The organism is Parasedimentitalea denitrificans, from assembly GCF_011813015.1.
Taxonomy (GTDB): domain Bacteria; phylum Pseudomonadota; class Alphaproteobacteria; order Rhodobacterales; family Rhodobacteraceae; genus Parasedimentitalea; species Parasedimentitalea denitrificans.
The window spans coordinates 1-57245 of the sequence record NZ_QHLQ01000021.1; the positions used below are offsets into that span (position 1 = coordinate 1).

A 57245-nucleotide genomic window follows, 5' to 3' on the forward strand; every position below is an offset into this window, starting at 1 on the left:
TCCCGTCGCCAAAGCCGTTCGATGCGTTTGTCATTCACTTGCCAGCCTGCGTCTCTTAACAGGGCAGCAACTCGACGGTAGCCATATCGACCAAACTAGCGCGTCAGCTCGATCATATCCTCGACCAAGCGTTCTTCGTCAGCGCGTCCACGTGGTAATCGGCGTTGTGTGGATCGGTGCTGGCCCAGAACGCGACAAACCCGTCGTTCAGAAACCTTGAACTAACTACGAACATGGTTGATGCAGGCCCGCCTACGCGAGGGGCTCAGAAGTTTCCCGATGCGGCTTCCTTCAAGATCAACTTATCTAATGTCAGGTCAGAAACCGCACGACGCAGACGCTCGTTCCCTTTTTGTAGTCGCTTCAGTTCCTTGAGTTGTTCTGTGCCCATTCCGTCATACTTCTTCTTCCAACGGTAATAGGTTTGTTCAGTCACGCTGATCTGTCGGATCGCATCAATCCGGGGCAAGCCTCGACCCACCAGAGCTTCAACCTGCCGTAACCTCACGACAATCTCGTCTGGCTTGGATCTCTTGATCGCCATACTTGGTCCTCCGCTTTCCTAACTATAGGGGCGGACCACTTCAAAGGGAGAGGCTCAGCATCAATTAGAAAATGTAGAAAATGTAGAAAATGTAGAAAATGTAGAAAATGTAGAAAATGCAGTGACAGATTCCACAAATTACAAGGTGGGATTCGCCCGATCTTCAAGCGTTGACCAGAATCTAGATCTACAGATTTCGGCTCTGAAATAATGTGGCATTGCCGACGGTCTGATTTTTACTGACAAGATGAGCGGTGCTAGTCAGAAGCGGTAAGGACTGGAAGCGGCTGTGTGAGCTGCTAGGCGGTGCGGCGGTGAGTTTGTAGTCTGGAAACTAGACCGGCTAGGCGGAATCATGCGTGGCATCATCCAAACAATGCAAGAATTCGAGAAAGACGATGTGCGCCTGTTTAGTCTGACTGAGAGGTTTGACGTCGGCGGCCCGATGGTCAAGGGCATGATTCACATCATGGCGGCCTTGGCTCAAATGGAACGTGATTTACTTAGAGAGCGGACTATTGCTGGATTGAAAGCCGCGCGTGACCGTGGGCCATTGCACGGCAGACCGCAAGCAATGACTCCTGAAAGAGTGGCCAGGGCATCGGAGATGGTGTTGGATGGCGCAAGGCCGGGGCAGGTATTGCTTGTAATGCAGGCGATGCCAGGTCCAAAGATTAACCGATCCCGCGTTTATCAGTGGGTGAAAGATTTTAAAGAGCTGTCGTCAGAAGGGGTGGCGGTGTGATCCAGTTCATGAACCGATAGGTAGCCTGATATGGCTGTAGAGCTGGATGGCGGCAATATTTAAAATCCGCTCAATATAGAGGTGAACTTGGTAATTGCCGAAGGATTCTTAGGGCAGTGGATAAAGTCGCTTACACAGTCAGAAGTTTGGCACAGTCGAGAGCAAGGCGCTGTTGCATCGATGAAGTATGGAGTGGTATGGCTGGATTGTTACGCTCAAGGCCTCGAATTATCTCTAAAAGCAGTTCTGAGAGCAAAATGAATCCCAGAGCCCAAAGGGCAGCATAACGTCTATGGGATGTTCGAATTGCTAGTTGATGACACGATTTTGCCGGATAATCTAGTAAAACTGTTTAGTGCCGAAGGAGCACACGATTGAATTGAGGCCGAATCTATTTTTTTCGAAGAGGTGATTGGCGCACCTGAGAGGATTCGAACCTCTGGCCTCTGCCTTCGGAGGGCAGCGCTCTATCCAGCTGAGCTACAGGTGCCTGTTGAACGGCGGTATAGCCGTCGGATCAAGCTACTGCAATGGCAAACTTGATAAATTAAATTGTTTTGCACCCATCTTGAAAATGGCTATTGGTTGATTTGGGGCTGCTTTAAATTACTCTTCGATACCATTGGTATGTCACGGAAATTTCTATTTTAAACATAAAAAACCGCACATTGGTAGGTGTGCGGATTATATGAAATATGACAAGTTTGGTGGAGTTATCAGCCGCTCCAGCTGCGAACTTGGCCGCAGTCCATATGGACAAAATTGGAGCCCCTGTATTTCCCCACGCCGCCAGCACGACACGCTTGGGCGGCCTTAGCCATCTGCCCAACCGATCGCGAAGCCAGCCGCAGATCAGCTGCCTGACCACGCATATGAAGAGAGTTCTTGGCAACGCCCCGCGAACGCCTGCGCAACATTGCGTTAGTCTGTGGGCTGCGATAGCCGGACAACATCATATAGGGTTCATTCACCTCCAATAGGTTATGCGATGCTGCCATTATATCGATCGTGCGTGTATCAATCTCTTTGACCTGATCGTTCCGCCAATCGCGCATGAAGTAGTTGATTTCTTTGACCGCGTCTTTGATGTATTTGCCATCAATCCAATAGATCATATCGATCCGTTCACCGGTCCGGCCTGAGTACATCCGAATGCGCCGAATGTCGCCTGATCCTCGTAAAAAACCTGCTGCGTTAGAGAGTGTCGGAGCTGCAACAAGTGTGGTTGCTGCGAAAGCACCCAATAAGCCCCGCCGGGTCATGCCCGAAGTGTTGGTTTCTACCATAGTATCCTGCGCCGTCCCGTACGCTATTCCTGCCTGCGCTCGATGTTACGAGCGCCATTTTCATCCATCCCCGGATGTAACTTGTATGTCACAGGTCGATTCGTGTGCCAAGAAAGGATTGTAGCAACTTGTAACTATCTCCAATTTTCGGCGATTTTTTGCGCAAATTGCTACATTAACCCTAGTTTCTGTAATGTAATCAACTCTAGTTCAAAATGACTGCGTCTACATAGCATCAAGCAGTACACCGGTTCCAAGTTGATGAAAATGTGAATGGACTTCTCCCCCTAGTATTTACCAGAGTTTCATGTAGGCAGTGGCAAGTATTGATACGCAAACCGTTCAAGGAAGTTATGATATGATGTGTTTTCCCCATCTTAGTTTGTCTCCCAAATTAAGAGGAGGCGCTTTTGCACTTGCTCTTGGTGGTTTGGGTGCGGGGATGACTCCTTTGCCGGCGCAGGCGCAAGTTACAGCTTTTAAGCAAGCTATTGCGGAGGCTGCCTCGGTGGACGATGGTGTGGCTGCGTTTTATCGCGAAAATGACTATCTGCCAATCTGGACTGGGGCAGGCGAAAAGGATCGTGCGCGAAGGTCAGCGCTGTTGGCTGCACTTTCCAATTTGTCCGTCCATGGGTTGCCGGATCGATCCGTTGAAGTTGCTCGATTGACTGAGCAGATGCAAAATGCACGAACCACGCGCGACATTGGAATGGTTGAGGTAGCGCTGAGCCGAGCGCTGGTCGAATATGCGAACGATATTCAGACCGGATTTTTGGTTCCTTCCCAGATTGATGATGGCATGGTGCGGGTTAAACCAGAAGCCAGCAGCAATGCGTTTTTGACCGGTATTCGTGACGGACAGCCGACAACCTTTATTCGCTCTCTTGCGCCCAAATCGTCCCAATACCGGGCCCTGATGAAAGAGAAACTACGACTGGAAGGGTTGATTCAAGACGGGGGCTGGGGACCAACTGTAGCCAATCGAAAGCTAGAACCGGGCCAGAGCGGACCAGATGTTGTTGCGCTTCGCAACCGACTGACATCAATGGGGTATTTGGAACGAAGTGCCACAATGACTTATGATGGCTCAGTTGAAGCTGCCGTTCAACGGTTCCAGGCCGAACATGGGCTTGAGGCAGACGGTGTGGCTGGAAAGGGCACGATTGCCGAAGTGAACAAACCCGTTCAGGCGAGGTTGAAGTCGGTTATTGTCGCTATGGAGCGCGAGCGGTGGCTTCCGACCGAGCGGGGTGAGAGACATGTGCTTGTCAATCAAACAGATTTTACTGCGAAGATAGTGGATCATGGGAATATTACATTCGAGACACGCTCAGTGATCGGTAAGAACCAGAGCGACCGCCGTTCCCCTGAGTTTTCGGATGTAATGGAACATATGGTTATTAATCCAAGTTGGTATGTTCCACGGTCGATCGTAACCAAGGAATACCTGCCTCAACTAAAGGAAAATCCAAACGCAGCTAGGCACATAGAAATTACAGACAACCGTGGTCGTCAAGTCGACCGCAGTGCAGTTGATTTCACTCAATTTACAGCTAGATCGTTCCCATTTGCCATGCGCCAGCCTCCGAGTCGACGTAATGCATTGGGGCTGGTTAAGTTTATGTTCCCAAATAAACACAACATCTATCTTCATGACACGCCGGCCAAAAATCTGTTCTCTCGTGAGGTGAGAGCATATTCGCACGGTTGCATCCGTTTGGCCCAGCCGTTTGAATTCGCTTATGCGCTGTTGGCACGTCAGTCTGAAGACCCCAAAGCCTTTTTCCACCGTGTTTTGAATTCCGGCAAGGAAACCAAGGTTGAACTAGAGCAGAATGTCCCAGTGCACATCATCTATCGTACTGCGATTGTTTCCTCTAAGGGACGCCCGGAATTTCGCCGCGATGTTTATGGTCGTGACGCCAAAGTCTGGGCGGCACTTGAGCGGGCAGGGGTGGTATTGACCAGCGTTCAGGGGTAATCCTCAGGCCCTAAGCCAAACCACCGGGAAGGGCCTTTAATGTTTACCATTCGCCAGATAGCCGATGCTCTGGGCGCAAACGCCCAGGGCGACTTGGACCTGAAGATTTCCAGTGCATCAGAACCCGTTGATGCTGGACCGCAAGAACTAGCGATGGCTATGTCACCTAAATATGCCGATGCTCTGGATCAGGGGAGCGCCGTAGCTGCCTTGTTGTGGCCTGATGCAGATTGGCAAAAAATGGGTCTGAAAGCCGCAATTTTTTCGCCGCGACCTCGAATGGCTATGGCCGGCGTTACGGCCATATTAGACTTGGGGCAGGGGTTTAACACGGGTATTCACACTTCTGCAGTAGTGGATCCAACTGCAGAACTTGCTGACGGCGTAAGTGTCGGACCGCTTTCAGTAATCAGCGCGGGATCGCGAATTGGCGCTGGATCCATTATTGGCCCTCATTGTTTTGTTGGTAAGGATGCTGTGATTGGTGAAGATGCCTTTATGCGTGAAATGGTTTCCATTGGGGCGCGTGCGACAATTGGCGACCGGTTTATTGCACAACCTGGTGCACGAGTAGGGAGTGATGGGTTTTCATTTGTGACCCCAGAAGTTTCGGGTGTAGAAAACGTTCGTCAATCCTTGGCAGATCAAGGTGATGCGTCGGCTCAAAACTGGATGAGAATTCACTCTCTGGGGGCGGTGACCATTGGGTCCGATGTAGAGATCGGTTCGAATTGCACCATCGATAACGGAACAATTCGTAATACTGTTATCGGCGATGGTTGCAAGCTCGATAATCAGGTGCACATCGGCCATAACACCCGGATTGGAAGGGATTGTTTGCTTTGCGGCCAAACTGGCATTTCCGGCTCTGTTGATGTTGGCAACAACGTCGTGTTGGCTGGCCAATGCGGCGTGAATGACAATATTTTTATAGGCGACGGCGTAGTTGCTGGTGGCGGGACCAAGATTATCTCTAACGTCCCGGCAGGCCGGGTGGTCATGGGGTATCCCGCAGTGAAAATGGATACTCATACAGAAATTTACAAAGCACAGCGCCGCTTGCCACGGTTAATGCGAGATATTGAGGCATTAAAAAAGGCTGTTTTCAAATAGCCCCGAAGCCGATAGGTCAACATCGATGCGTTTGATCAGAGGTCTACAATGAGCATTCAAAGCAAGGTGTTTTCTATTCTTGCCGAACAGGCGTTTCTGGAGCCATTCGACGTTACTCTTGAGAGTACGCTGGATGAACTCGGGATTGATAGCATGGGGGTAGTTGAGTGCATTTTTGCGATTGAGGAAGAGTTCGACATAACCATTCCGTTTAATGCGAATGAACCTCAGAGAAGTGACTTTGACATATCGAATGTTGCCTCGATGATTTCCGGCATAGAGGCGCTAGTTTCGAAGAACTAACGGGAAACTGCGAGCGAAAGTGAGAGCATGAAACGCGTAGTCGTTACAGGGGCTGGAACCATCAATTCGTTGGGCCATTCTGTTCCGGCGACACTTGTTGCAATGCGCGAAGGAAAATGTGGCATTGGCGATCTAGAGTTCCGAGACGTTGATCGGTTGTCGATAAAAATTGGTGGCCAAGTACGCGGCTTCGAAGCCGAGGGTCGTTTTAATCGACAACAAATTAGCTTGTATGACCGGTTTACTCAGTTCACACTGACGGCCGCTAAAGAGGCAATTGATCAGTCTGGATTAGAATTTGGCGGCGAGCTAGCGGCGAAATCCGGGGTCGTGCTCGGCACCGCTGGTGGCGGTGTATCGACTTGGGATGACAACTACCGCTCGGTCTACGAGGACGGCAAAAACCGGGTCCATCCGTTTGTTGTACCCAAATTGATGAACAACGCTGCAGCAAGTCATGTATCTATGCAGCACAATTTGAAAGGCCCCAGTTTCACGGTCTCCACAGCCTGTGCGTCCTCCAATCACGCCATGGCGCAGGCCTTTCAAATGGTTCGAACTGGTTTGGCACCAGCCATGGTGACCGGAGGGTCTGAATCGATGTTGTGTTTTGGCGGTGTTAAGGCATGGGAAGGGTTACGGGTGATGTCCAAAGATGCATGTCGGCCGTTTAGTGCAAATAGAAATGGAATGGTACAAGGAGAAGGTGCAGGGATATTTGTGTTTGAAGAGTATGAACACGCACACGGTCGTGGTGCAGACATCCTGTGTGAAGTTATCGGTTTTGCAATGTCATCGGATGCCGCAGATATCGTGATGCCGAGCAAACATGGCGCTGCACGTGCAATTTTCGGAGCCATGAAAGACGCGGGCATTAATCCAGAGGAAGTTGGGTATATCAACGCGCATGGTACTGGGACAGCGGCCAACGACAAAACTGAATGTGCTGCCGTCGCGGACGTGTTCGGTCAGCATGCCGACAAGCTCATGATGTCTTCGACCAAATCCATGCATGGGCATTTGATCGGCGGTACCGGGGCAGTGGAATTACTGTCTTGTATCATGGCATTACGCGACGGAGTTATTGCTCCGACTATAGGATATCAGGAACCAGATCCGGAGTGCGCAATTGACGTGGTTCCAAATGAAGCCCGCGACGCCAAAGTAGAAGTCGCACTTAGCAACGCATTTGCCTTTGGCGGTTTGAACGCAGTTTTGGCTCTACGAAGTGTTTAAATTCACCTGACACGTAAAACCGTCGCTTCGAGTAAAGCGACGGTTTGGTTGTCTCAAATTGTCCGGTAGTTTACTATTCGGGGCCGACAATATCCACAATGTTGTACCCAGCAGTAAAGCCTTTCAACGACATTTTCATTTCAATGAGCTGATCAGGCGCGGGAGTAGGACGTAGAGACAAGGTGGCAGCTGTTCCTTTTTTAAAGGCATCGACGTCTGACTGTGTCAGACCGATTTCAGCAATGCAGCCCAACTGGTTGCAATACTTGTAGTTATAGCGTTTGCCCGCCCCCCCATCTACCGAAATAGTCAGTGCTGCGGGCAACAATGTCTCTAATGGAACGATTACCGTGGCAGCAGCAACCGCCTGTCCACCAGGCTGGTTAAGCCGGAACAATCGGATCTCGGCCATGGGATTCCCATTCGAATCCGCCAAGACTTGGATTATCGAACAAGGGTCTGTTCCAGCTTCCATCTTAAGGCAGACAAGATCCCAGTCTCCGTGCTTTTCTTTTGAATACTGGTCGCCAACTTGAGGGCCTTCGTTTACTGGCTGGCCGAGATCAAGCCCAGAATCAGCAGACGTCTCTGAGCTGGCTTCGGGTTGTCCTGTCGTCGGAGCGCTTTCTTGGGCTGCTAAGGGAACAGAAAACGCAAAAATTGCGGTAAGCGAAAGCTGTGTCAGGGATTTAAACATGAAAGTCTCTTTTCTTCTGAACGTCCACACAGGGCTTAGCATGGTGCGAAAGCAGTGTCAGGTGATTTTGCCGAGCCATCAGCGGGAATTGACTATTTCTTATGAACAAATGGGAACGCCTTGGAATTAAAGGTCAAAAAAGGGAACCATGACGGCTCCCTTTTTCGTTTGTTCTCCCCGTCGGACTGGCCGACCTATTATTGAGAGCGACGTTACGAAAGGGGCGGCGTTCGGTCAACAGCTAGAAACAAAAAAGATGCACAGATTTCTGAAAACCAAAGATTTACTGAAAGAGTCGGTCCCTGAAACATCCAATATTGGAAAAAATGGCCGTGCCACTTGGCACGGCCCAGTCTGACAGGGAGGAATGCCCGCTTGATTGCCAGGAGGGCTACAGCGGACAATTGTCACTATCGCACACAAAGGTTAAATTTATATTCGAAGAGAAGATCATTGAATTGAAACAGGATTCGAGCATGGATAACAAAGTTTTAGTTGGCGGGGGTGGAGAAGAGTATGGGGTCAAGCAAGGGTTGACCCTAAAATATGCCAACCGTCATGGTCTAATTGCCGGTGCGACTGGGACGGGCAAGACTGTTACCTTACAAGTTTTGGCAGAAGGTTTTTCCAATGCTGGCGTGCCGGTGATCCTATCTGATGTTAAGGGGGATCTTTCTGGTCTGGCAAAACCTGGTCGTAGGGACCACAAGCTACATGATGCATTTTCATCTCGTGCCGCCAAAATTGGATTTGATCAATATTCCTACCATGCTTGCCCTGTAACGTTTTGGGATTTGTACGGCGTGCAGGGACATCCTGTGCGGACTACGGTTGCTGAAATGGGACCGCTGTTACTGGCACGGCTTCTGGAGCTTAGCGAAGCACAAGAGGGTGTTTTGAACATTGCGTTTCGACTGGCGGATACCGAGGGACTTCCCCTTCTGGATCTAAAAGATCTCCAGTCAATGCTGGTATGGATCGGTGAAAACCGTAGCCAACTGACGATGCGTTATGGAAATGTCTCGACCGCGTCGATCGGTGCGATCCAGCGCCGGTTGCTGGTTCTAGAAAATCAGGGCGGTGACAAGTTGTTTGGTGAACCTGCATTGGAACTGAACGATTTGATGCGTTGTAACGCCGAAGGTAAGGGGATGGTCAATATTCTGGCCGCAGATAAATTGATGGCCGCACCGGGCCTCTATGCGACTTTTCTACTTTGGTTGCTGAGTGAGTTGTTTGAAGAATTGCCCGAGGTTGGCGACCCCGACAAACCAAAACTGGTCTTCTTCTTTGACGAGGCACACCTGTTGTTTGATGACGCGCCAAAGGCGTTGGTGGACAAAGTTGAACAGGTCGCGCGTTTAATCCGTTCCAAAGGTGTTGGAATCTATTTTGTCACCCAGAACCCTGCAGACGTGCCAGAGGATATCTTGGGGCAATTGGGGAACCGAATCCAACATGCGCTGCGGGCCTTTACCGCCCGAGATCGTAGGAACCTGAAGTTGGCCGCTGAGACTTACCGTGAAAACCCAATCTTCGTCACTGAAGACGCTATTCGTGAAGTCGGCGTGGGCGAGGCTGTGACCTCAATGCTGATGAAGAAGGGTATCCCCGGAATTGTCGAGCGTACTTTGATACGACCGCCAAGTTCGCAACTTGGTCCAATAACAAAAGCCGAAAGGGCCGAGGTTATGGCCTTGTCTGACATGGGGAACAAGTACGATACGGTACTGGACCGTAGGTCGGCCTATGAGATCTTATCCCAACGGGCGCAGGCTGCCGCTGTTGAGGCTGAACGTGTCGAGGAACGCACGGAAGAGTTGCCAACTTTAGAGCGTGAGTATCAATCGGCGCGCCGCTTTACAGGAAGCCGGGTAACCCGGTCATCTTCTCGCAGGACCCGGTCACGGGATACATTTGGCTCAGCAATGTCCGAAGCCGTGATCAAAGAATTAAGGGGCACCACTGGTCGTCGTATAGTGCGCGGCATCCTTGGTGGGTTGTTCAAAGGGCGCTAAACAAAACGGGCTTGGTTTTGAACCAAGCCCGTGCCTCCGGCAGAGGTACTTCTATCAAGAAGAATAGTATTATTTTGCATCTGCCGCCCTGGCGAACTAGGGCGGCAGTTTTTTATTTCTCTGGTATCAAACCGCGTGGGCTGAACCTGAGAACCAGTAACAAGATGAGCCCCATGGTAAACAGGCGCATATGCGCGGTGCTTTCTAGAAGGTGTAATTTTAGCGCGCTGTCATCGGCCATTCCGGAAGTGATTATGTTGATCAATCCGGCGCCCATCGGCTCAACTTTGATCCAGAAGAACCAGATAAAGATACCGCCCAGAACCGCGCCAAAATTGTTACCAGATCCGCCAACAACGACCATAACCCAAATCAAGAAAGTGAACCGAAGCGGGTTGTAGGTTCCCGGTGTCAGCTGACCGTCCAATGTTGTCATCATAGCGCCAGCGATGCCGCAGATGGCAGAACCCAGTACAAAGATCTGCAAGTGCCGGCGTGTGACATCCTTGCCCATTGCCTCGGATGCGGCCTCGTTGTCGCGGATTGCGCGCATCATCCGTCCCCAAGGACTTTTGAGAGCCATCTGTGCCATCCAGAGGAGTACCAGAAGAACGGCTGTAAACAGCAGAGAGTAACTGATCTTCACATAGAGGGTTGAGGCGGTGACTGGGTCCAGTCCAAGAGACGCTACAGTATCTAAGAAACCTGGGTCTTCCTGCAGATCAATCTCTTTTCTCATTGGACGGGGCAGACCAACGACGTTCTTGACGCCACGCGACAGCCAATCCTCGTTCTTCAGCACTGCAATGATAATTTCGGCGATACCGAGAGTGGCGATTGCCAGGTAATCGGAACGAAGACCAAGGGCCGTTTTCCCGATTAGCCAAGCAGCACCAGCAGCGAGCAGCCCACCAGCAGGCCAAGCAAGCAACACGGGAAGGCCCAAACCACCTAGGCTTCCAAGAAGCGCAGGATTGATTGCTTCGACACCGGAGACAGCTGGATCAAATATTGCACGATAGGCAAAGAAACCGCCAATCAGGATGCCAGCCAGAACCAACATCCGAGGCTTGCCGGCCGCCATATTCTTGGTAACGAAAACCGCTGCAACGACGGTGAGTGCACCAAGGATCAAGGCCATGATGATGCCAACGCCACCTTGGCTCCACGCACCTGGTGTCGGAGCTGATGTAACAAGTACAACGGCCAAGCCACCAAGAGCGGTAAAGCCCATGATGCCGACGTTGAACAACCCGGCAAACCCCCATTGCAGGTTCACCCCCAATGCCATGATGGCCGAAACCAACCCCATGTTCAGAATGCCAAGGGATGAGTTCCAAGAACCTGAAAAGATACCATAACTGGTGGTACCATCCAAGATGAGCAACAACCCGACAAAGGCGAACATAAGAGAGTGTTTTACAGTCTCGCTCATACCGATTTTCCTTTGAATAGGCCGGTGGGCTTGAACAGAAGAACGATCAAAAGGATCATGAACGAAACAGCGAACTTGTAGTCTGTGCTTAGCAGTTGAACTAATCCGTCGGGTTCCAGATTTTCAGGCATCAGATATCGCAGGACCTTTTTCCAAGCATATGTGATTGAGACTTCGGAAAAGGCGATGACAAATCCACCTGCAATAGCCCCCAGAGGGTTCCCAAGCCCGCCAACAATGGCGGCAGCAAAGATAGGCAGAAGCAGCTGGAAGTAGGTGAAGGGTTTGAACGACTTATCCAACCCGTACAACACACCGGCAATGGTCGCCAACCCGGCAACAATCATCCAAGTGTACATTACGACGCGTTCGGGATTAATGCCTGACAGCAGCGCCAGATCCTCGTTGTCTGAATAAGCGCGCATGGATTTCCCAGTGCGAGTGCGATTCAGAAACCAGAACAAGGCAACCACAACAACCACTGCGGTGATAATGGTAATGCCTTGGCTGGTCTTAAATGCCAATCCCTCGCGAAGGCCAGTCATCGCTTTGAAATCACGCGCAGAAATGATGAAGCGTTCGCCGTCGGCAAAGCGCTGATCGCCCGGGCCGATGATGAAGCGAACCAACCCGTTCATCATGAACATAACACCAAGTGAGACCATCACAAATATGACAGGTTTGGCTTTTTGCTCTCGATAGAACCGATAGACAAACTTATCCGTAAACAGCAATAGACCCATTGTGCCCAAAATGCCAAAGGGCAGGGCGAGCAGGGCGGTTGGTAGCGGGCCAAGGTTGATACCGACTGATTGCATCCACCATGTCACCAAAATGGTAGTCATAGCGCCAAAGGCCATAGTGTCGCCGTGGGCAAAGTTGGAGAACCGAAGCACGCCGTAGATAAGCGTGACACCCAGCGCACCCAGCGCCAATTGGCTGCCATAGGCGACCGCTGGGATCATTACATAGTTGGTAAGCGCCACAAGGGCGTTGAGAAGATCCATTAGTTGATCCCCGTTAAGCTAGGAAAATATCGCGTGCCGGACGGGCACAAAGGCGGTCTGATTTTGAATGCAAAATTCACTATTCAGCCCCCCAAGAAAGATTTGCGGACTTCAGGATCAGCAAGCAGTTCCTTGCCGGTGCCGGTATAGGCATTGCGCCCTTGCACCAGGACATACCCTTTATCTGCAATTTCAAGAGCTTGCCGCGCGTTTTGTTCCACCATCAAAATTGGGATGCCGGTGCGGGCAACCTCAATAATCCGGTCAAATAGTTCGTCCATAACAATCGGAGAAACGCCAGCGGTTGGCTCATCCAACATCAGCACCTTTGGCTGTGTCATCAACGCACGACCAACTGCAACCTGCTGACGCTGTCCACCAGACAGCTCGCCGGCCGCCTGATTGCGCTTGTCCTTTAGGATCGGAAACAGGTGATAGATTTGCTCCATCGTGTCACGGATGTCATCGGTGCGGATGAAAGCACCCATCTCCAGATTTTCTTCAACCGTGAGAGAAGTGAAAATGTTGCTTGTCTGTGGGACAAAGCCCATTCCCTTGACCACACGGTCTTGCGGGCTGAGGTTGGTGATGTCTTCGCCATCCAGCAGCACCTTGCCAGAACGTACGTTCAGCATACCGAACACTGCTTTCATAGCAGTGGATTTACCGGCACCGTTAGGACCTACGATTACTGCGATCTCACCGCGGTTCACCGCGATTGTACAATCGTGAAGAATGTCCGGGCCCTTGCCATAGCCACCAGTCATGGTGTCACCGATCAGGAACGGACTTCCAGGGGCAGCGGGCTTAACTTCACCGCTGTGCTTTAGTCCGGCTTCCATAGAGCTCATGCCTTCGGTTCTTGTGATCGTCGCGTCCTTGTTACCGCGATCGTCTTGATATGGATTGCCGCTCATGCTCCGGCCTCCAGTTTATCTTTGTTTTTCAAACCTGTTCCCAGGTAAGCTTCGATCACGTGTTCATTTGCCTTGATCTCGTCCAGGGTGCCCTGCGCCAGCACTTTACCTTCGGCCATACAGATGACTGGGTCACACAGGCGACCGATGAACTCCATGTCATGTTCAATCACGACAAAAGTATATCCACGTTCTTCATTCAGGCGCTTGATGGCGTCCGCAATGGTATAGAGCAATGTGCGGTTCACGCCGGCGCCGACTTCGTCGAGGAACACAATCTTGGCATCCACCATCATGGTACGCCCCAGTTCCAGCAGCTTTTTCTGCCCACCCGAGACTTCGCCAGCTTTGAGGTCCGAGATACGTTCGATGGTTAGGAACTCCATCACCTCGTCGGCCTTGGCGCGCAACGCGCGTTCCTCGTCTGCGATACGTTTGCGTCCGAACCAGGTGTTCCACAGGGTTTCGCCAGATTGCCCACCGGGCACCATCATCAGGTTCTCACGACACGACATCGACGAAAACTCATGCGCTATCTGAAATGTGCGCAACAGGCCTTTGTGGAATAATGTATGTGGTGGCAGTCCGGTAATGTCCTCACCATCCATGGTCACACGCCCGGATGTGGGTTGAAGGACGCCCGCAATAACATTGAAAAGAGTGGTTTTTCCGGCTCCGTTCGGGCCGATCAGACCTGTAATGGAACCCTTGGCGATTTCCAGCGTTGCACCATCAACAGCATGGAACCCGCCGAAGTGCTTATGCACGTCCTCGACGACGATCATATCATTTTATCCCCCACTGCGTTTTTTGCAGCTTTTGATTTGGATCAGCCCGAGCAATGCCCGGGCTGTTCTCTTGTTTCAGGTATTCGTCGAAATTAGCGGAACTTGACGGTTTTGTTTTCGCCGTCTGTAACTTCGATTTCACGGTAGGAACCAGCGCTTTCACCTGGCCCGATCAGCTCAACAGCTGATGCACCGACATAATCGATTTCGGTGCCGGCTTTCAGCAATTCCAGACCTTTAGCCAGCTCACCTGGGTAAATCTTTTCACCCGGAGCGTTAGCGACGTCCATGATTTTGGCCCCATAGTCAGCCGGGTCTTTGGAATTGGCTGCCTGCATCGCCAGCATTACCAGCGCTGCGGCGTCATAAGACTCGGGAGAGTAAGGCGAAGAACCGTCAAAGCCAGCTTCTGTTGCCAGGGCAAAATATGCTTCTGCACCTTTACCACCGGAACCAGCGATCTGACCAAATGAACCGTCAAGATCCGCGCCAACATTGGCAGGCAGCGAGTCACCGATCATGCCACCAGGCAGACCAAATTTGTCAAACGCGCCGCTGTCCAGCGACGATTGAATGATACCCAGACCACCTTGGTCAAGATAACCGGCAACAACCAGGATATCACCACCAGCAGAGGCCAAAGCACCCACTTCAGCAGAATAGTCACCTTTACCGTCTTCATGTGCAGCAGAAATGGTGACTTCACCACCTACGGCTTCAAAAGACGTCTTGATCGCGTCCGCCAGCCCCTTGCCATAATCGTTATTTGTATAGGTCAGGGCGATGGATTTGACACCACGGTCTGTCAGAACTTCGGCCATAACCTGACCTTCGCGCGCGTCAGATGGCGCTGTACGGAAGAACAAGCCGTTGTCTTCCATAGTCGACAAGCCAGGCGAAGTCGCCGAAGGCGAGACCATAACCATGCCGTTTGGAATCGCAACGTTCTGCAAAATTGCACCGGTCACACCCGAACAGTCTCCGCCAATGATTCCACTGACACCGTCAGCTAGCATTTTTTCAGCGTTTGCAGTGGACAGGCCGTTGTCGATGCAGCCAGTGTCGGCGCGCATTGGTGTAACAGTAGCAGTATCAAGCAGTGCGCCGGATTTGGTGACCTCAGCCATTGCCAATTCAGCGCCAGCGCCCATCGATGGTGCCAGCGATTCAATTGGGCCGGTAAAGCCAATCAGAATACCAAGCTTTACTTCCTTCGCGTGGCCGCCAGCAAAGGCCGTACCCGCAGTTAGAGCAACGGCAGCGGTAGCCATCAGCAATTTTTTCATTTCTAAACTCCCATTTTTTGGAACATAGCTGTTCAACCCCGACCCTAGGCAAGCTTGGCTAAAAAGAAAAGTATTATCAATATGCGCCGGGCCGTGGTTCAGAAAAGCGAGTGCCGCGACAGTTAGAATTTTTCGCTAGAAGCTCTAATTGGAACAGTAGAGGAGGATGATTTGTTCAAACTCGCCTTTGTCTACGTTGTACTTCTTTGCTTCCGCTCAGCCCAAGCTGAAGTGCTGGAAACGAGCCAGGGAAGACTTGAGCTTACACGCATGGTAGATGGGTTTGATGTCCCCTGGGCAATTGCATTTCTACCAAACCACGGTTTTTTGGTAACCGATCTCAACGGCAGTTTGTACCATGTGAAAGGGTCGCAAAGGCAAATAATTAGGGGCACACCCCGGTCTTTTCATCAAGGGCAAGGTGGGCTTCTCGATGTGATGGTTCCAAATGATTTTTCGAATAGCCGCGAGATCTTTCTGACATATTCAATTCGCCAGAATCGTGGTTCTGGTACAGCGCTGGCAGTTGGGACCTTGAGTTCCGACTTTAGGAGGTTAAAAAATGTCCGTGTGATTTTTGAAACCTCATCAAGTTCCAATACGTCGAGGCACTACGGCTCTCGAGTTGTTGAAGCCCGAGATGGTACTTTATTCATGACGTTAGGAGAACGAGGTGAACATGAGAGCGCACAAGACCTATCGTTACATCAAGGGTCGATTATCCATTTGAATCGGGATGGGACCGTACCGGGGAACAATCCCTTTATTAATATCCCTGAATCACAGAACCTTATATGGTCTTACGGTCACCGGAACCCACAGGGACTTGCTCTCGATAACAAAGGCGGTATCTGGTCCGTAGAACATGGAGCCCAAGGTGGGGACGAAATTAACCGGATCCAGAAGGGGGGCAATTATGGCTGGCCAGTTATATCTTACGGCCGTCACTATTCAGGCGCTAAGATTGGAGAGGGAACCGCAAGGCCAGGAATGCAACAGCCTGCTTGGTACTGGGATCCCTCTATCGCGCCGTCGGGTATGATGATTTATTCGGGTAAGCTTTGGCCAAATTGGCGCGGACATTTTTTTGTCGGATCTTTGAAGTTCGACTATATATCAAGACTTTCCGGCCGTGTTTTGAAGGAACGAGAGCAATTGAAGAGCCCTTTTACAGGTAGAGTACGTGACGTAGTTGAAGCGCCAGACGGTAGCATCTGGTTTGCGTCTGAAACCGACGGAGCCATTTATAGGTTGGCTCCGTCGCGTTAACGTTAGGTTTTGGCGACTTTGACTTGTGAAAGTTAATCAGGTCGGCTGGCGAGAGGCCATGCTCCCACGCTCACGATACGGGGTGGTGTTATAGTGAGACCGATAACATTTGGAAAAATGTGAAGGTGAAGAAAAGCCACAAGCAAGCGCGACGTTGATCACGCTCATATCGGTCTGCATCAATAGGTTTCTGGCCTTTTGCAGGCGTAATTCCATGTAATACCGTTTAGGTGAACGGTTCAGGTAGCGACGAAACAGCCGTTCCAGTTGTCTGGTCGACATACCTACATCCTTGGCCAAGATAGAGGGACTGATCGGTTCTTCTATGTTGGCTTCCATCATTTGAATCACAGTTGAAAGCTTGGGGTGTCTAACACCAATACGGGTCGGTACAGACAATCGTTGACTGTCCTGATCAGTACGGATTGAGGAATAGATCAATTGATCGGCAACCGCATTTGCCAGTTCTTCACCGTGATCGGTCGCAATCAATTTAAGCATCAAATCAATAGAGGATGTTCCACCGGCAGTGGTCATTCTCTTACCATCTAAGACATAAACTGATTTGGTAAGCTCTACCTCATCGAATTCTTCAGAAAAGCTGTCGGCATTTTCCCAGTGAATGGTCGCTTTCTTGCCGTCAAGCAAGCCAGCCTTGGCCAAGGCGAATGCGGCGGTACAGAGACCACCAACCAACAACCCTTTTCGTGATTCTCGACGTAGCCAGCCAAGCAGCTTTTTTGTGGTGGCATGCTGCACCTCGATGCCGCCACATAGCAGGATAGTATCGTCACGCTGCAGGTCAGACAGATCCTGATCCAAACGAAATGAAGTGCCGGCCGAACATGTAACGTAGTCACCACCTTCGCCAGCCAGGACCCATGAATACAAGTCCTTGCCGCTCATACGGTTGGCAATTCGCAGGCTTTCCAATGCCGCTGAAAAACAGAGCATTGAAAATTTATCCATTAAAACAAAGACAAACCGACGTGGCCGATCTGTATCGCTGTCAATTTCGACAAGCTGACGTTGCTCTTGCATGGCGCAAGTATCCTTAATGAGTCGGGGGCCTCTTAGGTGATAAACCAAGGGAGCATAAGTCACGGTGCTCACAGCTTTGAAGCCACGTCAAGTAGGCGTAATTCCTAACTGGTCACAAAGGTTTGGTTTTAGTATAGAGAAACCTCAAATTACTTAAGACCTCAGATGTGGAGATAGAGCTATGAGTGAGTGGCAAAAATCGAACTGGCGCGCCAAACCGCGGGTTCAAATGCCTGACTATACCGACGCTGATGCCCTTGCGGGCGTTGAGGCGCAGCTCTCGAATTATCCACCTTTGGTTTTTGCCGGTGAGGCCAGACGCCTGAAACAGCACCTTGGAGCAGCAGGGCGCGGTGAAGCATTCTTGCTGCAAGGCGGAGATTGTGCCGAGAGTTTTGAGCAGTTTAGCGGGAATAACATCCGCGATACCTTTAAGGTTATGCTGCAAATGGCGATGGTTTTGACCTATGGTGCCAAAGTGCCGGTGATTAAACTCGGTCGTATGGCTGGTCAGTTCGCCAAACCTCGTAGCGCGCCGACCGAAACCATCAACGGTGTAGAGCTGCCAAGCTACCGCGGCGATATTATCAATGATCTTGCTTTCACCAAAGAAAGCCGAATTCCAAACCCAAACAAGATGTTGCAGGCTTATACTCAAGCTGCCGCGACATTGAACTTGCTGCGTGCGTTTTCAACCGGCGGCTATGCGGATGTAAACCAGGTGCATGCGTGGACACTTGGGTTTACTGAATCCGGTAAGGCCGAGAAATATCGTGAAGTTGCTAGTCGTATCAGCGACACGCTGGACTTCATGAAGGCAGCCGGAGTAACCCAAGACACCGCGCATACATTGCAGTCGGTTGAGTTCTACACCAGCCACGAAGGTTTGCTTCTTGAGTATGAAGAGGCACTGACGGTTCGGGATTCTATCTCGGGTAAATGGTTGGCTGGGTCAGGCCACATGCTTTGGATTGGTGACCGCACACGTCAACCGGATGGCGCACACGTGGAATTCTGCCGCGGTGTCCTAAACCCAATTGGCCTGAAATGTGGTCCGACAACAACAGCAGAGGATCTCAAGGTATTGATGTCCAAACTGAATCCAGAAAATGAAGAGGGTAAACTTACCCTGATTGCGCGGTTTGGGGCAGGCGGCGTTGGCGAAAATCTTCCGCGCCTGATTAAGGCCGTGGGCGAAGAAGGCGCTAACGTTACTTGGGTTTGTGATCCGATGCACGGCAATACAATCAAGTCGTCAACAGGTTACAAAACCCGTCCGTTCGAAAGTGTTCTGCGTGAAGTGCGTGAATTCTTTGCTGTGCACAGCGCTGAAGGAACAGTGCCTGGTGGCGTGCATTTTGAAATGACTGGTCAAGATGTGACTGAATGCACCGGCGGTGTACGCGCTGTAACTGATGAAGATCTAAGCGATCGCTATCATACAGCCTGTGACCCTCGCCTTAATGCAAGTCAATCTTTGGAGCTTGCCTTTTTGGTGGCGGAAGAGCTGTCGAACCATCGAGTTCAGCGCAAAGCCCGTCAGGTTAGCTGAGAGAGCTAACTCTATTTACTTCGGAAATGTCCGGCGGAAACGTCGGGCATTTTTTTCTGTGTTGCTTTCATTGGAATTTTCAAAGACCAATGGCCTCAAAAGAAAACGCCCCGGGGTTCTCCTCGGGGCGCGGTTGTTCCAAGAGCTATGACCAGCGACTTGAACCAATAACAATATATTAACAGATTGCCGGGTTTGGATCAATCCCGGCTGACGACCAAGCGTAGATGCGGCGCCCGATTTTGCTTCGAATTTGATTGATCTTCGGGCTTTTTCGACGGTTGGCGAGCGTCATCCATGATTTGGCGGCTTTTTCTCGCCAATTTACGGGCCTCATCCATCACGCTCCGTTCGTCACCAAATTTCGCTTGAGTTTCCGCAAACCCTGGGTTGACCTCGTTGGTAGATACCAACGACGCACTCGGAGTGGTTTTTTTCTGATCCGGCGTTGATGCTTTAACAGGGCGCAGTTCTGTTGAAACGACATCAAAACGCTGGGACGATTTTGTTGGGTTCCCTTCGGAAACAAAAACACCCAATGCCCGGCTGACGTCGCCAAGATCACTCCGCAATGGCAACATGAGCATGCGGGCTTCTTGTGCGGGATGGCTACGGCTAGCCACAGTTGTAAGTGTCAGTTCAACAATCGACGGAGTATCAAACATATGTTCAAGAGCGGCGCTGACTTGCTTGCGGGCGGTCGGTGTAAAGAACGCAGTCAAGGGCATGCCTCGAACTTCCATACCCGCCATTTCGTTCAATTTTTGACCTGCCAGACGAAAGCGAGCAATGCCGGGAGCGATGCGTTCTACGACAAAAGTTTGGCTCAGGATGTTTTCTAATCCGCGTGGATCGATTTGAGACCGGTTCGGAACTTCATCACCGTGGCGCAGCGCTGACCAATATGCCTCGGCCTGACGGATGGGAGATAGGGAACTACCAGAACGGAAACGATCCATTGAAATCACCTTGTTTTGCTCTGAATTACGCTCAGACCCTGTGCGGCTACCAAAAAACATATCCAATCCCTCCGTTCGCATCTGACTTCATTCCTGGTTTCACCAGAGCAAACTCGCTCTTTCTGATTAGTTCCGGAATGGTTACCTTGGAGTTAATATGTCACAATCTAGTTCAACTTTGGACTAAATCTTAATCCAATGGTTAATATCTCAGATCGAGCCAAATTAACCATAATCGGCATTATGGCTTAGCATCTGACCTTGTACAGCCCTTGTCCATGGTTTTAGGTGCTGAACGTGTAGTCACCCAAATGAAAAGGAACCCGCGCATGACTTTGCGATCAATGACTGGTTTTGCGTCATCCCAGGGAAGCTTGGGACCTCACAGCTGGAGCTGGGAAATACGCTCGGTTAATGCCAAGGGGCTGGATCTTCGACTTAGAGTCCCTGACTGGCTGGAAGGTTTGGAAACACAACTGCGCAGCCAACTGGCTATGGCTTTGGCGCGCGGGAATGTGTCTTTGGCTCTGCGTGTGTCACGTTCCGATGACGGTGATTCACATCTGGAATTAAACGCAGCTGCTGTGTCCTCTATTTTGCAGGCTGTTCAGGAAATTGAGACAGCAGCGGCCTCTGCGAACATCAAGCTTTCTGCAACCAGCGCCGCAGACATTCTGTCACAACGAGGCGTTTTGGAGCTATCAAATATCCAAGACGATCCTGCGCCGCTTGTTAAAGAATTGACCAGTGAATTCGCAACACTTGTGGCAGAATTCGTTCAAATGCGTGTTGCAGAGGGTGCTGCTCTCGCAGAAATATTAACCAACCAGTTGGCCCAAATTGAGCAGATAACTGCTGTCGCAGCAGAGAAAGCAGAGGCTCGAAAGCCTCTCGTAGCGGCTGCGCTACAGTCAAATCTAGCGAAAGTTTTAGACAATTCCGATGGCGCTGACTCCGATCGCGTTGCTCAGGAACTTGCTATTTTGGCAGTGAAATCGGATGTAACTGAAGAAATTGACCGATTGGGCGCGCATGTTGCTGCTGCGCGTGATTTGATAACCAAAGGTGGAGCTGTTGGCCGCAAGTTCGATTTTCTAATGCAAGAATTCAACCGAGAGGCTAACACTCTGTGCTCAAAGGCACAGAACAGTAATCTGACGGCTTCTGGGCTAGAGCTAAAGGCCATCATAGACCAGATGCGTGAGCAGGTCCAAAACGTTGAATGAGAATAAGGAGAGCACACCATGGCGCATCGGCGCGGCCTACTAATCATCCTATCGTCACCATCGGGTGCTGGAAAATCAACACTAGCCAAACGGCTGATGGAGTGGGATCCGAGCCTGGAGTTCTCAGTATCAGCCACGACACGGAAGCCCCGGCCGGGCGAAGAGCATGGGATGGACTACTACTTCCTCGATGAAAAGGAATTTAAGCAACAAGCCATAGATGGCGAAATGCTTGAGCACGCGCATGTTTTTGGTAATTTCTACGGCTCTCCAGCAGGCCCGGTTAAGGAAACGATAGATTCTGGTCAGGATGTTCTGTTTGACGTGGACTGGCAGGGGGAAATTCAGATCCGAAATTCCGACCTAGGCAAACACGCACTTTCGATCTTCATTCTCCCTCCCTCAATCAGAGAACTACGCAGACGTCTGGAAACACGCGCTCAGGATAGTGCCGATGTTATCAGTAAGCGCATGCTCAAAAGTTGGGATGAGATCAGCCATTGGGGGTACTATGACTATGTACTGATCAATGATGATCTTGATGAAACAGAAGAACGCTTAAAGACCATCGTCCAAGCTGAACGGATGCGGCGTATTCAGCAGCCAGCTCTGACTCAACACGTTCGGTCTCTACAAACTGAGTTTGAGGAGCAACAATGACCATTTATGCTCTCGGTGACAATAAACCGGAAATTCACAGCGACACCTGGATTGCTCCCGACGCCAATCTGGTTGGCAAAGTCGTAGTAGAGCATGGGTCTTCGGTTTGGTTTGGCTGCACAGTTCGCGCCGATCATGAGGAGATCCGGATCGGGGCAGGATCGAATGTTCAAGAAAACTGCGTCATGCATATTGATGCAGGTTTCCCACTGACAATTGGCCGAAACTGCACCATTGGACACAAGGTCATGCTGCATGGCTGTACGATAGGCGACAACACCTTGATTGGTATGGGCGCCATTGTTCTGAACGGCGCCAAAATCGGCAGGAATTGCTTAATTGGTGCGGGCGCCTTGATTACCGAGAATAAGGAAATTCCAGATAATTCTTTGGTCATGGGGTCTCCTGGTAAAGTCGTACGTTCAGTTGATGCTGAATTGGAAAGAAGTTTGACCGACAGTGCGCTGCATTATCAAGAGAATATGCGGCGGTTTAGGTCTGAATTGAAAAAGGTATAGAGCGTGCGTAACTCCAAAGGTTCAATGATGCGGCCCGATCCGCTCCCAACCAGTGTCAGCCACCCGGTTGTGACGCCACTTAGCCCATCTGTGGTATATGCAAGTGAAACCCCAGATGAGCTTGACGCCCAATATGAGGGCAGGGTGCAGGGCTACACGTATTCACGCGAAGGTCACCCCAATGCCGATGTCGTGGCCAAGCGTCTGGACGCAATGGAGGGGATATCGGGAGGCATAGTAACCAGTTCGGGTATGGCGGCCGTTTCCGCGGTAGTTTTAGGTCTACTAAAAGCGGGCGATCATGTAATCGGCGCTAATCAACTATACGGTCGATCATTGCGGTTAATGAAGGAAGATCTGCCAAGATTGGGCATGTCAACCAGCCTGGTTGACCCAGGCGATGTTCAGGCGGTAAAAGCCGAAATTAACCCTGAAACCAAAATGATATTGGTAGAAGTTGTTTCTAACCCAACACTGTCCGTCGCTGATATCAAAGGGTTGGCGAAGCTTTGTGAACAAGAGGGCATTCTTTTTGTTGTAGATAATACCTTCACAACGCCTCGTGGGTTTAGACCATTCGATCATGGCGCTGATATCGTAATCCATTCAATCACCAAGCTATTGGCTGGGCACTCGGATGTGATGCTAGGTTATGCTGTGGCTCGCGACCAAGCGATAAATGATCAGATGCGGGTGTTTGCTATAACCACCGGAATGACCCCCAGTCCTTTCGATTGTTGGCTGGCAGAGCGAGGCATGTTGTCGTTTGAATTGAGGTTCGACCGAACCCAGGAAACAGCTGCACTATTGGCGGATCATTTAGCAGGTTTGCCCGGAGTAAAACGGGTTCTTTACCCGACGCGACATGACCACCCTGATAATGGCTTAGCAACTGAGCTTCTTGGGGTAAGTGGCTGTAATATGGTTAGTTTTGAGTTGACAGGTGGACGGACAGCAGCCAATATTTTCACGCGTGAGGCTGATGGTTTGAATTTTGCCCCAACACTTGGCGATGTGGGTACGACCTTGTCACATCCGGCGTCCTCATCACATCGTGGGCTGACAGAAGTTGAGCGGATGAAACTAGGCCTCAGCGAAGGTTTCTTTCGAGTTTCAGTCGGTCTTGAAGATCCCGAGCCTCTTTTAGCCGTGTTCACCCATGCGGTGAACACGGCCACGTGTTAGTTACATTGGGCAGGTATACAGGCCGCTAAACAAACCAAACGAGGGGCCAATGTCGCAAAATTTGATTGATGGTTTTCTAGCAGCCGTTCCTCTACCTTCACTGCTGGTAGACCAGAGTGAACGTATACTTGGGTCAAACTCCGAAGTTTCAGAACTGTTCGGTATGAAAATACGCGGCCGCCATTTTGCGACCGTCTTGCGACAGCCTGGGGTGATCAGTGCGATTGAAGCCTGCCTTAAGGATCAAAAAGCGCGTAATACACAGCATTTGTCCAATAATAGGTCACAGGAGACCTCACATGAGCTTACATTGCGCTATGTTTCTGGCATCGGGGAGGGAAACAAAGGTGCAGTGCTTCTAACTTTTGTGGACGTCACAGAACGCGTGCAAGCTAACCACATGCGGCGTGATTTTGTTGCCAACGTCAGCCATGAGTTGCGCACTCCACTGACGGCATTGATGGGTTTCATTGAAACCCTGCGCGGGGCCGCAAAGGATGATGCAAACGCCCGGGATCGGTTCCTATCTATCATGGAGGGTGAGGCAAGCCGGATGAACCGTCTGGTTGGAGATTTATTGTCCTTGAACCGCGTTGAAAGCCAGGAAAGGGTCCGGCCAAGGACACAAGTGGACCTGTCAGCTTTGTTAAGATCGACTTTGTTGTCTTTGGAACCACTCGCTAAATCGAGCAGTGTCGAGCTGATCCTGAATGCCAGCAGTGATACAGTAACGGTCTTGGGGGATCCTGATCAACTGCAGCAGGTTTTTACAAATCTAGTTGAAAATGCCATCAAATACGGCGGGGATGAAGTTCAGGTTAAACTGTTAACGAACGACCGTGATCCGGCTTTGCGCTGTTCCGCAGTAACGGTTCAAGTGATAGACAACGGACCCGGTATCGACTCGATCCATTTGCCGCGTCTAACGGAAAGATTTTATCGTGCAGACAATCATCGCTCACGCGAATTAGGCGGTACCGGTCTAGGTCTTGCTATTGTCAAACATATTACAAATCGTCACCGGGGTAGGTTTCGTGTGGAGAGCGTGCTGGGGCAGGGATCTCGTTTCTGTGTCACGCTCCCGCTGTAGCGCTTCAACATCTTATTATTGATAGAATCGAACTGTTTGTTTCGGAATTTAGCAAACGGACCTTTGGCAAACCAAACTCAAGATGAAAAAGGTTCATGAACGCGTGTTTTTTTCAGACTTTCGTCTACTTTGTCATACGTCTGTTACATCGCCGTCACAAAAGTCTCACGCAGCCCCATTAACAGTGGCGGTAAGATCATCATGGGATGATCGACTTTTATTCTGCTCAAGGAAACATGAGATGTCCTTTGTGAAATTGTCTACTTCTGCCCTGGCCATTGCCACCGTAACTGCATCTGCTGCAAGCGCCCGAGACCAAGTTCAAGTTGCAGGTTCTTCTACTGTTCTGCCTTACGCTTCGATCGTTGCTGAAGCCTTCGGAGAAAATTTTGACTTTCCGACACCTGTTGTTGAATCCGGAGGGTCTTCTGCCGGTCTGAAACGTTTTTGTGAAGGTGTTGGTGAAAACACCATCGATGTGGCAAATGCTTCACGCAAAATTAAAGATAAAGAAATTGCCAAATGTGCTGAACAGGGTGTGACCGATATCATCGAAGTCCGCATCGGTTATGATGGGATCGTGTTTGCGAGCGATATTCACGGCAATTCATTTGAATTCACACCTACGGACTGGTTCCTAGCCCTTTCTAACGAGGTACTGGTTGACGGGCAGATGGTGGCCAACTCTGCGAAAACCTGGGCCGACGTGAACGCCAATTTCCCGGCGCAGTCGATTCAGGCGTTTATCCCTGGTACAAAGCACGGTACCCGCGAAGTGTTTGAAGACAAAGTTATCTTGGCCGGTTGTGAAGCCACTGGCGCGTTTGACTTTCTGTTGGAAGCTGCCGAAGGTGACAGCGCCAAGGCCAAGAAAAAAGCCGCTGAAAAAGCATGTATCTCTTTGCGGACTGACGGTCGTTCGGTCGACATCGACGGTGACTACACCGAAACACTGGCGCGCATAGAAAGCAACCAAGACGGAATAGGTGTCTTTGGTCTGGCTTTCTATGAAAACAACACAGACAAGCTACAGGTCGCGACTATGTCCGGGATCGTTCCATCGACAGAAAGCATTGCAACCGGTGAATACCCGGTTTCACGCCCACTGTTCTTCTACGTCAAAAAAGCCCACATCGGCGTCATCCCCGGCCTGAAAGAATACACAGAGTTCTTCGTGGCTGATGAAGTCGCCGGCCCCGACGGACCATTGGCTGAATATGGTTTGGTCTCAGATCCAGAGCTTGAGAAAACTCAGGAATCCGTTTCCGAAGAAACTATCCTGGGTGGTGCCTCCTAATCGGTAATCCGATTGAAAAACCAAACCGGGGCGAAGTTTTTGCCCCGGTCACGAGCTGAACCACATCCCCTTGCCCCGACATCCCGATGGAGCTGTTGATGACCACTTTCTGGCTAATCTCCTGTTTGATCCTGTTGTCCACCGCCGGCTTTGCCCTTGGGCGCCATCGCGCTTTGGTGTCGGCCGGTGGGCAAGTAAGGAACCTTCATTCCTTGCCGTCCTATTATGGGACAAATGTCGCTCTATCGATTTCGGTTCCACCTTTGGCTGTTCTTTCCGTTTGGCTGCTTGCACAGCCGTTGTTTATCGAATCTCACGTTGCGGCGATGATCCCGTTGGAAATGATTCCGGAAAATGTCAATCTTAGCCTTGTGATGAGCGACGTCCGCCGAGTTTCTGAAGGGCTGGATATCGCAATATACCAAGGACTTATGTCTGCTGGTGAAGTTGAGATTTTGGATTCCGAAGCTTCTGATCTGCGGGGCCGTCTTGGCGACTTAGGGATTGCGCTGGGATCTGACGTGCGCCCCGAGATCTTGGATGCCGCACGCCGCTACCGTACTATGTCTCATGATGGTCGCCTGATGATGACCATTGTGGTGGGCTTGTTTGCCTTGGTCGGGTTCTCAAGATCCTATGGCCAAACCGACAAAGATTATCGTGCCCGCAATGCAGTGGAACGTGGGGGGATGGCGTTGCTGATTGTCGCGGCATCGTTGGCGATTTTGACAACGATTGGTATTGTATATTCAATGCTGTTTGAAACCATCAACTTCTTTGGCCTGCACAACTGGCGCGACTTTTTTTTTGGTACAACTTGGGCACCTAATTTCCGAGGAGATAGCGAACTCTCGATACTGCCACTACTCTGGGGTACTCTGTATATCTCCTTTATCGCGCTGTTGGTCGCCGTTCCTATTGGTTTATTTGCGGCGATTTACCTCTCCGAATATGCCAACACCGCCACCCGATCGTTTGCCAAACCACTGCTGGAAATTCTGGCAGGGATCCCAACAATTGTTTACGGGTTGTTCGCACTATTGACGATTGGCCCAATGCTGGTGCGTGTGTTTGGTCGGGGTGACGATGGATTGTTGGGGGTAGAATGGATGACTGGTGCCACCTCGGTTTTGACTGCTGGGTTGGTGATGGGCATCATGCTGATCCCCTTTGTGTCATCGTTGTCAGATGACATCATTAATGCGGTGCCACAATCAATGCGCGATGGCTCTCTTGGGCTAGGCGCGACCAAATCTGAAACAGTTCGGCAAGTGGTAATCCCGGCGGCGCTGCCAGGCATTGTTGGTGCAGTCTTGTTGGCGGCGTCGCGTGCGATTGGTGAAACCATGATTGTCGTCATGGGGGCAGGGGCGATTGCAAATTTTTCGGGCAACCCACTGGAGTCAATGACTACAATTACGACACGTATTGTCAGCCAATTGACTGGCGATACAGATTTCGCCAGTCCTGAAACGCTGGTAGCCTTTGCCTTGGGAATGGCACTCTTCGTGCTGACTTTGGGGCTGAACATTCTGGCGCTGTATATAGTGCGAACTTATCGAGAGCAGTACGACTGATGAGTCATATCACAAAAGAAGCACATGGCGGCTCTTTGTTGGCACAAAGTGCACGTACTAAGAAGCGTAACGCTGCCGAGACCCGGTTCAAGGCGTTTGGAATAGCGGCAATTGCGGTGAGCCTACTGATGTTGTTCGTGCTAGTGACTACCATCATTGGCAAAGGGTGGGGTGCCTATCAGCAAACCTTTATAACGCTGCAGGTCGAATTGCTGGAAAAGAAGCTCGACAAAAAGGGCAACCGCAACCTGTCTGACATCAAAAAGGTGTCGACCTTTGGGTATGCACCACTGATCAAGTCCGCTGTCACCGCAAAAGTTGAAGAGCTGGGCGTTGAAACTGGGTTGAAATCCAAACAGTTAGTGGGCCTTCTCTCTAAAGGTGCCGCAGCACAGTTACGAGATTTTGTCATAAACAATCCGGACCGCATTGGTGACACAGTTGAGTTTCGTTTTCTGGCATCCAGCCGCGTTGATGGATATTTGAAGGGCAGGGTTCATCGAGAAAGCATCGACAACGACAAAAACATCTCTCCTGCGCAGTTGGATCTGGTGGATGCACTGGTGTTGGCTGGTGTGGTTGAAAAGACCTTCAATATTGATTTCATCATCGGTGCAGATGCCTCGGATCAACGACCGGAAGCCGCCGGCATGGGGGTGGCGATGCTGGGCTCGCTGTCAATGATGATGGTAGTACTGGCGCTTTCACTACCGATAGGTGTTGGCGCCTCGATCTATCTTGAGGAATTTGCTCCAAAAAACTGGCTGACTGACATAATCGAGGTGAATATCTCAAACCTCGCGGCTGTTCCGTCGATTGTTTTCGGTATTCTTGGTCTGGCGGTCTTCATCAATTATATGCACTTGCCAATGTCGGCGCCATTGGTTGGCGGTCTGGTGCTGACACTTATGACACTTCCGACCATTATCATATCGACCCGCGCGGCGCTAAGTGCAGTGCCGTCCAGTATTCGTGACGCGGCTCTAGGAATTGGGGCTTCACGCATGCAGGCCGTATTCCATCATGTACTGCCTCTGGCAGCCCCCGGCATACTGACCGGTACAATCATCGGGTTGGCTCAGGCTTTGGGTGAAACTGCGCCGCTACTACTTATTGGAATGGTTGGATTTATCGCCTCAAATGCACCTGACACTATTGCAGAAGGCCTGATGTCACCCAACTCGGCGATGCCAGCGCAGATTTACGAATGGGCCAAGCGGGCAGACCCTGCTTTTTATGAACGTGCTTGGGGAGGTATCATCCTTCTTCTGCTTTTCTTGGTCACCATGAACACGGTTGCGGTAATACTGCGCCGTCGCTTTGAACGCCGCTGGTAGGAAGGGGATAAGCTATGAACGATATGACGCTCTTGGAGCGAAAAGTGGAAACGCAAGACATCAAGATCGAGGCCAGAAATGTGCAGGTCCACTATGGTAATACACATGCGATCAAGGATGTGAACGTTAAGATCGAAGACAAGACTGTTACCGCCTTCATCGGCCCGTCTGGTTGCGGTAAATCGACTTTCTTGCGCTGCATGAACAGAATGAACGACACCATCCAAGCCTGTAAAGTATCAGGGAACATTCTATTGGATGGAGAAGATATTTACGACAAGCGCGTGGATCCGGTGCAACTACGCGCCAAGGTTGGCATGGTGTTTCAGAAACCCAACCCGTTTCCAAAATCGATCTATGACAACGTTGCCTATGGGCCCAAAATTCACGGGCTGTATAATACCAAAAGCGAGTTGGATGAGATCGTAGAAACCGCACTCCGCCGTGCCGCTATCTGGGATGAAGTCAAGGATCGGCTTAACGCTCCTGGAACTGGACTCTCAGGTGGGCAGCAGCAACGGCTCTGTATTGCCCGCGCAGTAGCAACCGCACCTGAGGTGCTCTTAATGGATGAACCCTGTTCTGCGTTGGATCCCATTGCCACCGCACAGGTCGAAGAGCTGATCGACGAATTACGGCAGGGATTTTCCGTGGTGATTGTGACACATTCCATGCAGCAGGCGGCACGCGTGAGCCAGAGAACCGCCTTTTTCCATTTGGGCAACCTTGTGGAGTTTGGCGAGACTGGGCACGTCTTCACTAACCCCCAAGATGCGCGCACCGAAAGCTATATCACCGGCCGTATCGGCTGACCCAAAGGGACGAGACATGGAAGAGCAACACATCGCATCCGCCTTTGACCGCGACCTAGAGGCTATTCAGGCACGGATTATGAAAATGGGCGGGCTGGTCGAGGCCGCAATCATCGACGCGGCGCGGGCCTTGGAAACCAGCGACGAAGAACTGGCGATAGAGGTTCGTAGACGCGACAAAGATATTGATTCATTAGAAGAATTAATCAACGAGGAAGCCGCGAGATTAATTGCTATCCGATCGCCCACAGCCGGTGATTTGCGTCTTGTTCTATCGGTCATGAAGATCTCGGCCAACTTGGAACGCATTGGTGACTACGCAAAGAACATGGCCAAGCGGACCGTGGTACTAGCCCAGGGCCCAACGGTCAGAGAGGGCACATCTGCGCTGCGTCGAATGGCACGCGAGGTTGAGCGGATGCTGAACGACGCACTAGATGCGTACATCCAGCGCGATATTGAGCTAGCAGAAGATGTAATTGCCCGTGATCACGACGTGGACCAGATGTACAATGCTCTGTTTCGAGAGTTCCTTACATTCATGATGGAAGATCCTCGCAACATAACTCCCTGTATGCATTTACATTTCATTGCCAAAAACACCGAGCGAATGGGCGATCACGCCACCGCAATTGCCGAACAGGTCATCTATTTGGTGACTGGCGAACGACCAGATGAAGGCCGCATCAAGGCCGACACCACATCTACCAAAGTTCAGGAGATCTGACAAATGTCAGTGGATCAGCCAACCGTTTTGGTTGTCGAAGACGAAATGGCACAGCGAGAGGTGCTTTGTTACAATCTGGAAGCTGACGGGTTTCGGGTTATCAAGGCTGAAGATGGCGAGGAGGCACTGCTGATCGTCTCGGAGGAGAATCCGGATATCGTATTGTTGGATTGGATGATGCCTAACCTGAGCGGTATAGAAGTTTGCCGGAGGCTGAAGTCACGACCGGAGACTGCTGCCATTCCCATCATTATGCTGTCAGCACGTACCGAAGAAGTTGACAAAGTGCGCGGTTTGGAAACCGGTGCGGATGACTATGTTATCAAACCCTATTCTGTGATCGAACTGATGGCACGAGTACGTACCCAATTGCGACGGGTACGGCCCTCGACCGTGGGTGTTCGATTGTCTTTTGAGGACATCGTTTTGGATACTGAAACTCACCGAGTAAGTCGTGCAAAACAAAAGTTGAAGCTAGGTCCTACTGAGTTCCGCTTGCTTACGACCTTCATGGAAAAACCGGGGCGTGTTTGGAGCAGGGAGCAATTGCTCGACCGCGTATGGGGTAGGGATATCTATGTCGACACAAGAACTGTCGATGTGCATATTGGTCGACTGCGTAAGGCATTAGGTCAATTTGGAGGAGATGACCCTCTGCGGACCGTCCGTGGGGCCGGATACTCTCTTGGATAACGTGTCTTAACTGTACAAAACAGTACACATTAAAAACAGGGTGTTCAGCGCGGTAAAGGATCCTCTGGTTGCGACTTCGTCGCCAACCAATTTCTAAACTTTGTGAGGGCTGCATGGCGGCTCTTCGTTTCAGGCCAGACCAAATAGTATGCACCGCTAGTTTCAATTGGGGTAGGGTGCAAGGCCACCAAACGGCCTGCGGCCAAGTCCTGTTCAACCAGATAGTCTGGCATCAATGCGACCCCTAAACCATGTAAGGCCGCCTGACTAATGGTTGCAAATTGATCATACATCGTCCCTGAAAGAGGCCTCTGAGAGATATCAATCTGACTTGAAAGCCAATGCTTCCAGGCCAATTGGCGCGTTTGGATATGGAGCAGTGGAAGATTCAGAATATCTGCCGGAGAGAAGATTTTTGTTCCACCTAATAACGATGGGGCACACACCGGAAGCAACTGCTCGTGTTTCAATAGCAGTGACTGAGTTCCGGGCCAATCTGCGTGCCCGAAATGTAGTGCTGCATCAAATGGTTCTACTGCAAAGTTGAACTCTTCTAGTCGAGTAGCCATGTTTATTGTAATTTCTGGATGCAATCTCGAAAAATCGGGTAACCTTGGCATCAACCAGCGCATACCAAAAGCAGGGAGAATGGCCAAGCTAAGAGTCCCAGCCAAAGGGGCTGTTTGAACTCTCAAAGTCGCTTGGGAAATTTGTGTTAATGCCTGTCGAACATCTGCTGCGTAGTCCTGCGCGTCTGCGGTCAATGCCAGACGTTTCTTATCCCGAACGATAAGATCCATGCCTAGTTGCTGTTCCAGTGACTGCAACTGTCTGCTTACTGCACTTTGTGTTAGAGACATCTCTTCAGCCACAGCAGAGGCGGATTGCAACCGATCAAGCGATTCAAGGGCCCGTAAAGACGAAATAGACGGGAGTAAACGTCGAGGAGTTTTCATGTATGACTAATACTCATGTTTAGTCGTGAAAGTCTCGCTTTTTCTCTAGGCTCGTCAGAGTTAAAATTCGAGCAAAAGTGAATTTCAATTAGGAGCACGATCAATGACCAATAGCAAACCAGCGCTACGCGCCAAAGATGCACCAGATCTAAACAGTTTTGACTGGACTGATGCACTGCGTGTGACTGACCAGCTGAGTGAAGACGAACGCATGATTGCGGATTCTGCTCGGGCTTACAGTCAAGAAAAGCTACAGCCACGAGTTGACAGCGCATATGCCAATGAAGACTGCGATCCTTCCATTTTCCGTGAAATGGGAGACATGGGATTGTTGGGGACTACAATTCCGGAAGAATACGGCGGATTGGGCGGCAGCTATGTTGCATATGGCCTGGTCGCGCGTGAGGTGGAACGAGTGGATTCCGGATATCGATCAATGATGTCTGTTCAGAGTTCGCTCGTCATGTATCCTATCTATGCCTATGGCAGTGAAGAGCAGCGACAAAAATACTTGCCAAAACTCGCAACTGGTGAGTCGATCGGTTGCTTTGGTTTAACAGAACCTGATGCAGGTTCAGATCCAGCTGGTATGAAAACACGTGCTGAAAAGACAAAGAACGGCTACAGGCTAACCGGGTCAAAAATGTGGATCTCAAATGCTCCGATCGCGGATGTGTTTGTCGTTTGGGCTAAGTCTGAAGAACACGGAAACAAGATCCGCGGCTTCATCCTGGAAAAGGGAATGAAAGGGCTGAGTGCGCCGAAGATTGAAAACAAGATGTCACTGCGGGCCTCGATCACAGGTGAGATTGTGATGGACGGTGTCGAAATCGATGCAGACGCGTTGCTACCAAATGTAGAGGGTTTGAAGGGACCATTCGGGTGCTTGAACCGCGCACGCTACGGGATCAGCTGGGGCGCACTTGGTGCAGCAGAGGCATGCTGGCACGCAGCAAGGCAATATGGACTTGATCGGCACCAGTTCAATCGGCCGCTGGCACAGACCCAGTTATTCCAGCTGAAGCTTGCAAACATGCAAACTGAGATAACACTAGGCCTACAAGCATCACTGCAAGTTGGACGTCTGATGGACCAAGCCAAAGCTGCCCCCGAAATGATTTCGATCGTAAAGCGGAACAACTGCGGCAAAGCCCTTGAAATCGCGCGCCATGCCCGAGACATGCATGGTGGCAATGGAATTTCTCTTGAGTTCCAAGTGATCCGCCACATGATGAATCTGGAAACGGTCAATACATATGAAGGAACACACGATGTTCATGCCTTGATCCTTGGACGCGCTCAAACTGGCCTTCAAGCATTCTTCTAACATTCGTCAGAACCTCGTTGGTCCTTGTTCATTGACTAAGGGCCAGCGGGTATCCTTAGGTGACGGTGCGTGCGCAAGCACATTAAACGAGTATATGGGCGTTTTGGTCGCCTTAAAAGATTTCGCATAATCGGTATTATGTTTCATTATTGGGGTGCGACGTTGAACGTTACGAAGATTTTCAGCCTAGTCGCTCATCAGTTTTGTAATTATGCTCCAAGTGTCAATTTAATTTGATAAAAGACAAGTATTTCATAAGCACCCTTTAGACTTTTGGGATTGACTGTCATAAACCGTTCCTAATTGAATGCACAAGGATCTAATTGAAATGCGTAGCATCTTGGTTTTGAACGGCCCAAATCTCAATTTACTTGGGACTAGACAGCCAGAAGTCTACGGCTCGGTTACTTTGGATATGATTGAAGGGATGTGCGTCGAGCACGCAATGACTCTGGGTATTCAAGTTGTTTGCCAGCAATCTAACCACGAAGGAGTTCTTATCGACGCAATCCATGCTGCCAAAGGAAACCATCAGGGTATTATTTTGAATGCTGGTGCCTATACGCATACGTCCATAGCCCTCATGGACGCTCTCGCGTCGGTTGAGTTACCTTGTGTCGAGGTGCATCTGTCAAATATTCACTCTCGAGAAGACTTTCGGCATGTGTCTTACGTTTCAAAGATCGCAATCGGACAAATCTGTGGACTTGGGCCGCAGGGCTATACAATGGCAATCAGCGCTTTGATCTCTCACCTTGAAGAGCCTGGTTGAAGATGAAACTGACAGAGTTTCTACATTTCATTTCCAATTGCCGGAGTTTGGAAGAGCTTTGGGTTGGGCATGTCGACCAAATGGCTCAGTACGGCTTTGATCGCTTGATTTATGGGTACACCCGCTACAAGACAGAAACCTCTCTGGGTGATCCTGACGATTTTGTCATTCTTTCAAACCACTGCAACGAGTACTTAAATGGCTTTATGCACACTGGGCTGTACTTTTACGCTCCGATGACCCGCTGGGCACTCGAAAACGAAGGCGCCTGCAGTTGGCGGCAGGCGTATGCGATGGAGGCCAATCAAGAGTTGAGCCCAGAAGGTCTAAGGGTCATTGAGTTCAACAAAAGAATGGGAATGACTGCAGGATACACCGTTAGCTTTCATTCGATTTCAAAGAGATTCAAGGGAGCTATTTCACTTGCGGGAAAGCGTGGAACATCTCAGGAAAGCTTGGATGAGATGTGGAGCCAACACGGAAATGATATTGTTCTGATCAACAATATGGCTCACCTTAAAATCTTATCCCTGCCCTACTCTCCTCCGAACCGTGGCTTGACCAAGCGCCAACGAGAGGCTCTACAGTGGGTCGGTGATGGCAAAACAACCCAGGATATTGCGGTATTGATGGGCTTAACCGCCGCGACGGTTGAAAAGCATCTCAGATTGGCGCGAGACTCATTGAGTGTTGAAACCACTGCCCAAGCGGTCTTAAAGGCTGCCTTGCAAAACCAAATGTTTGTCATGGAAGCTTAGCCAAAACAGCAAGTGTTTATCTTTCAAGTCTATTCTTCCATCACATGAAAGTAAGGTATTCATTACTTACACCACCGTAAAAAACATCGCATGATACAACTGTTCCGTGAGTGGTGGCTTTGGCCAAAGGGACATTCGGGTGAAGACGTTTGCATTTCAAACCAGTCCATCTCGTTTTCTGCTTTGTGTGCGTATTTATCAGTATCCAAGTAGGAGCCAAAAGAAGTTACTCCTCCCATCCCCATCTAGAGGAGGACTTCGAACCAAGAGACGGAGTCGCGGTTACGCGGCTCCGTTTTACTTTTTATGGGTCGACAAAAAAGACCCGTTCCATTTCGGAACGGGTCTCTCTTGTCAGAATACGTCGGCGTAAATTGTAGGCTTTAGCCTTGTGAAACCTTCGCAACTTCAGCTGCGAAATCTTCTTTTACAACTTCGATGCCTTCACCAACTTCGAGGCGAATAAAGCCAGTGATTGTCGCACCGGCCTCCTTGGCAGCGGCTTCGACGGTCAGGTCGGGGTTCACCACAAACGATTGATTCAACAATGTTGATTCAGCGATGAACTTCTTCATGCGGCCAACAATCATCTTTTCGATCACTGCTTCTGGCTTGCCGGATTCACGAGCGATGTCCATCTGGACTTGCTTCTCTTTCTCAACAACAGCGGCATCCAGATCAGCTTCGCTCAGTGCAGCTGGGTTCACGGCTGCAATGTGCATGGCGATTTGCTTGCCAAGTGCTTCGTCGCCGCCAGACAGCGCAACCAAAACACCGATCTTGCCCATACCAGCAGTAACCGAGTTGTGTACATAAGACACAACAACGTCGCCTTCCAGCGACGACATGCGGCGAACCGACATGTTTTCACCGATTGTTGCAACCTTAGCAGTCACGACTTCTGCAACAGTCTTGCCGCCCATGTCAGCCGAGTTCAGAGCGTCGACATCGTCCACACCCAACGCAACCTTAGCGATTCCACCGACCATTTCCTGGAACTCGGCGTTCTTACCAACAAAGTCGGTTTCCGAGTTCACTTCGACCGCAACACCTTTGTTGCCGTCAACAGCGACCGCAACCAGACCTTCAGCGGCAGTACGACCAGATTTCTTGGCTGCTTTGGCTAGGCCCTTAGTGCGAAGCCAGTCAACGGCAGCTTCCATGTCGCCATTGGTTTCGGTCAGGGCTTTTTTCGAGTCCATCATGCCTGCGCCGGTCGAGTCGCGCAGTTCTTTTACGAGTGCTGCTGTGATTGCCATCTTTTGGCTCTCCTCAAATCAAAAACGGATTTGGGGCAGGTTCAAACCCCTGCCCCATATATTTAACCGGTGACGGTTGGATCAGGCTTCGGCGCCTTCGGCCGGAACTTCTTCAACCAGCGCTTCTTCGAATTCGCCAAGGTCAACGCCAGCAGCGCCCAGTTGAGTGGACATACCTTCCAGAGCTGCACGAGCAGCCAGATCACAGTACAGCGAGATCGCACGGGATGCGTCATCGTTGCCAGGAATGACGTAGTCAACGCCATCAGGCGAGCAGTTGGTGTCAACGATGGCAACAACTGGGATGCCCAGCTTGTTTGCTTCGGCGATGGCCAGCGACTCTTTTTTCACGTCGATGACGAACAGCAGATCTGGAACACCGCCCATTTCGCTGATTCCGCCCAGCGAAGCCTGCAGCTTGCCGTGGTCACGCTCCATGCCGAGACGCTCTTTTTTGGTCAGGCCATCAAAACCGACTTCCATCTTCTGGTCGATGTCTTTCAGGCGCTTGATCGACTGGGAAACAGTTTTCCAGTTGGTCAATGTGCCTCCGAGCCAACGGTGGTTCATAAAGTACTGAGCCGATTTTTCTGCAGCTTCAGCGATTGGCGTAGCAGCCTGACGCTTTGTACCAACAAAAAGAACACGGCCGCCCTTGGCGACGGTGTCGTGGATAACCTGCAAAGCCTGGTCCAGCATTGGAACAGTCTGGGTCAAATCCATGATGTGGATGCCGTTACGTGCACCGTAGATGTACGGGCCCATGCGTGGGTTCCAGCGCTGTGTCTGGTGACCAAAGTGTACGCCTGCTTCAAGAAGCTGACGAAGAGTGAACTCAGGAAGAGCCATATTCGTATTACCTTTCCGGTTTATTCCTCGGCGGGGGTCTTAGAGCGGATGCTCCAACCGGCGGTCTGTTGAGGATGTCTCCCTCAATCAGGCCAAACCCCGCCTGCGGGTTTGAATGCCGCGCGTATAGATCAGGTTCTGTGGGGGTGCAAGCTTAAATGAATGGGCAAGAGGTTAATCGGCAGTTTGCAAACCATTGCGCCCTGTTTGGTGGCCCAAACGTATCGTTTCTTCACAATAGGCAGCCAGTTTCTTGCGATTGGCAAAGTCAGATACAGGCACCGGAGTATGGTAGATTAGCTCCACCGAACCCTGACGCAATACGGCGAGGGTTTTTAGAAAGTGCGGAGTAAAATCCATATCGCCCCACCATCCATAAAACCGGTTTGGTTCTTTCTTGGGCGGATGATAGACAACGGACACTGGCTGAACAAACATAAATCCCCTTAAGTGGTCACTAAAAAATGCCGCAAAGAGTGTTGATTTAAAGTTCAGAACCCTCAACCCGTCTGTAGAGGTCCCTTCAGGAAAAAACAAAAGTTTATGGTCGGCTTTAAGACGTTGCTCAAAAAGCAAAGTTTGCTCGCGAGCCTTTTTTGGATTTCGCTCAATGAATACCGTGCCCGTTGCCCGTGCCAGCCAACCGATCCCAGGCCAATTCGCAACCTCTGCTTTCGATACAAAGTAAATGCGCTTACGGGCATTCAACGCAAAGATGTCCAACCAAGATGAATGGTTGGCAACAACTGCTCCACGATTTCTCATCAAGTTTCCGGTGGTTCGGAACCCTATTCCCATCACGCGCAAAGCGTTTCGGCAAACGAATTGAGTCACGAAAGGCGTTATTGGGCGACGCAACCCACAAAAAGGCCGCTCAAACAGGCGCAAGGTCAGTAGGACCAATAAACCGCCGAAAATCAACAATGCCAGTGGTACACACCGTAGTACAATCAATCCCCAGCCAAATCCATTTATCTTGATAGGGTCAGGGGAAACTTCACTTTGCCAGCTTGTGCTCATCGGTTCCCTCGCCCGCCGGAATATAGCCGTTTTTGTCGAGCAGTCATCTTTTCAGTATCGAGGATCAGGAAAACGTCCGTGGTGTTGAATTTGTGGTCGATAAAGGCACCATCTCCAACGCAGCCACCAAGCCTAAGGTAGGCCTTTATCAATGCCGGCATGTCGATCATCGCCTGACGTCGATCCAATTTCTCGGGAGGCACCAAGTCCATGGGTTGATAGCTTTTTGCGCGAACACGTAGGTTAGATGGTGCTAGGTGGTTCTGCTGCAGCATAGAGAGTGGATTGGCCAGAACCGAGAGGTCCGTACCGTGAAAACTGGCGACTCCAAACAAGATTTCTATGCGGTGTTGTGCGACATATTCGGCCAGTCCGGACCATAAATGAAACAACGCAGTGCCTCCGCGAAAGTCTGGATGCAGGCAAGAGCGCCCTAACTCCAACAACTTACGGCCTGATCTTCTTAAACTTGTCAGGTCATATTCATCTTCAGAATAAAACTGTCCAGCTTGGACTGCCTGATCTTCACGTAACAGTCGGTAGACACCGGCCAATGTGCCGGTTGAATTCTCCCGGACTAGCAAATGATCAACAAATGCGTCGAACTCATCCCTCTCTAGTTTAGCATCGTGGTCGACCAATTCACCACTTCCCCCAAGTTCCTGAATGAAAACTTGATACCGCAACGATTGCGCAGCACGCAAATCTTCTGGTGAGTCTGCGATTTTGACTGAAAAATCGGGAGCATTTACGAGGAGGTCGTGCATGAGAAACAACTAACACAATTCAAAGTCTGGCGCAGATAGACCGTATTGCGATGATTTGGCAACAATTTTAGCAAAACTTGTAGAATTACGTTAACTGTTCATCAACCGTTATCACGGATCAAATACTGGTGTCAGAGCAATTCGGGATCCATCGATAACGAGTTTGCCTTGATCACGGAAGTTTACAGAGATTTTGCCGCCGATATTTGACTGCACTTGCCCTACTCCCCATTCGGGATGATCTGGATGCAGGACAAACATGCCGGGGGCTAAAATCGCGTTGAGGTCGGTCATAAGAGATTGGCCCAATTCGGAGGAAAGACATGAGTATTGATAACGTCGATTTAGCGGCATTGGTAGGGTCAAGGATCTGCCATGATTTGATCAGCCCTGTAGGCGCCATTAATAACGGTCTCGAACTGCTCGGTATGTCCGGTGACCTCGCTGGTCCAGAGTTGGAGCTGATTTCCGATAGTGTGAGCAACGCCAATGCTCGTATTCGATATTTCAGGGTAGCTTTTGGGAGCGCTGGTGATCAGCAGCTTGGACGCGCCGAAGTTGTTTCAATCCTGGAGGACATGAGCAAAGGCGCGCGGCTCCAGCTGCAATGGTCTCCACTGGAACCTTGTAACCGCCAAGAAGTCCGACTTTCTTTCCTGGCCCTTTTGTGCTTGGAAACTGCTATGCCCTATGGAGGCACCGCCAAGGTATTTTGTGCGGACGGTAAGTGGACTGTGATTGGCGAGGCTACAAAAATCAACGTCGACAATGACCTTTGGGCGCGCATCAGTGGTGAGCATTCTGCCGCCACTATCACCCCTGCCCTTGTTCAGTTTGCAATGTTGCCAGAAGCCGCATCAAGTATGGGGCGGACTGTGCGGGTGGAACAAAGCCTAGACAAGCTCACGATCAATTTCTGACTTACCCCAAGCCTGAGAATAGTGCGTCACCTACATTTGGGTGACGCTTATTTTTTAAGAACGAACAGTTCCATCTCCGCGAACCAGATATTTGAAGCTAGTCAATTGAGCTGCTCCTACCGGGCCACGCGCATGCATCTTACCTGTGGCAATGCCAATTTCAGCTCCCATCCCAAACTCACCACCGTCAGCGAACTGAGTTGATGCATTATGCATGAGAATGGCGCTATCCAGCTCATTAAAGAACGTCTGAACCGCTTGTGCATCTTCGGTAATAATACAGTCCGTGTGCTGCGAGTGATGTTTGCGAATATGGGTGATCGCATCGCTGATACTATCCACTTGCTTTGCAGAAATGATCATATCGAGATACTCACATCCCCAGTCTGAATCGCTCGCAGTAACCATACCGTCTGGGCCTGCAAGCCCTTCCTCGGCGCGGATTTCCACTCCTGCATCCTTCAGGGCAAAGAGTATATCCCGACCCAAAGTTTTAGAAATATCTCGGTGGATTAATAAGCATTCAGCAGCCCCACAAATCCCAGTTCGGCGGGTTTTAGCGTTTAGCACAACTTCCAGAGCTTTCTTCGCGTCAGCCGCTTTGTCGATGTAAATATGCACGATGCCTTCGAGGTGAGCGAACACTGGCACGCGCGCTTCGCTTTGAACCAGACCTACCAGTCCCTTCCCGCCGCGTGGTACGATAACATCGACGTATTCCGTCATCGTCAGTAATTGCTGCACGGCGGCCCGATCCCGGGTTGGAACCAGTTGGATTGCATCTTGAGGCAACCCTGCTGCTTCCAATCCTTCGGCCAAACAAGCCTGAATGGCTTGGCTTGAATGAAAGCTTTCAGACCCACCACGCAAGATCACCGCATTGCCAGACTTCAGGCACAGCGCGCCTGCATCTGCAGTAACATTGGGGCGACTTTCGTAGATAACACCAATGACGCCCAACGGCGTACGTACACGCTGAATATTTAGGCCAGATGGCTGATCCCATTCATCCAAGACCTGGCCAACCGGATCGTCCTGAGCTGCAACCGCACGCAGTCCATCGACGATGCTCTGAATTCTGGTCTCATCCAACATCAAACGATCCATCATCGCGGCGGACAGCCCTTTGGAGCTTCCGAAATCTAAATCACGTTGGTTCGCGGAAATGATTTCCGCGCGACGCGCCCAAACTGTATCGGCGGCTCCGGTCAAAGCCTTTCGCTTATCCGCGCCAGAGGCCGTAGCCAGGATTTGTGACGCGGCTTTAGCGCGGGCACCAATTTCTGCCATCAACTCGGGAATGTTCGCAATATCAGTCATTCGTTTCAAACCTTTCCCATGTTGGGCGCTAGAGATTTTTTGCCTCCGGCGGAGGTATTTTTTAACAAGAAGAAATTTCAGAGTGCCATATCGTCACGGTGAATCAAGGCTGCACGACTTGGATAGCCAAGTGTTATTTCTATCTGATGTGTCTGAAGACCGGAAATAGCCCGGGCTTCTGCGTCCGTATAACGGCTAAGCCCCTGCCCCAGCTTGTGTCCGGAGGGACTAAGAATGGCCAGCGGCTCGCCGCGGCCAAAACTACCCTTAACATCTGTCACGCCGGCAGGAAGCAGGCTGTTCCCGGATTTCAAAGCACTTGCTGCCCCACCATCGATCGTGATCTCACCGCGCGGTTTCATGGCCGCAATCCAGCGTTTGCGGGCAGCTTGTGGATCAATATGCGCAGAAAACCATGTGCAAGGGGCTCCATCTTCAAGCAACCTCAAGGGGTTACACTGCGATCCTTCAGTGATTGCCATAGAGCAACCTGCCGCTGTTGCGACCTTGGCGGCCATCAGCTTTGTGATCATCCCACCCTTTGAAAGCCCCGAAATACCATCGCCGGCCATCGCCTCGATCTCTGGAGTAATCCTTTCAACCGTGTCGTAGCGCACGGCGTTTGGATCTAGCCCGGGATTTGCACTATAAAATCCATCAACGTCAGACAGTAACACTAAGCAATCTGCTCCAACCGTCACGGCGACTTGGGCGGCTAGTCTGTCATTGTCACCATAACGGATCTCATCTGTGGCTATGGTGTCGTTTTCGTTGACGATTGGGACCACTCCCAACCCCAACAAAGTTTCAAGCGTTGCCCGTGAGTTGAGGTAACGCCGCCGGTCTTCACTGTCTTCCAGTGTAACCAGAACTTGCGCGGTCTTTATTCCGTGGGGATCCAACGCCTCCTCATATGCCCTTGCAAGCTTGATCTGGCCTACGGCAGCTGCGGCTTGTGACTGTTCAAGCGGTAGACTGGTGCCGACAAGGCCAAGCACGCTTCGACCTAAAGCGATGGAGCCAGACGACACCAAAACCACGTCTGCACCCTGTGATCGGAGCCAGGTAATATCTTCTGCAAGCTCTCGTAGCCACTGAGCTCGTAGAACTCCGTTTACACGATCAACCAGAAGGGCGGAGCCAATCTTTATAACGACCCGTTTTGAAGAAGTTAGGGACGCCAAGTCTCCGCCTCCTCAGCGGGTTTCGACCGTTCACGGTCATCTTCTATCTCGGCTCTCACGGCCCGCAACACCTCTGGCAGGCCTTCACGGCTGACACCTGACATCAGGAACACAGGACCACCAACGGCCGCCTCCAGTTCTGCTTTAGCCTCGGCGCGCTCTTCTTCATCCAGCGCATCGATTTTGTTCAGCGTTGTCACTCTGGTTTTAGTCGCGAGTTCACCGCCATAGGCCTCTAGCTCGCCAATGATTGTCTGATAATCCTCGGCAATTGTATCTGATGTACCATCTACCAAATGCAACAGAACCGAACAACGTTCGACGTGGCCCAGAAAACGGTCACCAATCCCGCGGCCTTCGTGTGCACCAGCAATCAAACCGGGAATGTCGGCAATAACAAATTCTGCATTATCAATGCCAACCACACCGAGGTTCGGGTGCAGTGTCGTGAATGGGTAGTCTGCAATTTTCGGGCGTGCATTGGAACTGGCTGCCAAAAAGGTCGACTTCCCCGCGTTCGGTAAACCCAGCAGGCCGGAGTCGGCAATCAGTTTCAGCTTAAGCCAAACAGTACGTTCAACTCCCTCTTGCCCAGGGTTAGAACGCCGTGGAGCTTGGTTAGTAGCACTTTTGAAGTGCAGGTTGCCAAAACCACCGTTGCCGCCTTTTGCCAGCTGAATGCGTTGCCCAATTTCGGTTAGGTCCGCAATAACGGTTTCTTGGTCCTCGTCCAAGATCTCGGTTCCAACAGGTACCCGCAGGACAACGCTATCGCCATCCTTACCGGTTCGCTGTCGCCCCATTCCACCTTGGCCGTTTTTGGCAAAGAAGTGCTGCTGGTACCGGAAATCAATCAATGTGTTCAATCCATCAACCACTTCGACCCAGACAGAACCGCCTTTGCCGCCGTCACCGCCATCGGGACCGCCGTACTCCATGTACTTCTCACGCCGAAAGCTGATGCAGCCACTACCGCCGCCGCCGGACCGGATGTAGACCTTTGCCAGATCGAGGAATTTCATGACTGCTCCTTTTCGTTTAGGTCAAATTACTGCCCCAAACGTAATAGTACCAAGTGTCCCGAGGCTGGACCTAAACTGCCCAACCTCTCTTAACGGCTGCCATAACGCATCATACGCGGCGCGCCAATCACAGTTTTCTGCTATAGGTCCAAGTTGGCACTGCTGCACCGCGTGAAACGGAAAATGTTTCAGCATCACCTAGATACTCAAAGCCACAGTGAGTCAAAACCTTGGCCGAAGCAAGATTATCCTGAAAAGCGGTAGCGAACATAGCTGCGTTGTTCGACGGGTTCGCGTCCACGAGGGCCTTCAAGGCTTCGGACGCGAGGCCAGAGTTCCAAAACACCGGAGCAATCCAAAACCCGACTTCGGACTGATTGCGATCCAATCTCTTCAGACCGATCACCCCTTTGAGCTCTGCCCCGCCATCACGGGTTCCATCAATCGCCCAGACATCTTCCTCACGATCGTCGGACATTGCGCGAGCGATATACGCTTCTGTCGCGCCTGGCGGAACTGGATGAGGTATAGAGCTCGTCATTCGTGCAACACGCTCGTCGCCGGTATATTGGGATAGCAATCCCTCGTCCGATTTCCGTAGAGGACGCAGCACAAAACGCTCGGCCTCAATGACCGGTTGAGTAAAAACTTGATCCAGGCTCATACAGATGTTCCTCAGTCAATTGGTACTAGTTGAACGGACAATAGCGTCCAAAACGGCCAACGAAGCGTTGTTTTTCCAAAATCACGACGAAAGCCAAAAACAGAAAGAGGGACCGGCTTATCACCGATCCCCCAAATTTTTATTAACCTTGTGGGTTCGGTTTATTCAGCGGCCTCCGCCACTGGCAGAACCGAAATAAAGGTGCGGCCTTTCAGGCCTTTGTGGAAGGTAACAGCGCCTTCGGATGTTGCAAAGATTGTGTGATCTTTACCCATGCCTACGCCTTCGCCCGGCCAAAACTTGGTGCCGCGCTGACGAACAATGATGTTACCAGAGATGGCTGCTTCGCCACCGTACAGTTTCACGCCAAGGCGGCGACCAGCAGAGTCGCGGCCGTTACGGGAGGAACCACCAGCTTTTTTATGTGCCATTCTGTCTCTCCTTAGCCTTTAGCCAGATCTTTGGCTTGCTCAACCCACTCGGGCTTCACTTTGATTGCATCGATAGCAGCAATATCGTCTGCAGACAATGCAGCAACCTGAGCAAAGCTAGTCAGACCAGCTGCTTCCAGTTTCTTGGCAGCGGCAGGGCCTACACCAGTCAACTGAGTCAGATCATCGGAACCAGCAGCGGCAGCAGGTGCTTTTGCTTTAGCAGCCGGAGCAGCTTTGGCAGCAGCAGGAGCATCGCCCTTACCGGTAGCAACTTTAACACCAGACTTGTCAGCGCCCGAAGCCAGGATCTCAGTGATCTTGACGAGGGTCAGCTTTTGACGGTGACCTTTGGTGCGCTTGGAAGAGTGCTTACGACGGCGCTTGACGAAGTGGATCAGCTTTTCGCCTTTGATCTGGTCAACGACCTCGGCCTGCACTGCAGCGCCTTCAACAAAGGGAACACCTACAACCGGAGCGTCGCCGCCCAGCATCAGGATGTCATTGAACTGAATTGTTTCGCCAGCATCTGCAGCCAATTTTTCAACACGGAGGATATCGCCCGCCTGAACTTTGTACTGCTTGCCGCCAGTCTTGAGGACCGCAAACATGCGTCTTTCCTTTTTCAACCGCGTTCTATGGTCCCCTTATCGGGCGTTTCGGCCAAAGCCACCTCGAACGGCGCGTCCCTCTGGGGACGGATTACGTAATGAACCCGGCACAGAGATTCCGAACCGGGATGCGGGCTTATGCGGCAGTTGTGGAACCCTGTCAAGCCCTTGCAAATACGTGAGTGCGCGATATCTGGGCACCCTGCCCCGCTGCTCTTCTATATGTCTTGACCATCGGCAAGTTCTGACAACCGTGATGCCAGCAACTCAAATCGATTTGCTGTAATCTCGTACTGGACGGCGTTCAGCAACTCATAGACGTTTTGCATCAAAGGATGCTCCAGCGCGACAACATAATCCAAAAGATCTTGGTCAGAAAATGACTGATATGTGTAAGCTGATCCTGCCAATGACGACGCCTGCATAGCAAGTCGCAAATCACCTTCCTGCGCCTTCAAAAGCGCTTTTAAACCGTCAACCCCCAGTTCTAGATCAATCACGCCAGCGTCTCGTGCCGCCATAAGAAAGCGGAGCTGTATCTGTTGAACAGCCTTGATCCCAGTGTCCGATGCGTCAATTGCAGATCCCATTCGTTTCAGAATGCCCAAGCGCTCAGCACCGTCACGGACAAGGTCAGAGATAATTCGTCGCCCCGCGTCTTGAACGACTGCGTCTTCCTCGATCATGTGCGCCGCATTTTCAGCCGCAACCAATCGCTGCCCCAGTGAACTGGCATAAAACTCAGACGCATGGATCAATGCTTGTTCATCCAGGGTTTTCTCAAGAATTTGCAACGCAAGATCGTGCATCTCATCCGTATCAAAGACTTGGTGAGATAGACGAATCCACGCCTCGCCAAAATCCCCGGGTTCTAATCCCAGCATATTGGGCGCACTGCTAGCTGACAGGGCAATACTATCCAGCGCAACGTCAAACCCCGTAACCTCAAGGAAGGCTTCAATCCGATCGCGATCTGCTGCAGATCCACTATTCGGTAGTAAAATGAGAGCAAGAACAAGAGCTAACAAGCCTTGCATCAACAAAACGGGTATGGTGAGAAAATATTTCATGTATCAATACCTAAGTGTTTTAAGGGGGTAGGCAATGGAAAACAGACTTTCTTGAACGAACTGTGAAAACCCTCTTGCACCCCCTCAATAACATCCTTAAACGCTGCCTCACCAGACCCCCGCGGAGAGGTGCCGGAGTGGTCGAACGGGGCGGTCTCGAAAACCGTTGAGCCTTCACGGGTTCCCAGGGTTCGAATCCCTGTCTCTCCGCCATACTCATTTTTCTGTTTGTTCTAGTCCTGACACAATACGTTGCCCCAGACGGGCTGTTTCAATACCCAGTTGAAAACAGAAAAGAATACCAATGGGTACACCATCGTTTCCAAGAAAACTTATCGGTTCATCTAAGGTAACTAAAAACAAGTTTCGGAGCCACAGGCGTTTTGTCCGAAGACTAAACGCTCTTGGAAAACACTGTGCGATCGGGAGCTGACATCAATTCCAGCTCCCATTTTCTTAGGAGAACAATTCGTTCGCCAGTTCAAGAGCGTCGATAAGCAAATCAACCTCATCTGTCGTATTATACAGTCCAAAAGATGCACGGCAGGTGGCTGAGACACCCAAATGCTCCATCAGTGGACCTGCACAATGGTGTCCTGCGCGGACGGCCACGCCTTTCTTGTCCAAGATCGTTGAGATGTCATGTGCATGCGCAGCACCTTCAATAGTCATGCTGAATATTGCTGCTTTTTCAGCCGCTTGCCCTTGGATATTCAGCCAATTCAGACCGGTTAGCCGTTGCAGGGTATAGTCCTTCAAACGAGCCTCGTGTGCAGCGATATTGTCCATTCCAAGATCCATTAGATAATCAAGCGCAGCACCAAAACCAATAGTTTGCACAATACCCGGAGTACCCGCTTCAAACTTCATTGGCGGATCGTTGTAGGTTACTTGATCTTTAGTAACCTCCTTAATCATATCCCCACCACCAATAAACGGGCGCATCTCGGCCATCCGCTCTGGTCGGATGTAAATAGCACCTGAACCGGACGGTCCATATAACTTGTGTCCGGTAATCGCATAGAAATCGCATCCAATGTCTTGAACGTCGACAGGCATATGAACTGCGCCTTGCGAGCCATCAACGAGCACAGGAACGCCTTGCGCATGAGCACCTTGGGTGATGGCTTTTACGTCGACAATGGTCCCTAACACATTTGAACATTGTGTAACGGCCACCAACTTTGTCTTTGGGCCGATCGCATCAATGACAGCTTGCGGATCCAGGCTTCCGTCTGGGGCGGTATCAACCCATTTTAGTACAACACCCTGTCGTTCCCGCAGGAAGTGCCAAGGCACAATATTTGCATGGTGCTCCATCACGCTCAGGATGATTTCATCCCCGGCCTCCATACGTGGCATAGCCCAACCATACGCAATGAGGTTGATCCCTTCGGTGGTGCCTGAGTTCAGAACAATAGTGTTCTCATCCCCCGCATTCAAAAACTGCGCGATGGTGCCTCGAACAGCCTCATATTTTTCCGTTGCCAGGTTAGAAAGGTAGTGCAAACCTCTGTGAACGTTGGAGTACTCATCAGCGTAAGCTCGTGTGATAGCATCGATAACTACCTGTGGCTTTTGCGCCGAAGCTCCGTTATCCAGATAAACCAGCGGTTTTCCGTGCACTTTGCGCGAAAGGATCGGAAAGTCGGCACGAATTTTGTCCACATCATACATTAGCGGAAAATCCCAGAAAAGAAGGCCCAGCGAGGCCAAGTAGAAAAGACAGAGCGAGCGCGATGATAATACTTGCCATCATCAAAGCACCAAAAGCTCTCCAGAGTGACTTTAACTGATGTACTTCGTTGATAAAGTTGGCAAAAATCAACATCCCGAAGAAGGTTACAGCTAAATTTAACAACCCTGCAAGTACGGGTGCTAGAAGGAACAGCACCGTCATTGCCAGTTGCAACACAAGTTGCAGAAACTGAAGCCAAACGACAACGGCTAACAATCCATCTAAAGTTCCCTGTCCGCCCAGCCAACGACAAGACGCCTGCAGCGTATGAATAAACACAACTTGTAAGGCCAACACGACCGCAAAGTAGACAAGTGGCATCAGTCGAGGGAAAGCCACTTCACTTGGCACGGGAAACAACATTTCCTGCAAGGAGTAGATGATTGCATTTAGAGCAATAATCAACACCAGAGAATGCCACATCACCTGCCTTGGCCAAGCTACGGACAAGATTGAACGCGCAGCTTTTTCCGGTGCTGTGACTGTCATCAGGATCAGTGGTTGCAAGGGAAGTATCATTTAGATTTCCAATATGCCTCAAACAAGCCCGAGATCCAGAACCACAGGAAGAGTGCGAACCAGATGCCGCCGACCAATGTTAATTCTGGACCGGGGCCAATGAAACCACCGGCTAAGCCGTTAAGTAACATCAAGGGGCTGGCAGCTAACAAGGCCCAAAACAAAGCAAGTCTCGCCCCGTAACTGTCTCCCTTGCCGCCAAGAACGCGAACGACCACAAAAGAGACCAACGAAAGCGTGTACAAGATTAACGGGGCAATGAAGATCAAGCCGAATAATGCTCCACCTAGAAGCATGTTCAGCTCTTGGCCTGTGATGTAGGCCTCACGAGCCAACTTGGGCATCTGGGCGATAAATGCTAACGCACAGCCCCCCATGAGGATTGCCAGCGCACGATCTTCGCGAGGCCCCATGGCCAAAAGCCGCGCTATTACGCGGCGTGGCCCTTTGTATGTGGCGACTATGTCGGTGGTTAACGGCATCAGTGGCGCCGGATCAGCCAGTTTTCAAGACGAGACACAATCGTCTCGGCAACATCCTGATCGCCAATTTCATCAACCGCTTCAGCCAGAAAGGCCAACGTAAGAAGATCTGTCGCTTCGTTGAGAGGTACACCGCGGCTTTGCAAGTAGAACAGGGCTTCTTCATCAATAGCGCCGGATGTTGACCCATGAGAGCAGGCAACATCATCCGCATAGATTTCCAGCTCTGGCTTTGCCAAAAACTGGCTGTCGTCATCCAACATTAGGGCCTGGCTGATTTGATAGCCATCCGTCTTCTGAGCCGTGTCTTTTACAAGGATTTTGCCCTGAAAAACGCCGGTTGCACCGTTGCGCAGCACCTTCTTAAAGACCTGGCGGCTTTCACAGTTTTCACCTTCGTGTGTAATAAAAACTGTGTCATCGTGATGGAAGTCACCGTCTCCGACACAGGCGCCAGCAACGTGAACGACTGCGTCGTCTCCGAGCAGCTCCACGACGGTTTCATTGCGTGTCAGAACACCATTCACGGTAAGTGTGAAAGATTTGAACACTGACTCCTTGCGCAGCCGAGCAAACATATGGGTGGCAGCACGGCGCTCATGATCGCGACCTTGAGCGCATACCATATGAAGGGCCCCACCATCTGCAATGTCGACTTCAATGCACTTGTTAAACCGGGCAGCGGCAGGTCCGTTCTCTAGAACAGTTGCCTCCGCTCCTGCATCAACCCGAATGACATGGTGCAGCATCGCATCCGAGCTGTCCGAGTTGTGATTGTATACCAGATTGATCGGTTTGCTCGGCTTCCCAGTAACCCAAATCGCAACGCCATCATTTGCAAAGGCCGTATTCAGGGCAGCAAGTGGTCGCTGGACAGGATCCTGCCCGCGCGCCTCTAGGACACCGTAGAGATCCTTGGTCCAATGGATGTCCTTAGCGTCAATTTCCGAAAGCCGACTGATCTGAACACCTTCGAGTTCAAAATCATCTGAAGCCTCGGCGTCATAAACTCCATCCACAAAAACGATCTTTAGGCAGTCAAACTCGCCGAATATCGGTGCTTCATCGTGCTTAAACACTGCAGCAGTTGGTGCTGTGTCTTGGGTCAACGTGTCAGGGCGCGTGTACTTCCAGTATTCATCCCGGCGATTGGGCAGTCCCATTGTCTGAACGCGGGACAAAGCAGCCCGACGCGCGTCAACCAAGCAGCCGCCCTCGGGCAACTCCATCGCATTCAATCGGGCTTCGGTGGCGGTTTTTTTCAATTCAGGCAGAGCCATTTACTCGACCTCAGCCAAGATATCGGCGTAGCCGTTGTTTTCCACTTCCAGAGCCAGCTCAGGGCCGCCAGATTTGATGATGCGGCCGTTTGCCATGATGTGCACAACGTCGGGCTTAATGTGATCCAGCAGCCGCTGATAGTGCGTGATGACCAGGAAACCACGGTTTTCGTCGCGCAGTGCGTTAACGCCTTCAGCGACCAACTTCATCGCATCAACGTCCAGTCCAGAATCCGTTTCATCAAGGATGCACATCTTAGGAGAAAGCATCGCCATCTGTAGGATTTCGTTCCGCTTTTTCTCACCGCCCGAGAAACCGACGTTGACGGGTCGCTTCAGCATATCAGCGTCAATCTTCAAGGACTTGGCGGTCGCGCGCACTTCCTTCAGGAATTCAGCTGCGCTCATTTCGTCTTCGCCGCGCGCCTTACGCTGAGCATTTACAGCTGTACGCAAGAACGTCATGTTGCCAACGCCGGGAATTTCCACCGGGTATTGGAAGGCCAAAAACAGACCAGCAGCAGCGCGCTCTTCGGCCTCTAGCTCCAACAGGCTCTCACCATCAAGTGTGGCTGACCCATCGGTGACTTCGTAGCCACCCTTGCCGGACAACACATAGGACAAAGTGGATTTTCCGGATCCATTCGGGCCCATGATCGCGTGCACTTTTCCCGCTTCGACAGTCAGATCAACCCCCTTGAGGATCTGCTTATCTTCGTCTTCAAGTTGAACGTGCAAGTTCTTGATATTCAGCATTTTTCGCTCCTTGTCGCGAATGTTCAATTTGCCTTGGGGTGGGTCCAGGCCGCTGGCCAGTCCTCAAAATACCCCAATGCGTTTATCTCTTTCTGGTCGGGAAGCCCGACCAGCACAAATTTAGTTGGATCAGGGAAACTGTTACCCGACAGATCCTTCCAAAGAAATCGCCACAAGCTGTTGAGCTTCCATCGCAAATTCCATTGGTAGGGCTTGCAGCACATCCTTGCAGAACCCATTCACAACCAACGCCACAGCTTCTTCCTCGTCCATGCCGCGCGAACGACAGTAAAACAGCTGTTCATCGTCAACCTTCGAAGTTGTCGCCTCATGCTCCACCCGAGCTGAGTTATTCTTGACTTCGATGTATGGAACCGTGTGTGCACCACATTTGTTGCCAATCAAAAGGCTATCACACTGCGTGTAATTCCGAGCATTCTTGGCTTTGGGGTGCATAGAAACCAGGCCGCGATATGTGTTTTGAGCATGGCCGGCACTGATGCCCTTGGACACGATGCGGGACTTGGTGTTTTTACCCAGATGAACCATCTTGGTGCCGGTGTCAGCCTGCTGATAGTTGTTAGCAATGGCGATCGAGTAGAATTCGCCTTGGCTTTCGTTTCCGCGAAGAATGCAAGACGGGTATTTCCAAGTCACAGCAGAACCGGTTTCAACCTGGGTCCACATGATTTTTGACCGGTCCCCACGGCAGTCGGCGCGCTTGGTGACAAAGTTATAAATACCACCCTTGCCGTTCTCGTCCCCTGGGTACCAGTTTTGAACGGTCGAGTATTTCACTTCAGCGTCTTCTTCGACGATGATCTCAACTACGGCAGCATGGAGTTGCGCAATATCCCGAGCCGGTGCAGTGCACCCCTCAAGGTAAGACACATAAGAGCCCTTGTCGGCGATGATCAATGTGCGCTCGAACTGGCCGGTGTTTTCCGCGTTGATGCGGAAGTAAGTCGACAACTCCATCGGGCAACGGACGCCAGGCGGCACATAGACGAACGAACCATCGGAAAACACAGCCGAGTTCAATGTGGCATAGAAGTTATCGGAAACCGGAACAACCGTGCCCAAGTACTTCTTCACCAGCTCAGGGTGTTCTCGGATCGCCTCTGAGATAGAGCAAAAGATCACGCCAGCGGCTTTTAGTTCAGCTTGGAACGTTGTGCCAACCGAAACAGAATCAAAAACCGCATCAACAGCAACTTTTCGACCTTCGGCCGGCGCATCCTCGGCGCCTTCCACTCCGGCTAAAATCATTTGTTCTTTCAACGGGATACCGAGCTTCTTGTAAGTCTCCAGAAGCTTGGGGTCGACCTCATCCAGCGACTTTGGTTTGACCTCCATCGATTTGGGACGCGCATAGTAATACTGATCCTGAAAGTCGATTTCAGGATAGTCGACCATAGCCCAGTTTGGCTCTTCCTTTGTCAGCCAACGCTCATAGGCCTGCAACCGCCACTCGGTCATCCATTCTGGCTCTTCGTTCTTCTCAGAAATCAACCGAACAATGTCAGGGGACAGCCCTTTAGGGGCATATTCCATTTCGATTTCGGTTTCCCAACCGTATTTATATGCGCCACCGACTTCGCGCACTGTATCGACCGTCTCCTGGTCGATTCCCTCTTTTACTTGTGTCTGGTCCAATGCGGCCATCTTAGGTCTCCTAAACTCACGCCACTCGGGCGCGATAAGTCTTTTCTTTCGCAAGCCACGTATCTGCAAACCGCAGCACGTCGCTCTCGCTTGTTTCGGGGCTCAGTGACACTCGAATAGCGCTCTGAGCTGTGATTTCGTCGTAGCCCATCGCTGTCAGCACAGCGCTGGCGCGGACTTTGCCGCTTGAACAGGCCGAACCCGCACTAATTGCAAACCCAGCCAGATCCATCTGCATGACTTGGGTTTCGCCTTTCCAGCCAGGCGTGGCAAAACAGGAGGTGTTTGGTAAGCGGGATGCGGACTGCCCAACCAAAATAGTATCTGAAGCACCAGCCACAAGAGCCTCCTCCAGTATATTCCTTAGCCCTTCAACGCGCTCCCATACACCATTTTCCAAATCTCTAGCCGCAGCTTCGGCGGCGGCTCCAAAACCTGCAATCCCGATAACATTCTCAGTCCCGCAACGGCGCCCCATTTCCTGGCCTCCGCCCTTGATTTGCGTAGTCATTTCTGTACCACGCTTCAAAACGACGGCACCAACACCCTTTGGACCACCCAGTTTGTGTGCCGAGATCAATGCCCGTGTGGTACCTAGCCAATTAAATGCTATCGGGAGCTTTCCGAATGCTTGGGTGGCATCTGTAACGGCTAGCCCCTGAGGCAATGTTTGCAAGATGCCTGTCTCAGAATTGGCAAGTTGAAGAGTTGATTTTTCAGGAGTTTCAACTTGCACAGAACCGTCCATACCAACGGATAGTTTCTCGTTAATCCAGGACCTTACAGCGTCATGTTCGATTGATGCACCCTGTAACTCTTGGTCACCACATGCCAATGATGCGCCTTCTGTCGAGCCAGAGGTGAACACCACATCTGCCCCGTCTGCCCCAAAGGCCGCCGAAACCTGAGCCCGTGCTTTCTCAACCAGCGCCTTCGCAGCACGGCCCTCGCCGTGCACCGACGACGGATTGCCACAGACATCCATCGCCGCAATCATCGCCGCGCGCGCTTCGGGCCGTAACAAAGTCGTGGCATTGTGATCCAGGTAAACCCTAGTCATGGATGTATGTTTTCCCAGTTACGCCCACATTGGGCAGACTACCAATTCGCCCGTTCATTCAGCGTCAACAACAGAAAACAACCCCGGCACAGCAGGACAGGGTGCCAAGTCGTTATTAATCACATCCGAGAGCCTTGTCTGGTGCAAGAACACATAAACATGTGCACTCAACCCCTCCCAAAGCCGGTTCGTTAGAGATTGCGCGCGACTACCAGAAGCAGCCCCCGAAGCTCCGGCGCCCTTATGCATGGCATCTACGGTTTCGTCCACCGCAGATAAGATATCAACAACGCGAATCTCTGACGCTGGGCGCGCCAGACGATAACCACCACCTGGCCCCCCTGACCGAGCAAACCAACTCGGCACGGCGCAGTTTGACAAACAATTGCTCCAAATAGGGCAACGATACATCCTGACGTTTGGAGATATCCCCAAGCACGACCAACTTGTCCGTTGGTTGCAGCGCAATGTCAGCCAATGCGACCATTGCATAGCGCCCTTTTGTTGAAAGCTTCATGTTTGTTGTACTCCAATCGGCCTGAACACAGCGAAAACATTGACCTTGGCGACATCAGTGCGTATCTCAGCCTGACGGCGTAAGGATTTCACCGCGCCCGCAATTAGAACCGTTCTAAGGTGTCCTAGGGAATTCGTCAAGTTTACCCTTTAGGCACTTCCCGCAAAATAAGAGTAGGATCCAACTGCCCATGCCTGAGGTCATTTTTCCCGGACCCGAAGGTCGCCTTGAAGGCCGCTATCACCCGCAAAAAGAGCGTGATGCGCCCATCGCTATTGTGTTGCATCCGCATCCACAATTTGGCGGCACCATGAACAATAAAGTGGTCTATAATCTCCACTACGCGTTCTACAATATGGGCTTTACCGTTCTGCGGTTTAACTTCCGTGGCGTTGGTCGCAGTCAGGGTGAATACGATCAAGGTGTTGGCGAGCTATCAGATGCAGCCTCTGCTCTCGATTACTTGCAGTCGATGAACAACAACTCCAAGCATTGCTGGGTTGCTGGCTTCTCCTTTGGCTCGTGGATTGGGATGCAACTGCTTATGCGCCGTCCTGAGATCACAGGTTTCATTTCGGTGTCACCACCTGCCAATATGTACGATTTCTCGTTCCTAGCCCCCTGCCCGTCTTCGGGTTTGATCATCAATGGCACATCTGATCGCGTTGCTCCCCCGGCTGACACTGTCAACTTAGTGAACAAGCTGCACGAGCAAAAAGGTATCACCATTACTCACCAGGAAATCGAAGGCGCCGACCACTTTTTCCAAGAACCGCACATGGACCACATGATCGGTAATGTTTCCGACTATGTTAAACGTCGACTGACAGAAAACACCCGCTAATGGGAACGCTTGAACGGCTTGCCGAACAATTGGCTGATGACGTTATGAAGGTCCAAGATGCGACCGGCCAAGATCGTTTGTTTATGGAGGTAAGCGGCGTCCTAGCCGCTTCCTCCCAAACGCTAGAGGAAGCGTTTCTAACTGAAATGCGCGTTCGTTTGGCAGAACGAATTGCACGTAAGTTCCTGAATAAAAAAATTGCGGAAGCGCAGGCCGCAGCTGAAGGTAATAAACAACCGTGACCAATCGTTTGGATTCGCAACTCGAATTCCTCTTGGAGGCCGACAAGCTGCGCCAAGTTGAACGTGCAAACTTGATCCTTGATTGCTCTCGATGCGAGAATTCTGCAGAACATAGCTGGCATTTGGCACTTTACGCATTTGTTCTAGCTCCATTGGCTGCTCCAAATGTCGATATTTCCCGTGTAATCAAAATGTTGCTTCTGCATGACCTGGTCGAGATTGACGTGGGCGACCACCCTATCAATGTCGCAACAGATTGGGATGCCGTGGCGCAGGCAGAGCAGGTTGCAGCAAAAAGAATATTCGGTCTGCTGCCCGACGACCAAGGCGCTGATATGCTTACCCTCTGGCAAGAGTTCGAAGCCTGTCAGACCCCTGACGCTCGATTTGCAAAACAGTTAGATCGGTGCCAACCCGTCTTTCAAACTCTGTATGGAGACAATCCAGTTCCCGAACATCTGAAAATCGCGACAGAAACGCTAAACGGGGGGCGCGCATCTTCGCTTGAGACTGAGTTCCCAGAGGCCTTCGCTCATGCTCAGGAACTACTTGGGAAACCACCTTCAACGAACAGTGACGAGCTAACCAAACGGCTACCGTTTCTAAATGAAACCGATGGGTTAAAGCATATTCTTCGTGCAACCCTCATAGGGAATGGTTCAAGGCGTGAAAACTCCGCCGAACATAGCTGGCACATAATGCTCTATGCATGGGTTCTTGCGGAGCATTCAAACTGTGAAATTGACGCCTCTCGCGTTATGCAAATGCTATTGCTGCACGATATTGTTGAAATTGATGCTGGTGACGTACCAATACATGCACAGACAGATCAGGAAGCAATGGCTGCAAAGGAAGACGCCGCTGCAATTCGGTTGTTTGGGTTGCTACCAGATGAACAAAGAGCGGACTTCACAAACCTATGGCGTGAGTTCGAAGCTGCAGAAAGCGACGATTCAGTTTTTGCAAAATCCATCGATCGGGTTCAGCCAGTTCTGCTGAACTTGGAAAATGGCGGAGGCAGCTGGATCGATTACGATGTTTCGCTCGACCAAATCGACGCTCGCGTTGGTCAAAAAGTTCTTCGGGGTGCGCCAAGTGTATGGAACCATGTACGAGCCCGAGTGGAAATTTGGTTTGACAACGCGAAATAAGATATATGTTTGATTACAAATAGCTAGACATACAAATATCGATGGAGAGATACCTACGTCATTGCCTTCCGGTATTTTTTTACTTTGTTACACCTCATGCACACGCCATGGTGTTTACATACTCTTAAATGCTAATTGATTGATCGATTGCAGCGCTTTGCTAAGTTTTTGCCAGTATAAAACTCCATCTAGTACTACTCGAACTACCGCCAATTTACCATGTACCAATCGGTCAATGTTTATTTTGATGAGGCCAGCTTTCTGTCTTATTTGTAATTTTGTGATCCTATTAATCGAATTCAACTTGGTGATTGTCTAATGCGTGCGAACAAAAGGGATGAACTACTGCAAAAAGCGCTGTCCGTTTTTTATCAGAAGGGATTTAATGCGACGGGCATGGACTTGCTGGTTAAAGAGACCGAAATCTCCAAAACTTCGAAGTATAAGTATTTCAAAACAAAAGATGATTTAATTCTAGCCACTCTTCGGCTGCGCGATGAGTTGTTCCGAAACACAATTCTTCGCAGGATGGAAGAGTTATCAGACACCCCAAAAGGCCAAGTGCGTGCACTGTTTGATGCTTTGGGAGAATGGTTTGCCAGCGAAGAATTTCGAGGCTGTATGTTCATTAAGGCTTCGTCTGAATTTCAGGATCCAAGTCACGCAATTCGTCGCCAATCAGCCGAGCATAAACTTCTGTTTGCAGAACACATCCAAAGACTGTTGATAGAGGCAGGTTATAGGGGCACTGATATTCTC

Annotated in this window: 55 protein-coding genes, 2 tRNA genes and 3 pseudogenes (1 of these 60 running past the window's edge); 28 read left to right on the top strand and 32 right to left on the bottom strand. The window is 50.8% G+C overall.

The genetic code is table 11. The features are described 5' to 3' along the window. Positions 1-544: pseudogene (locus DL239_RS17145) on the bottom strand (IS3 family transposase); the annotation flags it as partial. Positions 545-866: 322 nt separating this feature from the next. Between DL239_RS17145 and DL239_RS17150 the strand changes: the two are divergent. Next, positions 867-1289: pseudogene (locus DL239_RS17150) on the top strand (recombinase family protein); the annotation flags it as partial. A 413-nt stretch (positions 1290-1702) separates the two neighbouring features. Here DL239_RS17150 and DL239_RS17155 read toward each other — a convergent pair. Together DL239_RS17155 and mepK are read right to left on the bottom strand one after the other, a co-directional pair. Continuing rightward, positions 1703-1779, bottom strand: a tRNA-Arg gene (locus DL239_RS17155). A gap of 226 nt (positions 1780-2005) precedes the next feature. Further along, entirely contained in the window at positions 2006-2575 is a 570-nt protein-coding gene (gene mepK, locus DL239_RS17160; protein ID WP_167685335.1) for a peptidoglycan L,D-endopeptidase MepK, read from the bottom strand. Positions 2576-2933: 358 nt separating this feature from the next. Between mepK and DL239_RS17165 the strand changes: the two genes are divergently transcribed. Genes DL239_RS17165 through DL239_RS17180 form a run of 4 tightly spaced genes read left to right on the top strand, consistent with a single transcriptional unit; the run spans position 2934 to position 7211 of the window. Beyond that, on the top strand, positions 2934-4559 hold the full coding sequence (locus DL239_RS17165; protein WP_167685400.1) for a L,D-transpeptidase family protein: 1626 nt from the start codon (positions 2934-2936) through the stop codon (positions 4557-4559). Positions 4560-4598: 39 nt separating this feature from the next. Further along, positions 4599-5672, top strand: coding sequence for a UDP-3-O-(3-hydroxymyristoyl)glucosamine N-acyltransferase (locus tag DL239_RS17170; protein ID WP_167685336.1), 1074 nt, complete (start codon positions 4599-4601; stop codon positions 5670-5672). Positions 5673-5720: 48 nt separating this feature from the next. After that, entirely contained in the window at positions 5721-5975 is a 255-nt protein-coding gene (locus DL239_RS17175) for an acyl carrier protein (protein WP_167685337.1), read from the top strand. Positions 5976-6002: 27 nt separating this feature from the next. Next, positions 6003-7211: a beta-ketoacyl-[acyl-carrier-protein] synthase family protein gene (locus DL239_RS17180; protein WP_167685338.1), complete on the top strand. Its 1209-nt coding sequence runs from the start codon at positions 6003-6005 to the stop codon at positions 7209-7211. A 73-nt stretch (positions 7212-7284) separates the two neighbouring features. Here DL239_RS17180 and DL239_RS17185 read toward each other — a convergent pair whose 3' ends face one another. Further along, entirely contained in the window at positions 7285-7908 is a 624-nt protein-coding gene (locus DL239_RS17185; RefSeq protein ID WP_167685339.1) for an invasion associated locus B family protein, read from the bottom strand. Positions 7909-8384: 476 nt separating this feature from the next. Between DL239_RS17185 and DL239_RS17190 the strand changes: the two genes are divergently transcribed. Beyond that, complete coding sequence (locus tag DL239_RS17190) at positions 8385-9926, top strand: helicase HerA-like domain-containing protein (protein WP_167685340.1); 1542 nt, start codon at positions 8385-8387, stop codon at positions 9924-9926. 112 nt (positions 9927-10038) lie between these two features. On the opposite strand, the gene DL239_RS17195 is transcribed toward DL239_RS17190, so the two are convergent. From DL239_RS17195 to DL239_RS17215, 5 genes are all read right to left on the bottom strand, one after another. Continuing rightward, on the bottom strand, positions 10039-11361 hold the full coding sequence (locus DL239_RS17195; RefSeq protein WP_167685341.1) for a branched-chain amino acid ABC transporter permease: 1323 nt from the start codon (positions 11359-11361) through the stop codon (positions 10039-10041). Then, positions 11358-12368 (bottom strand): branched-chain amino acid ABC transporter permease, encoded by a 1011-nt coding sequence (locus DL239_RS17200; RefSeq protein WP_167685342.1) that lies wholly within the window; start codon positions 12366-12368, stop codon positions 11358-11360. The genes DL239_RS17195 and DL239_RS17200 overlap by 4 nt, the downstream gene beginning before the upstream one ends. Positions 12369-12451: 83 nt before the next feature. Continuing rightward, on the bottom strand, positions 12452-13285 hold the full coding sequence (locus DL239_RS17205; protein WP_167685343.1) for an ABC transporter ATP-binding protein: 834 nt from the start codon (positions 13283-13285) through the stop codon (positions 12452-12454). After that, complete coding sequence (locus DL239_RS17210) at positions 13282-14070, bottom strand: ABC transporter ATP-binding protein (protein ID WP_167685344.1); 789 nt, start codon at positions 14068-14070, stop codon at positions 13282-13284. Before DL239_RS17210 ends, DL239_RS17205 begins: the two co-directional genes overlap by 4 nt. A 95-nt stretch (positions 14071-14165) precedes the next feature. Next, positions 14166-15359: an ABC transporter substrate-binding protein gene (locus tag DL239_RS17215; protein WP_167685345.1), complete on the bottom strand. Its 1194-nt coding sequence runs from the start codon at positions 15357-15359 to the stop codon at positions 14166-14168. 171 nt (positions 15360-15530) lie between these two features. Between DL239_RS17215 and DL239_RS17220 the strand changes: the two genes are divergently transcribed. Then, positions 15531-16628, top strand: a complete 1098-nt coding sequence (locus tag DL239_RS17220; RefSeq protein WP_240931933.1) for a PQQ-dependent sugar dehydrogenase — start codon at positions 15531-15533, stop codon at positions 16626-16628. Between the two features lie 36 nt (positions 16629-16664). Here DL239_RS17220 and DL239_RS17225 read toward each other — a convergent pair whose 3' ends face one another. Continuing rightward, positions 16665-17669, bottom strand: coding sequence for a GlxA family transcriptional regulator (locus DL239_RS17225; RefSeq protein ID WP_167685402.1), 1005 nt, complete (start codon positions 17667-17669; stop codon positions 16665-16667). A 181-nt stretch (positions 17670-17850) separates the two neighbouring features. On the opposite strand from DL239_RS17225, the gene DL239_RS17230 reads away from it, so the two are divergent. Next, positions 17851-19221: a class II 3-deoxy-7-phosphoheptulonate synthase gene (locus tag DL239_RS17230; RefSeq protein ID WP_167685346.1), complete on the top strand. Its 1371-nt coding sequence runs from the start codon at positions 17851-17853 to the stop codon at positions 19219-19221. Positions 19222-19421: 200 nt separating this feature from the next. Here DL239_RS17230 and DL239_RS17235 read toward each other — a convergent pair whose 3' ends face one another. Further along, positions 19422-20240, bottom strand: coding sequence for a PAS domain-containing protein (locus tag DL239_RS17235; protein ID WP_167685347.1), 819 nt, complete (start codon positions 20238-20240; stop codon positions 19422-19424). A 269-nt stretch (positions 20241-20509) separates the two neighbouring features. Here DL239_RS17235 and DL239_RS17240 point away from each other — a divergent pair, with 269 nt between their 5' ends. The 11 genes from DL239_RS17240 to phoB all read left to right on the top strand — a co-directional run bounded on the left by DL239_RS17240 (position 20510) and on the right by phoB (position 31302). Continuing rightward, the gene (locus DL239_RS17240; RefSeq protein ID WP_167685348.1) at positions 20510-21406 is read left to right on the top strand and encodes a YicC/YloC family endoribonuclease; all 897 of its coding nucleotides are present in this window, start codon (positions 20510-20512) and stop codon (positions 21404-21406) included. 18 nt (positions 21407-21424) lie between these two features. Then, on the top strand, positions 21425-22066 hold the full coding sequence (gene gmk, locus DL239_RS17245) for a guanylate kinase (protein WP_167685349.1): 642 nt from the start codon (positions 21425-21427) through the stop codon (positions 22064-22066). Continuing rightward, entirely contained in the window at positions 22063-22584 is a 522-nt protein-coding gene (locus DL239_RS17250) for a gamma carbonic anhydrase family protein (protein WP_167685350.1), read from the top strand. The genes gmk and DL239_RS17250 overlap by 4 nt, the downstream gene beginning before the upstream one ends. A gap of 27 nt (positions 22585-22611) precedes the next feature. Continuing rightward, entirely contained in the window at positions 22612-23769 is a 1158-nt protein-coding gene (locus tag DL239_RS17255) for a trans-sulfuration enzyme family protein (RefSeq protein ID WP_167685403.1), read from the top strand. Positions 23770-23818: 49 nt separating this feature from the next. Next, complete coding sequence (locus DL239_RS17260) at positions 23819-24859, top strand: sensor histidine kinase (RefSeq protein WP_167685351.1); 1041 nt, start codon at positions 23819-23821, stop codon at positions 24857-24859. Positions 24860-25100: 241 nt separating this feature from the next. Beyond that, positions 25101-26156: a substrate-binding domain-containing protein gene (locus DL239_RS17265; RefSeq protein ID WP_167685352.1), complete on the top strand. Its 1056-nt coding sequence runs from the start codon at positions 25101-25103 to the stop codon at positions 26154-26156. 98 nt (positions 26157-26254) lie between these two features. Then, positions 26255-27733 (top strand): phosphate ABC transporter permease subunit PstC, encoded by a 1479-nt coding sequence (gene pstC, locus DL239_RS17270; protein ID WP_167685353.1) that lies wholly within the window; start codon positions 26255-26257, stop codon positions 27731-27733. Further along, positions 27733-29070: a phosphate ABC transporter permease PstA gene (gene pstA, locus DL239_RS17275; RefSeq protein WP_167685354.1), complete on the top strand. Its 1338-nt coding sequence runs from the start codon at positions 27733-27735 to the stop codon at positions 29068-29070. Before pstC ends, pstA begins: the two co-directional genes overlap by 1 nt. Before the next feature lie 14 nt (positions 29071-29084). Further along, positions 29085-29882, top strand: coding sequence for a phosphate ABC transporter ATP-binding protein PstB (gene pstB / locus DL239_RS17280; protein ID WP_167685355.1), 798 nt, complete (start codon positions 29085-29087; stop codon positions 29880-29882). Positions 29883-29898: 16 nt separating this feature from the next. Continuing rightward, positions 29899-30609, top strand: coding sequence for a phosphate signaling complex protein PhoU (gene phoU, locus DL239_RS17285; protein ID WP_167685356.1), 711 nt, complete (start codon positions 29899-29901; stop codon positions 30607-30609). A 3-nt stretch (positions 30610-30612) separates the two neighbouring features. Then, positions 30613-31302: a phosphate regulon transcriptional regulator PhoB gene (gene phoB / locus DL239_RS17290; RefSeq protein WP_167685357.1), complete on the top strand. Its 690-nt coding sequence runs from the start codon at positions 30613-30615 to the stop codon at positions 31300-31302. Positions 31303-31346: 44 nt separating this feature from the next. On the opposite strand, the gene DL239_RS17295 is transcribed toward phoB, so the two are convergent. Beyond that, positions 31347-32258, bottom strand: coding sequence for a LysR family transcriptional regulator (locus tag DL239_RS17295; RefSeq protein WP_167685358.1), 912 nt, complete (start codon positions 32256-32258; stop codon positions 31347-31349). 103 nt (positions 32259-32361) lie between these two features. On the opposite strand from DL239_RS17295, the gene DL239_RS17300 reads away from it, so the two are divergent. The 3 genes from DL239_RS17300 (at position 32362) to DL239_RS17310 (ending at position 35115) form a co-directional block, all read left to right on the top strand. After that, complete coding sequence (locus DL239_RS17300) at positions 32362-33585, top strand: acyl-CoA dehydrogenase (RefSeq protein ID WP_167685359.1); 1224 nt, start codon at positions 32362-32364, stop codon at positions 33583-33585. Between the two features lie 328 nt (positions 33586-33913). Next, positions 33914-34357: a type II 3-dehydroquinate dehydratase gene (aroQ, locus tag DL239_RS17305; protein WP_167685404.1), complete on the top strand. Its 444-nt coding sequence runs from the start codon at positions 33914-33916 to the stop codon at positions 34355-34357. Between the two features lie 2 nt (positions 34358-34359). After that, entirely contained in the window at positions 34360-35115 is a 756-nt protein-coding gene (locus DL239_RS17310; RefSeq protein WP_167685360.1) for an autoinducer binding domain-containing protein, read from the top strand. A gap of 383 nt (positions 35116-35498) precedes the next feature. Here DL239_RS17310 and tsf read toward each other — a convergent pair whose 3' ends face one another. The 5 genes from tsf to DL239_RS17335 form a co-directional block, all read right to left on the bottom strand. Further along, positions 35499-36374: a translation elongation factor Ts gene (gene tsf / locus DL239_RS17315; protein ID WP_167685361.1), complete on the bottom strand. Its 876-nt coding sequence runs from the start codon at positions 36372-36374 to the stop codon at positions 35499-35501. Positions 36375-36455: 81 nt separating this feature from the next. After that, positions 36456-37223 carry a 30S ribosomal protein S2 gene (gene rpsB, locus DL239_RS17320; protein WP_167685362.1) on the bottom strand — a complete coding sequence of 256 codons (768 nt, stop codon included), beginning with the start codon at positions 37221-37223 and terminating at the stop codon, positions 36456-36458. A gap of 174 nt (positions 37224-37397) precedes the next feature. Further along, on the bottom strand, positions 37398-38243 hold the full coding sequence (olsA, locus tag DL239_RS17325) for a lyso-ornithine lipid O-acyltransferase (protein ID WP_167685363.1): 846 nt from the start codon (positions 38241-38243) through the stop codon (positions 37398-37400). Further along, positions 38240-39010 (bottom strand): L-ornithine N(alpha)-acyltransferase, encoded by a 771-nt coding sequence (olsB, locus tag DL239_RS17330; protein ID WP_167685364.1) that lies wholly within the window; start codon positions 39008-39010, stop codon positions 38240-38242. The genes olsA and olsB overlap by 4 nt, the downstream gene beginning before the upstream one ends. A gap of 111 nt (positions 39011-39121) precedes the next feature. Further along, positions 39122-39304, bottom strand: a complete 183-nt coding sequence (locus tag DL239_RS17335) for a DUF3553 domain-containing protein (RefSeq protein WP_167685365.1) — start codon at positions 39302-39304, stop codon at positions 39122-39124. A 29-nt stretch (positions 39305-39333) separates the two neighbouring features. Here DL239_RS17335 and DL239_RS17340 point away from each other — a divergent pair, with 29 nt between their 5' ends. Beyond that, positions 39334-39930, top strand: coding sequence for a histidine phosphotransferase family protein (locus DL239_RS17340; protein WP_167685366.1), 597 nt, complete (start codon positions 39334-39336; stop codon positions 39928-39930). Positions 39931-39984: 54 nt separating this feature from the next. On the opposite strand, the gene DL239_RS17345 is transcribed toward DL239_RS17340, so the two are convergent. From DL239_RS17345 to DL239_RS17375, 7 genes are all read right to left on the bottom strand, one after another. Beyond that, complete coding sequence (locus DL239_RS17345) at positions 39985-41250, bottom strand: glutamate-5-semialdehyde dehydrogenase (protein WP_167685367.1); 1266 nt, start codon at positions 41248-41250, stop codon at positions 39985-39987. 77 nt (positions 41251-41327) lie between these two features. Further along, positions 41328-42434: a glutamate 5-kinase gene (gene proB / locus DL239_RS17350; protein ID WP_167685368.1), complete on the bottom strand. Its 1107-nt coding sequence runs from the start codon at positions 42432-42434 to the stop codon at positions 41328-41330. After that, positions 42422-43456: a GTPase ObgE gene (gene obgE, locus DL239_RS17355; protein ID WP_167685369.1), complete on the bottom strand. Its 1035-nt coding sequence runs from the start codon at positions 43454-43456 to the stop codon at positions 42422-42424. The genes proB and obgE overlap by 13 nt, the downstream gene beginning before the upstream one ends. Before the next feature lie 127 nt (positions 43457-43583). Further along, on the bottom strand, positions 43584-44120 hold the full coding sequence (locus DL239_RS17360) for a GNAT family N-acetyltransferase (protein WP_167685370.1): 537 nt from the start codon (positions 44118-44120) through the stop codon (positions 43584-43586). A 161-nt stretch (positions 44121-44281) separates the two neighbouring features. Next, positions 44282-44551, bottom strand: a complete 270-nt coding sequence (gene rpmA, locus DL239_RS17365; RefSeq protein WP_167685371.1) for a 50S ribosomal protein L27 — start codon at positions 44549-44551, stop codon at positions 44282-44284. A gap of 11 nt (positions 44552-44562) precedes the next feature. Beyond that, entirely contained in the window at positions 44563-45162 is a 600-nt protein-coding gene (locus tag DL239_RS17370; RefSeq protein ID WP_167685372.1) for a 50S ribosomal protein L21, read from the bottom strand. Positions 45163-45380: 218 nt separating this feature from the next. Further along, the gene (locus tag DL239_RS17375) at positions 45381-46232 is read right to left on the bottom strand and encodes a DUF2059 domain-containing protein (protein ID WP_167685373.1); all 852 of its coding nucleotides are present in this window, start codon (positions 46230-46232) and stop codon (positions 45381-45383) included. A gap of 123 nt (positions 46233-46355) precedes the next feature. On the opposite strand from DL239_RS17375, the gene DL239_RS17380 reads away from it, so the two are divergent. After that, positions 46356-46445: transfer RNA gene (locus DL239_RS17380), tRNA-Ser, on the top strand. 243 nt (positions 46446-46688) lie between these two features. Here DL239_RS17380 and DL239_RS17385 read toward each other — a convergent pair. The 8 genes and pseudogenes from DL239_RS17385 to iscR all read right to left on the bottom strand — a co-directional run bounded on the left by DL239_RS17385 (position 46689) and on the right by iscR (position 54249). Beyond that, positions 46689-47909, bottom strand: coding sequence for a cysteine desulfurase (locus DL239_RS17385; protein WP_167685374.1), 1221 nt, complete (start codon positions 47907-47909; stop codon positions 46689-46691). Then, positions 47902-48489, bottom strand: a complete 588-nt coding sequence (locus DL239_RS17390; protein WP_167685375.1) for a YIP1 family protein — start codon at positions 48487-48489, stop codon at positions 47902-47904. The genes DL239_RS17385 and DL239_RS17390 overlap by 8 nt, the downstream gene beginning before the upstream one ends. Beyond that, positions 48486-48971 (bottom strand): YIP1 family protein, encoded by a 486-nt coding sequence (locus tag DL239_RS17395; RefSeq protein WP_167685376.1) that lies wholly within the window; start codon positions 48969-48971, stop codon positions 48486-48488. The genes DL239_RS17390 and DL239_RS17395 overlap by 4 nt, the downstream gene beginning before the upstream one ends. Further along, a complete protein-coding gene (gene sufD, locus DL239_RS17400) occupies positions 48971-50251 on the bottom strand; it encodes a Fe-S cluster assembly protein SufD (RefSeq protein WP_167685377.1) in 1281 nt (426 codons plus the stop codon). Before sufD ends, DL239_RS17395 begins: the two co-directional genes overlap by 1 nt. Next, positions 50252-51007 carry a Fe-S cluster assembly ATPase SufC gene (sufC, locus tag DL239_RS17405; protein WP_167685378.1) on the bottom strand — a complete coding sequence of 252 codons (756 nt, stop codon included), beginning with the start codon at positions 51005-51007 and terminating at the stop codon, positions 50252-50254. It abuts the gene before it with no gap. Between the two features lie 141 nt (positions 51008-51148). Beyond that, the gene (gene sufB / locus DL239_RS17410; protein WP_167685379.1) at positions 51149-52672 is read right to left on the bottom strand and encodes a Fe-S cluster assembly protein SufB; all 1524 of its coding nucleotides are present in this window, start codon (positions 52670-52672) and stop codon (positions 51149-51151) included. A 16-nt stretch (positions 52673-52688) separates the two neighbouring features. Continuing rightward, positions 52689-53732, bottom strand: a complete 1044-nt coding sequence (locus DL239_RS17415) for a cysteine desulfurase family protein (protein WP_167685380.1) — start codon at positions 53730-53732, stop codon at positions 52689-52691. Between the two features lie 54 nt (positions 53733-53786). Next, a pseudogene (gene iscR / locus DL239_RS17420) lies at positions 53787-54249 on the bottom strand (Fe-S cluster assembly transcriptional regulator IscR). A 190-nt stretch (positions 54250-54439) separates the two neighbouring features. Between iscR and DL239_RS17425 the strand changes: the two are divergent. The 4 genes from DL239_RS17425 to DL239_RS17440 all read left to right on the top strand — a co-directional run. Then, the gene (locus DL239_RS17425) at positions 54440-55093 is read left to right on the top strand and encodes an alpha/beta hydrolase (protein ID WP_127748797.1); all 654 of its coding nucleotides are present in this window, start codon (positions 54440-54442) and stop codon (positions 55091-55093) included. Further along, positions 55093-55335 carry a hypothetical protein gene (locus DL239_RS17430; RefSeq protein ID WP_167685381.1) on the top strand — a complete coding sequence of 81 codons (243 nt, stop codon included), beginning with the start codon at positions 55093-55095 and terminating at the stop codon, positions 55333-55335. The genes DL239_RS17425 and DL239_RS17430 overlap by 1 nt, the downstream gene beginning before the upstream one ends. Beyond that, entirely contained in the window at positions 55332-56486 is a 1155-nt protein-coding gene (locus DL239_RS17435) for an HD domain-containing protein (RefSeq protein WP_167685382.1), read from the top strand. Before DL239_RS17430 ends, DL239_RS17435 begins: the two co-directional genes overlap by 4 nt. A 318-nt stretch (positions 56487-56804) precedes the next feature. Further along, positions 56805-57245: the 5' portion of a TetR/AcrR family transcriptional regulator gene (locus DL239_RS17440; protein ID WP_167685383.1), read on the top strand. Its footprint extends 123 nt past the window's final position; only the first 441 of its 564 coding nucleotides appear in the window; the start codon lies at positions 56805-56807; its stop codon lies beyond the right edge, outside the window.

Coding starts and splice junctions, on each gene's coding strand:
- DL239_RS17300 (WP_167685359.1), top strand. CDS start 32,362: ATGACCAATAGCAAACCAGCGCTACGCGCCAAAGATGCACCAGATCTA.
- DL239_RS17250 (WP_167685350.1), top strand. CDS start 22,063: ATGACCATTTATGCTCTCGGTGACAATAAACCGGAAATTCACAGCGAC.
- DL239_RS17170 (WP_167685336.1), top strand. CDS start 4,599: ATGTTTACCATTCGCCAGATAGCCGATGCTCTGGGCGCAAACGCCCAG.
- sufC (WP_167685378.1), bottom strand. CDS start 51,007: ATGCTGAATATCAAGAACTTGCACGTTCAACTTGAAGACGAAGATAAG.
- DL239_RS17360 (WP_167685370.1), bottom strand. CDS start 44,120: ATGAGCCTGGATCAAGTTTTTACTCAACCGGTCATTGAGGCCGAGCGT.
- DL239_RS17395 (WP_167685376.1), bottom strand. CDS start 48,971: ATGCCGTTAACCACCGACATAGTCGCCACATACAAAGGGCCACGCCGC.
- DL239_RS17255 (WP_167685403.1), top strand. CDS start 22,612: ATGCGGCCCGATCCGCTCCCAACCAGTGTCAGCCACCCGGTTGTGACG.
- DL239_RS17260 (WP_167685351.1), top strand. CDS start 23,819: ATGTCGCAAAATTTGATTGATGGTTTTCTAGCAGCCGTTCCTCTACCT.
- DL239_RS17180 (WP_167685338.1), top strand. CDS start 6,003: ATGAAACGCGTAGTCGTTACAGGGGCTGGAACCATCAATTCGTTGGGC.
- DL239_RS17265 (WP_167685352.1), top strand. CDS start 25,101: ATGTCCTTTGTGAAATTGTCTACTTCTGCCCTGGCCATTGCCACCGTA.
- DL239_RS17205 (WP_167685343.1), bottom strand. CDS start 13,285: ATGAGCGGCAATCCATATCAAGACGATCGCGGTAACAAGGACGCGACG.
- DL239_RS17175 (WP_167685337.1), top strand. CDS start 5,721: ATGAGCATTCAAAGCAAGGTGTTTTCTATTCTTGCCGAACAGGCGTTT.
- rpsB (WP_167685362.1), bottom strand. CDS start 37,223: ATGGCTCTTCCTGAGTTCACTCTTCGTCAGCTTCTTGAAGCAGGCGTA.
- phoU (WP_167685356.1), top strand. CDS start 29,899: ATGGAAGAGCAACACATCGCATCCGCCTTTGACCGCGACCTAGAGGCT.
- olsB (WP_167685364.1), bottom strand. CDS start 39,010: ATGCACGACCTCCTCGTAAATGCTCCCGATTTTTCAGTCAAAATCGCA.
- DL239_RS17295 (WP_167685358.1), bottom strand. CDS start 32,258: ATGAAAACTCCTCGACGTTTACTCCCGTCTATTTCGTCTTTACGGGCC.
- olsA (WP_167685363.1), bottom strand. CDS start 38,243: ATGAGCACAAGCTGGCAAAGTGAAGTTTCCCCTGACCCTATCAAGATA.
- DL239_RS17235 (WP_167685347.1), bottom strand. CDS start 20,240: ATGTTTTTTGGTAGCCGCACAGGGTCTGAGCGTAATTCAGAGCAAAAC.
- pstA (WP_167685354.1), top strand. CDS start 27,733: ATGAGTCATATCACAAAAGAAGCACATGGCGGCTCTTTGTTGGCACAA.
- tsf (WP_167685361.1), bottom strand. CDS start 36,374: ATGGCAATCACAGCAGCACTCGTAAAAGAACTGCGCGACTCGACCGGC.
- DL239_RS17370 (WP_167685372.1), bottom strand. CDS start 45,162: ATGTTTGCGGTCCTCAAGACTGGCGGCAAGCAGTACAAAGTTCAGGCG.
- DL239_RS17430 (WP_167685381.1), top strand. CDS start 55,093: ATGGGAACGCTTGAACGGCTTGCCGAACAATTGGCTGATGACGTTATG.
- DL239_RS17390 (WP_167685375.1), bottom strand. CDS start 48,489: ATGATACTTCCCTTGCAACCACTGATCCTGATGACAGTCACAGCACCG.
- DL239_RS17190 (WP_167685340.1), top strand. CDS start 8,385: ATGGATAACAAAGTTTTAGTTGGCGGGGGTGGAGAAGAGTATGGGGTC.
- gmk (WP_167685349.1), top strand. CDS start 21,425: ATGGCGCATCGGCGCGGCCTACTAATCATCCTATCGTCACCATCGGGT.
- mepK (WP_167685335.1), bottom strand. CDS start 2,575: ATGGTAGAAACCAACACTTCGGGCATGACCCGGCGGGGCTTATTGGGT.
- DL239_RS17210 (WP_167685344.1), bottom strand. CDS start 14,070: ATGATCGTCGTCGAGGACGTGCATAAGCACTTCGGCGGGTTCCATGCT.
- DL239_RS17425 (WP_127748797.1), top strand. CDS start 54,440: ATGCCTGAGGTCATTTTTCCCGGACCCGAAGGTCGCCTTGAAGGCCGC.
- DL239_RS17215 (WP_167685345.1), bottom strand. CDS start 15,359: ATGAAAAAATTGCTGATGGCTACCGCTGCCGTTGCTCTAACTGCGGGT.
- aroQ (WP_167685404.1), top strand. CDS start 33,914: ATGCGTAGCATCTTGGTTTTGAACGGCCCAAATCTCAATTTACTTGGG.
- sufB (WP_167685379.1), bottom strand. CDS start 52,672: ATGGCCGCATTGGACCAGACACAAGTAAAAGAGGGAATCGACCAGGAG.
- DL239_RS17415 (WP_167685380.1), bottom strand. CDS start 53,732: ATGACTAGGGTTTACCTGGATCACAATGCCACGACTTTGTTACGGCCC.
- pstC (WP_167685353.1), top strand. CDS start 26,255: ATGACCACTTTCTGGCTAATCTCCTGTTTGATCCTGTTGTCCACCGCC.
- DL239_RS17240 (WP_167685348.1), top strand. CDS start 20,510: ATGACTTTGCGATCAATGACTGGTTTTGCGTCATCCCAGGGAAGCTTG.
- phoB (WP_167685357.1), top strand. CDS start 30,613: ATGTCAGTGGATCAGCCAACCGTTTTGGTTGTCGAAGACGAAATGGCA.
- rpmA (WP_167685371.1), bottom strand. CDS start 44,551: ATGGCACATAAAAAAGCTGGTGGTTCCTCCCGTAACGGCCGCGACTCT.
- DL239_RS17385 (WP_167685374.1), bottom strand. CDS start 47,909: ATGTATGATGTGGACAAAATTCGTGCCGACTTTCCGATCCTTTCGCGC.
- DL239_RS17230 (WP_167685346.1), top strand. CDS start 17,851: ATGAGTGAGTGGCAAAAATCGAACTGGCGCGCCAAACCGCGGGTTCAA.
- obgE (WP_167685369.1), bottom strand. CDS start 43,456: ATGAAATTCCTCGATCTGGCAAAGGTCTACATCCGGTCCGGCGGCGGC.
- DL239_RS17225 (WP_167685402.1), bottom strand. CDS start 17,669: ATGCAAGAGCAACGTCAGCTTGTCGAAATTGACAGCGATACAGATCGG.
- DL239_RS17165 (WP_167685400.1), top strand. CDS start 2,934: ATGATGTGTTTTCCCCATCTTAGTTTGTCTCCCAAATTAAGAGGAGGC.
- DL239_RS17375 (WP_167685373.1), bottom strand. CDS start 46,232: ATGAAATATTTTCTCACCATACCCGTTTTGTTGATGCAAGGCTTGTTA.
- DL239_RS17345 (WP_167685367.1), bottom strand. CDS start 41,250: ATGACTGATATTGCGAACATTCCCGAGTTGATGGCAGAAATTGGTGCC.
- DL239_RS17340 (WP_167685366.1), top strand. CDS start 39,334: ATGAGTATTGATAACGTCGATTTAGCGGCATTGGTAGGGTCAAGGATC.
- DL239_RS17335 (WP_167685365.1), bottom strand. CDS start 39,304: ATGACCGACCTCAACGCGATTTTAGCCCCCGGCATGTTTGTCCTGCAT.
- DL239_RS17185 (WP_167685339.1), bottom strand. CDS start 7,908: ATGTTTAAATCCCTGACACAGCTTTCGCTTACCGCAATTTTTGCGTTT.
- DL239_RS17310 (WP_167685360.1), top strand. CDS start 34,360: ATGAAACTGACAGAGTTTCTACATTTCATTTCCAATTGCCGGAGTTTG.
- sufD (WP_167685377.1), bottom strand. CDS start 50,251: ATGGCTCTGCCTGAATTGAAAAAAACCGCCACCGAAGCCCGATTGAAT.
- DL239_RS17200 (WP_167685342.1), bottom strand. CDS start 12,368: ATGGATCTTCTCAACGCCCTTGTGGCGCTTACCAACTATGTAATGATC.
- pstB (WP_167685355.1), top strand. CDS start 29,085: ATGAACGATATGACGCTCTTGGAGCGAAAAGTGGAAACGCAAGACATC.
- DL239_RS17195 (WP_167685341.1), bottom strand. CDS start 11,361: ATGAGCGAGACTGTAAAACACTCTCTTATGTTCGCCTTTGTCGGGTTG.